The 57,671-nt window shown below is 61.4% G+C and carries 48 protein-coding genes (2 of these 48 only partly in view); 37 read left to right on the top strand and 11 right to left on the bottom strand.

The genetic code is table 11. The features are described 5' to 3' along the window. Positions 1–870, bottom strand: the start of a protein-coding gene (locus IB241_RS11870) for an outer membrane assembly lipoprotein YfiO (protein WP_192298566.1). The gene continues 1,296 nt to the left of window position 1, outside the view; only the first 870 of its 2,166 coding nucleotides appear in the window; the start codon lies at positions 868–870; its stop codon lies off the left edge, out of view. A 224-nt stretch (positions 871–1,094) separates the two neighbouring features. Between IB241_RS11870 and IB241_RS11865 the strand changes: the two genes are divergently transcribed. From IB241_RS11865 to IB241_RS11850, 4 genes are read left to right on the top strand one after another with little or no spacing between them, the layout of a single operon-like run. After that, the gene (locus IB241_RS11865) at positions 1,095–1,805 is read left to right on the top strand and encodes an efflux RND transporter periplasmic adaptor subunit (RefSeq protein ID WP_370694899.1); all 711 of its coding nucleotides are present in this window, start codon (positions 1,095–1,097) and stop codon (positions 1,803–1,805) included. Beyond that, positions 1,802–3,121, top strand: coding sequence for an efflux RND transporter periplasmic adaptor subunit (locus IB241_RS11860; RefSeq protein WP_192298564.1), 1,320 nt, complete (start codon positions 1,802–1,804; stop codon positions 3,119–3,121). The genes IB241_RS11865 and IB241_RS11860 overlap by 4 nt, the downstream gene beginning before the upstream one ends. Further along, positions 3,121–5,217, top strand: a complete 2,097-nt coding sequence (locus IB241_RS11855; RefSeq protein ID WP_192298563.1) for a biotin/lipoyl-binding protein — start codon at positions 3,121–3,123, stop codon at positions 5,215–5,217. Before IB241_RS11860 ends, IB241_RS11855 begins: the two co-directional genes overlap by 1 nt. Before the next feature lie 16 nt (positions 5,218–5,233). Further along, positions 5,234–5,749, top strand: coding sequence for a GNAT family N-acetyltransferase (locus tag IB241_RS11850; protein WP_192298562.1), 516 nt, complete (start codon positions 5,234–5,236; stop codon positions 5,747–5,749). On the opposite strand, the gene IB241_RS11845 is transcribed toward IB241_RS11850, so the two are convergent. After that, the gene (locus IB241_RS11845; protein ID WP_192298561.1) at positions 5,725–6,033 is read right to left on the bottom strand and encodes a hypothetical protein; all 309 of its coding nucleotides are present in this window, start codon (positions 6,031–6,033) and stop codon (positions 5,725–5,727) included. The genes IB241_RS11850 and IB241_RS11845 overlap by 25 nt on opposite strands. A 171-nt stretch (positions 6,034–6,204) precedes the next feature. Next, positions 6,205–6,792 carry a phage tail protein gene (locus IB241_RS11840; protein ID WP_192298560.1) on the bottom strand — a complete coding sequence of 196 codons (588 nt, stop codon included), beginning with the start codon at positions 6,790–6,792 and terminating at the stop codon, positions 6,205–6,207. Between the two features lie 201 nt (positions 6,793–6,993). On the opposite strand from IB241_RS11840, the gene IB241_RS11835 reads away from it, so the two are divergent. The 20 genes from IB241_RS11835 (at position 6,994) to IB241_RS11740 (ending at position 38,545) form a co-directional block, all read left to right on the top strand. Continuing rightward, positions 6,994–8,595: a glycosyltransferase family 39 protein gene (locus IB241_RS11835; RefSeq protein ID WP_192298559.1), complete on the top strand. Its 1,602-nt coding sequence runs from the start codon at positions 6,994–6,996 to the stop codon at positions 8,593–8,595. Positions 8,596–8,703: 108 nt separating this feature from the next. Further along, entirely contained in the window at positions 8,704–9,546 is an 843-nt protein-coding gene (locus IB241_RS11830) for a sulfotransferase family protein (protein WP_412547870.1), read from the top strand. A 51-nt stretch (positions 9,547–9,597) separates the two neighbouring features. After that, on the top strand, positions 9,598–17,472 hold the full coding sequence (locus IB241_RS11825; protein ID WP_192298557.1) for an Ig-like domain-containing protein: 7,875 nt from the start codon (positions 9,598–9,600) through the stop codon (positions 17,470–17,472). 41 nt (positions 17,473–17,513) lie between these two features. Continuing rightward, complete coding sequence (locus IB241_RS11820) at positions 17,514–19,028, top strand: TolC family protein (protein ID WP_192298556.1); 1,515 nt, start codon at positions 17,514–17,516, stop codon at positions 19,026–19,028. Between the two features lie 116 nt (positions 19,029–19,144). Beyond that, positions 19,145–19,390: a DUF2789 domain-containing protein gene (locus IB241_RS11815; protein WP_192298555.1), complete on the top strand. Its 246-nt coding sequence runs from the start codon at positions 19,145–19,147 to the stop codon at positions 19,388–19,390. Positions 19,391–19,584: 194 nt separating this feature from the next. Then, a complete protein-coding gene (locus tag IB241_RS11810) occupies positions 19,585–19,995 on the top strand; it encodes a MarR family winged helix-turn-helix transcriptional regulator (protein WP_192298554.1) in 411 nt (136 codons plus the stop codon). Further along, entirely contained in the window at positions 19,992–22,070 is a 2,079-nt protein-coding gene (locus tag IB241_RS11805; RefSeq protein WP_192298553.1) for an FUSC family protein, read from the top strand. Before IB241_RS11810 ends, IB241_RS11805 begins: the two co-directional genes overlap by 4 nt. Beyond that, entirely contained in the window at positions 22,067–22,276 is a 210-nt protein-coding gene (locus IB241_RS11800) for a DUF1656 domain-containing protein (RefSeq protein WP_010214247.1), read from the top strand. Before IB241_RS11805 ends, IB241_RS11800 begins: the two co-directional genes overlap by 4 nt. Beyond that, complete coding sequence (locus IB241_RS11795; protein ID WP_192298552.1) at positions 22,273–23,145, top strand: efflux RND transporter periplasmic adaptor subunit; 873 nt, start codon at positions 22,273–22,275, stop codon at positions 23,143–23,145. Before IB241_RS11800 ends, IB241_RS11795 begins: the two co-directional genes overlap by 4 nt. Beyond that, a complete protein-coding gene (locus tag IB241_RS11790) occupies positions 23,142–24,584 on the top strand; it encodes an efflux transporter outer membrane subunit (protein ID WP_192298551.1) in 1,443 nt (480 codons plus the stop codon). Before IB241_RS11795 ends, IB241_RS11790 begins: the two co-directional genes overlap by 4 nt. A gap of 94 nt (positions 24,585–24,678) precedes the next feature. After that, the gene (locus tag IB241_RS11785) at positions 24,679–25,311 is read left to right on the top strand and encodes an NADH:ubiquinone oxidoreductase subunit N (RefSeq protein WP_192298550.1); all 633 of its coding nucleotides are present in this window, start codon (positions 24,679–24,681) and stop codon (positions 25,309–25,311) included. A 147-nt stretch (positions 25,312–25,458) separates the two neighbouring features. Beyond that, complete coding sequence (locus IB241_RS11780) at positions 25,459–26,955, top strand: YdgA family protein (RefSeq protein WP_192298549.1); 1,497 nt, start codon at positions 25,459–25,461, stop codon at positions 26,953–26,955. Between the two features lie 287 nt (positions 26,956–27,242). Further along, on the top strand, positions 27,243–29,723 hold the full coding sequence (gene pgaA / locus IB241_RS11775; RefSeq protein WP_192298548.1) for a poly-beta-1,6 N-acetyl-D-glucosamine export porin PgaA: 2,481 nt from the start codon (positions 27,243–27,245) through the stop codon (positions 29,721–29,723). Positions 29,724–29,735: 12 nt separating this feature from the next. Further along, positions 29,736–31,733: a poly-beta-1,6-N-acetyl-D-glucosamine N-deacetylase PgaB gene (gene pgaB / locus IB241_RS11770; RefSeq protein WP_192298547.1), complete on the top strand. Its 1,998-nt coding sequence runs from the start codon at positions 29,736–29,738 to the stop codon at positions 31,731–31,733. Between the two features lie 2 nt (positions 31,734–31,735). Then, entirely contained in the window at positions 31,736–33,076 is a 1,341-nt protein-coding gene (pgaC, locus tag IB241_RS11765) for a poly-beta-1,6-N-acetyl-D-glucosamine synthase (protein WP_192298546.1), read from the top strand. A gap of 2 nt (positions 33,077–33,078) precedes the next feature. Further along, on the top strand, positions 33,079–33,561 hold the full coding sequence (gene pgaD / locus IB241_RS11760) for a poly-beta-1,6-N-acetyl-D-glucosamine biosynthesis protein PgaD (protein WP_192298545.1): 483 nt from the start codon (positions 33,079–33,081) through the stop codon (positions 33,559–33,561). A 614-nt stretch (positions 33,562–34,175) separates the two neighbouring features. Further along, on the top strand, positions 34,176–36,764 hold the full coding sequence (locus IB241_RS11755; protein ID WP_192298544.1) for an autotransporter outer membrane beta-barrel domain-containing protein: 2,589 nt from the start codon (positions 34,176–34,178) through the stop codon (positions 36,762–36,764). A gap of 84 nt (positions 36,765–36,848) precedes the next feature. Continuing rightward, complete coding sequence (locus IB241_RS11750) at positions 36,849–37,151, top strand: hypothetical protein (RefSeq protein WP_192298543.1); 303 nt, start codon at positions 36,849–36,851, stop codon at positions 37,149–37,151. A 9-nt stretch (positions 37,152–37,160) separates the two neighbouring features. After that, positions 37,161–37,949 (top strand): signal peptidase I, encoded by a 789-nt coding sequence (gene lepB / locus IB241_RS11745; protein WP_192298542.1) that lies wholly within the window; start codon positions 37,161–37,163, stop codon positions 37,947–37,949. Between the two features lie 14 nt (positions 37,950–37,963). Then, positions 37,964–38,545 (top strand): hypothetical protein, encoded by a 582-nt coding sequence (locus IB241_RS11740; RefSeq protein ID WP_192298541.1) that lies wholly within the window; start codon positions 37,964–37,966, stop codon positions 38,543–38,545. A 1,620-nt stretch (positions 38,546–40,165) separates the two neighbouring features. Here IB241_RS11740 and IB241_RS11735 read toward each other — a convergent pair. After that, the gene (locus IB241_RS11735) at positions 40,166–40,753 is read right to left on the bottom strand and encodes a hypothetical protein (RefSeq protein WP_192298540.1); all 588 of its coding nucleotides are present in this window, start codon (positions 40,751–40,753) and stop codon (positions 40,166–40,168) included. 3 nt (positions 40,754–40,756) lie between these two features. Then, positions 40,757–41,368: a hypothetical protein gene (locus IB241_RS11730; RefSeq protein ID WP_192298539.1), complete on the bottom strand. Its 612-nt coding sequence runs from the start codon at positions 41,366–41,368 to the stop codon at positions 40,757–40,759. Between the two features lie 62 nt (positions 41,369–41,430). Between IB241_RS11730 and IB241_RS11725 the strand changes: the two genes are divergently transcribed. From IB241_RS11725 to IB241_RS11705, 5 genes are all read left to right on the top strand, one after another. Next, entirely contained in the window at positions 41,431–42,027 is a 597-nt protein-coding gene (locus IB241_RS11725) for a hypothetical protein (RefSeq protein WP_192298538.1), read from the top strand. A gap of 71 nt (positions 42,028–42,098) precedes the next feature. Then, positions 42,099–42,680, top strand: a complete 582-nt coding sequence (locus IB241_RS11720) for a hypothetical protein (protein WP_192298537.1) — start codon at positions 42,099–42,101, stop codon at positions 42,678–42,680. 44 nt (positions 42,681–42,724) lie between these two features. Next, complete coding sequence (locus IB241_RS11715; RefSeq protein ID WP_192298536.1) at positions 42,725–43,396, top strand: CsgG/HfaB family protein; 672 nt, start codon at positions 42,725–42,727, stop codon at positions 43,394–43,396. Positions 43,397–43,425: 29 nt separating this feature from the next. Continuing rightward, positions 43,426–43,788, top strand: a complete 363-nt coding sequence (locus tag IB241_RS11710) for a DUF4810 domain-containing protein (RefSeq protein WP_192298535.1) — start codon at positions 43,426–43,428, stop codon at positions 43,786–43,788. Further along, complete coding sequence (locus IB241_RS11705; RefSeq protein ID WP_192298534.1) at positions 43,785–44,435, top strand: DUF799 domain-containing protein; 651 nt, start codon at positions 43,785–43,787, stop codon at positions 44,433–44,435. The genes IB241_RS11710 and IB241_RS11705 overlap by 4 nt, the downstream gene beginning before the upstream one ends. Positions 44,436–44,519: 84 nt before the next feature. Here the strand turns inward: IB241_RS11705 and IB241_RS11700 are convergent, their stop codons facing one another. Then, entirely contained in the window at positions 44,520–45,788 is a 1,269-nt protein-coding gene (locus IB241_RS11700; protein ID WP_192298533.1) for a M10 family metallopeptidase C-terminal domain-containing protein, read from the bottom strand. 670 nt (positions 45,789–46,458) lie between these two features. Here IB241_RS11700 and IB241_RS11695 point away from each other — a divergent pair. The 3 genes from IB241_RS11695 (at position 46,459) to IB241_RS11685 (ending at position 49,344) form a co-directional block, all read left to right on the top strand. Beyond that, on the top strand, positions 46,459–48,105 hold the full coding sequence (locus IB241_RS11695; protein WP_192298532.1) for a vWA domain-containing protein: 1,647 nt from the start codon (positions 46,459–46,461) through the stop codon (positions 48,103–48,105). Between the two features lie 76 nt (positions 48,106–48,181). Beyond that, entirely contained in the window at positions 48,182–48,754 is a 573-nt protein-coding gene (locus tag IB241_RS11690) for an RNA polymerase sigma factor (RefSeq protein ID WP_192298531.1), read from the top strand. Further along, positions 48,751–49,344 carry a hypothetical protein gene (locus tag IB241_RS11685; protein WP_192298530.1) on the top strand — a complete coding sequence of 198 codons (594 nt, stop codon included), beginning with the start codon at positions 48,751–48,753 and terminating at the stop codon, positions 49,342–49,344. The genes IB241_RS11690 and IB241_RS11685 overlap by 4 nt, the downstream gene beginning before the upstream one ends. A gap of 243 nt (positions 49,345–49,587) precedes the next feature. Here the strand turns inward: IB241_RS11685 and IB241_RS11680 are convergent, their stop codons facing one another. Further along, the gene (locus IB241_RS11680) at positions 49,588–49,809 is read right to left on the bottom strand and encodes a hypothetical protein (RefSeq protein WP_192298529.1); all 222 of its coding nucleotides are present in this window, start codon (positions 49,807–49,809) and stop codon (positions 49,588–49,590) included. A 298-nt stretch (positions 49,810–50,107) separates the two neighbouring features. Between IB241_RS11680 and IB241_RS11675 the strand changes: the two genes are divergently transcribed. From IB241_RS11675 to IB241_RS11665, 3 genes are all read left to right on the top strand, one after another. Beyond that, complete coding sequence (locus tag IB241_RS11675) at positions 50,108–50,605, top strand: hypothetical protein (RefSeq protein WP_192298528.1); 498 nt, start codon at positions 50,108–50,110, stop codon at positions 50,603–50,605. 722 nt (positions 50,606–51,327) lie between these two features. Continuing rightward, the gene (locus IB241_RS11670) at positions 51,328–52,011 is read left to right on the top strand and encodes a DNA adenine methylase (RefSeq protein WP_412547869.1); all 684 of its coding nucleotides are present in this window, start codon (positions 51,328–51,330) and stop codon (positions 52,009–52,011) included. A gap of 2 nt (positions 52,012–52,013) precedes the next feature. Continuing rightward, a complete protein-coding gene (locus IB241_RS11665) occupies positions 52,014–52,847 on the top strand; it encodes an 8-oxoguanine DNA glycosylase (RefSeq protein WP_192298606.1) in 834 nt (277 codons plus the stop codon). Here the strand turns inward: IB241_RS11665 and IB241_RS11660 are convergent. The 4 genes from IB241_RS11660 to IB241_RS11645 are packed head-to-tail and all read right to left on the bottom strand — an operon-like array spanning position 52,782 to position 55,591. Beyond that, entirely contained in the window at positions 52,782–53,462 is a 681-nt protein-coding gene (locus tag IB241_RS11660; protein WP_192298526.1) for a nitroreductase family protein, read from the bottom strand. The two genes, IB241_RS11665 and IB241_RS11660, sit on opposite strands and share 66 nt — an antisense overlap. After that, the gene (locus IB241_RS11655) at positions 53,440–54,045 is read right to left on the bottom strand and encodes a 7-cyano-7-deazaguanine synthase (RefSeq protein WP_192298525.1); all 606 of its coding nucleotides are present in this window, start codon (positions 54,043–54,045) and stop codon (positions 53,440–53,442) included. The genes IB241_RS11660 and IB241_RS11655 overlap by 23 nt, the downstream gene beginning before the upstream one ends. Further along, positions 54,042–55,253 carry a PfkB family carbohydrate kinase gene (locus tag IB241_RS11650; RefSeq protein ID WP_192298524.1) on the bottom strand — a complete coding sequence of 404 codons (1,212 nt, stop codon included), beginning with the start codon at positions 55,251–55,253 and terminating at the stop codon, positions 54,042–54,044. Before IB241_RS11650 ends, IB241_RS11655 begins: the two co-directional genes overlap by 4 nt. Positions 55,254–55,273: 20 nt before the next feature. Next, positions 55,274–55,591: a hypothetical protein gene (locus IB241_RS11645; RefSeq protein WP_192298523.1), complete on the bottom strand. Its 318-nt coding sequence runs from the start codon at positions 55,589–55,591 to the stop codon at positions 55,274–55,276. A 657-nt stretch (positions 55,592–56,248) separates the two neighbouring features. On the opposite strand from IB241_RS11645, the gene IB241_RS11640 reads away from it, so the two are divergent. Both IB241_RS11640 and IB241_RS11635 read left to right on the top strand, forming a co-directional pair. Next, complete coding sequence (locus IB241_RS11640) at positions 56,249–57,292, top strand: DUF262 domain-containing protein (protein ID WP_192298522.1); 1,044 nt, start codon at positions 56,249–56,251, stop codon at positions 57,290–57,292. Between the two features lie 43 nt (positions 57,293–57,335). After that, a protein-coding gene (locus IB241_RS11635; RefSeq protein WP_192298521.1) for an MAE_28990/MAE_18760 family HEPN-like nuclease crosses the window boundary here: on the top strand, positions 57,336–57,671 show its 5' portion. Its footprint extends 306 nt past the window's final position; only the first 336 of its 642 coding nucleotides appear in the window; the start codon lies at positions 57,336–57,338; the stop codon falls past the right edge of the window.

The raw sequence follows: 57,671 nt of genomic DNA, 5'->3' as shown, positions 1-57,671 counted from the left end.
CTGTGGATAAGTCTTCAGGTAGCCGTCGAAGCCTTGCTCGGCAGTGGCCAGCGCAGTTTTATCCACACGTTCGAGGTCGGGCACGCCGTATTCGTCATAGGTGTTGGCCTGGGCCTGGTTGAGCGCGTTGCGCGCAACCATGTAGCGCGCGGTTTCTTTCAGCCAGGGCGAAGTGGCGCTGCCAGCCGCGCTGAAGCCGCGCTCGGCCTCGGCGAAGCGGCCGCTGTAGAAGTCGGCGGCGGCTTGCAGGTAGGTGCGAAACAGTTGGCCGTCGGTGGACTGGATCTGCTGCGGGTCCGCGACCACCGGGCCGTCCCAGTCGCAGGTGGTGAGCAGTTGCAGGCGCGCCTTGGCCAGCAGTTCGCGCTCGGCCTGGGGCATGTCGGCCTTGGCGACCTGGCGGATAAACGCGGTGGCGCTGCTGTCGTCGTTGCTGCGGCAGCGGCTGCCTTCGCCACTGACGAAGCCTTCACCGGCGGTTTTGTAGTCTTCGCGCTTGATGCCCAGGGGTTCGAGCAGGGTGTCGAGTTCGGCGGTAGGGGAATCGTCGGAGTCAGGTTCGGTCTCGCCGTTGGAGGCCAGGGCCAGGCGGTACTGTGGAAACGGCACCGCGCCGAAACCTTGGGCCAGGTCATCTTCGTCCAAGGCATTCGGCGTCAGCGGCGCGCCTTTTTTGTCGGCAAGCATCAGGCGCAGGTTGGCCCGGCTGTCATTGCCCGGGCTCAGGAACGGCAGGTTGTTGCAGCGGTCGAGGCTGCTGCGGGCGACGCGCCAGTCAGGGAAGCAAAAGTTGTCGGAACTGGCCGCTGCGGGCAGGGAAACACTGGCCAGCAGAGCCAGTGCCAGGGGTGACAGAAAACCGATGCGCATGACGTGTCCTTGATCCTGAGTCCTTGGAGGGCGGCAATCATAGCTTGATCCGACAATCGCTTCGGTGAAGCCCTACACAAATCGTAGATTTGTCCGATTGAGGGTAGTGGCAATTTAATTTCTCTGACATAGACTGCGCTGTATGTCAGGGAGTTGACCGTATGAAGCAATTGAATGCACTGATGTTGGGTTTTACCTGCCTGTTGGGCGTGGCGCCGTTGGCCATGGCTGAAGATCCCTTGCTGGATCAGCCGCCGGCGACTGCCGCCAGTGCCACCAGCGAAGCGCGCGGTGTGCTGCGGGCCCGCGACCAGGCGATGCTGGCCAGTGAGTTGTCGGGGCGCATCGTCGAACTGCCGTTCAGCGAAGGCGAGTCGTTCAAGAAGGGTGACACCCTGGCGCGCTTCGATTGTTCGGCCTACCAGGCCCAACTGAACGCCGCCCAGGCCGCCAGCCGTGGTGCCGGTGAAGAACTGGCGCACAACAAACAACTGGCCTCGCTCAATTCCGTCGGGCGTTTCGAAGTGGCGCGGGCCGAGGCCAAGCTCACCGAGACCCAGGCCCAGTCCCAGGTCTATCAGGTGCAGATCAAGCGTTGCAGCGTGCTGGCGCCGTATGACGGCCAGGTGGTGCAGCGCAAGGTCCAGCGTTATGAAAGCGTGTCGGCGGGTGCGCCGCTGCTGGAAATCGTCGACAACCGCAGCCTGGAAATCCACCTGCTGGTGCCGTCGCGCTGGATGGGCAAACTCAAGCCCGGGCAGACCTTCAATTTCACCCCCGACGAAACCGGCCAGGCGTTCAGTGCCACGGTCAAACGCCTCGGCGCGCGCATCGATGAGGGCAGCCAGACGCTGCTGCTGGTCGCTACCCTGCCCAATGCCGCCGGTTTGATGGCGGGTATGAGCGGTACCGCCCACTTCGCGCAACTGCAATGAACGCACCGATGGCGGGGAACACCGAGCGGGTGTTCGCGCAGTTTCTCGACCTCGAACGCCAGACCCGCGCCGCCCGCACCACCGAGCAGTTGGCCTACAGCCTGGTCAACGATGGGCAAGCGCTGTTCGGCTATCGCCACGCCGCGCTGTTGATCGCGGGCAAGGTGCAGGCGGTCACAGCGGTGAGCAGCGTCGACCCGAACGCGCCGTTCGTGGCGTTTGTCGAGCAGGCGGTGGCGCAGTTGCACAAGCTGGATCTCGACCAGACCGCGCGCGTGGTGCCCGCCGAGCCATTGAGCGACGCGGTACGCGCCGACTGGCAGAGCCTGTCGGCCGAACATGTGTTCTGGTTGCCGCTGATCAACCCCCAAGGCCAGGTGTTTGGTGGCCTGTGGCTGGCGCGGGATACGCCGTGGAACCCGGCCGAGCAAGTCTTGCTGGCGCAGTTGGGCGACACCTACAGCCATGCCTGGCATGCGTTGCAACCGCGCCAGCCGTGGCGCCTGCGCCTGACCCGCAAACGTCAGGTGGCGGTGGTGCTCGGGTTGTTGCTGATGCTGCTGATCCCGGTGCGCCAATCGGTGCTGGCGCCTGCCGAAGTGGTGCCACTGGCCGGGCAAGTCGTCGCGGCGCCCTTGGACGGGGTGATTGCCGAGTTCCTGGTCAAACCCAACCAAAGCGTGAAAACCGGCGACCTGCTGCTGCGCTTCGAAAGCACCACCCTGACCGCCCAGGCGGACGTGGCGGCGCGGGCCCTGGGCGTGGCGGAAGCGGAGTTGAAGGCCAATTCCCAACGTGCCTTTGCCGATGCCGAATCCAGCTCGCGCATCGACCTGCTGGCCGCGCGCGTCGAGCAAAAACGCGCCGAACGCGATTACGCCCGCGAGCTGCTCAAGCGCAGCGAGGTGCGTGCCGAGCGCGACGGCATCGCGGTGTTCGCCGACGCCGAGCGCTGGACCGGCAAACCCGTGCAAACCGGCGAGCGCCTGTTGCAGATCGCCGACCCTGGCCAGGCCGAGTTGCGCATCGAACTGGCGGTGGGCGATGCGATTGCCCTGGCGCCCAACGCGCAGGTCGCGCTGTTCCTCGACAGTGACCCGCTGCAACGCCACCTCGCCACCCTGCAACGTGCCGCGTACGAGGCGCAGCCTACGCCGGGCGGGCAATTGGCCTATCGCCTGGACGCGCAGTTCGATGACGCGCCGCCGCGCATCGGCCTGCGTGGCACCGCGAAGCTGTATGGCGACCGCGCGCCGCTGGCGCTGTACTTGCTGCGTCGACCGCTGGCGGGCCTGCGTCAAAGCGTGGGCCTGTGATGAGCCTGCCCAAGCTGCGTGACGACCTGCAACTGTCCAGCGCCGGCGCAGCATTGGACGGTTCGCCGCGCTGGACCCTCGCCGACCCGGTGCGTGGGCGCTATTTCAAGTTGGGCGCCACGGCTATCCGCCTGCTGCGGCATTGGTCCCTGGGCGATGCGGAAAAAGTCCTGCAAGCGGCCAACCGCGAGCCGGGCTTGCCCTTGGGGGACAGCGAGGTCAGCGAGCTGCTGAGCTTTCTGCGCGCCCACGACCTGATCGCTGCCCTCGACCCGGAACAACGCGCCAGCTACCTGTATAAAGCCGCCGCCCAAAAGCAGGGCCTGTGGCAGGTGCTGCTGCATCAATACCTGTTTTTCCGCATCCCGCTGTGGCGCCCGGACGCGTTTCTCAACCGCGCCTGGCCGTGGCTGGCACGCTTTGGCCCGGGCCTGTTGCGTTACGGTTTGCCGATGATCCTCGGCCTCGGGGTCTTTTTGGTGGCGCGCGATTGGCAGCGCTTCCTGGCGACCTTCCCGCACCTGTTCAGCCTCGGCGGCGCCCTGGCGTTTGGCGTGGCGCTGTTCTTCGCCAAGCTGTGCCATGAATTCGGCCATGCGTTCATGGCCAAGCGCGCCGGCTGTCGGGTGCAGAGCATGGGCGTGGCCTTCATGGTGCTGTTGCCGATGTTCTACACCGATGTCAGCGACGCCTGGCGCGTCAATGATCGCCGCGCGCGCCTGATGATCGGCGCCGGCGGGGTGATGGCCGAGCTGCTGCTGGCGTGCATCGCCTTGCTGGCCTGGTCGCTGCTGCCGGACGGACCGGCGCGCACGGCGGCGTTCATGCTGGCCAGCGCCACCTGGCTGACCACCCTGGCGATCAACCTCAACCCGTTCATGCGCTTCGATGGTTACTTTCTGATCAGCGATTTATGGGGCGTCGACAACCTGCAAGGCCGCGCTTTCGCACTGTGCCGCTGGCGTCTGCGGGAGCTGCTGTTCGGCTATGGCGAACCGGCGCCGGAACCGTGGTCGCCGACGATGCGGCGCCGCCTGTTGTGGTGGGGCTACCTGGCGTGGCTGTGGCGCGCGGCGCTGTTCCTCGGGATCGCGTTGGCGGTGTATCACCTGTTTTTCAAGCTGCTCGGGATCTTCCTGATGCTGGTGGAATTGGCGTGGTTTATCTGCCTGCCGATCTACAAGGAGTGGCGTGAGTGGTGGAGCCGCCGCAGCCAGGCCCATACACCTCGGGTGTTGCTCAGCAGCCTCGGACTGGGGTTGATCGTGCTGGCGCTGGTGGTGCCGTGGCGCAGCGCGGTGGAGCTGCCGAGCATGCTTGAGGCCGGTCGCGTCAGCGCATCTCATGCGCCGGTAGCGGCGCGGGTCAAGGCGCTGCGGGTGGTGGACGGGCAGGCGGTGACCCAGGGCCAGGTGCTGATCGAACTGGAGTCGCCGGACCTCGACGCGCGCCAGAGCATCGTGCGCCGCGAAGTCGAGATCCTGCAGTTGCAGATGCGCCGCCAGGCCGGGCGTAGTGAAACGGCGGCCGACGCCGGGATCAACGATCAGCGCCTGTCCCAGGCCCTGGCCGAATACCGTGGCCTCGCTGCCCAGCGCGAACGCCTGCTGTTGCGTGCGCCCCATGGGGGCACGGTACGCGATGTGCTGCCGCAATTGAGCGTGGGTCGCTGGCTGTCGCCCAAGGATGCGCTGGTGCGGGTGGTGGAAGAGGGCGCGCGCCTGCGCGGCTACCTGGCCGAAGCGGAGCTTTGGCGAGTCGGGCCTGGGGCGACCGGGCGGTTTATCGCCGATGACCCGATGCACGCCGCGATCCCGGTGCAACTGACCGACATCGACGCCAACGGCGTGGCTTATCTGGATCAGGAGGCGCTGACCTCCGACCATCACGGGCCGATTGCCGTGCGCCGCGACGAAAACCAGCGCCCGGCGCCGGTGCAGGCGCAATATGGTGCGCGCCTCAAAAGCCTGGAGGCGATCGAGACACCCCGGCAACCGTTGCGCGGCGTGGTGCTGTTGCAAGGGCGCAGTGAGTCGGTGCTGGGCACGGCCTGGCGGCGGGCGGCGGCGTTGGGGGTTAGGGAAAGCGGGTTCTGACAAGGAGTGGCAGGCGATGATGAACAACAATGGCGGATTGGCGCAGGGCTTGGCGATGCGCCCGTCACGGGCCAGCGATGGGCCGTTTTTGCACAAGCTCTACCATTCGGCGCGGGCGGATTTGCAGTGGATCGACGGCGAGCAAGAGGTCGTTGAAGAGGTCATCGCCCAGCAGTTCCAGGTGCAGGAGCGGGGCATGGATCAGCAGTTTCCAGGCGCCCTGCATTACGTGGTGGAAAAGCTCGGCACGCCTATCGGTGCCTTGAGTGCCGACTTCGGCGCCAATGAAATCCGCGTGCTGTACCTGGCGTTCATCCCTGCCGCACGTGGCCAGGGTTTCGGCCGGGCGGTGCTGCACAGCGTGCAGCAGGCCGCCACCCAAGTGTGTTGCCCGGTGGCGACGGTGGTGTGGGCGAGCAACCCCCATGCGCGCCAGCATTACCTGGCGCTGGGGTTTCGCGTGGAAGAACAGACACCGGCCGCGCAACGGCTGGTGTGGTACCCGTCTCAGTTGAACACGATGCAGAAGTAACCGCGCTCGCCGTCGCGCCCCATGGCCGGCTCGCGGGACACGAACACGTGTTCCAGGCATACATCCGGCAAGGGCAGGCGGCACAAGCCGTCGACGAAATCCGTCGGCCCGAGGCTATTGAGCGACACACTGAAGCCCTCCCGTGCAGTGCCCGGCAATCTGGCCTCCGGCGCCGGGCGCAGCCCCTGCACCTGGATTTGCAACGCCGAGCCATCTGGCAGGTACAGCACACTGGGCTGAGCCAGCAGAGGACGAAAATGTTCCAGAGTGACTAGATTCAACATGCTTTGGCTCCTCGTAGTGAGCGGGCTTGCCCCGCGCTGGGTGGCGAAGCCGCCCCAAATCGGTCCGCCGCGGTGTTTCAGAAGAACCGAGGCGCCTGGTTTTGGGGCGGCTTCGCCACCCAGCGCGGGGCGAGCCCGCTCACTACCAATGCGGGGTTGATTGGGGACGGGTCAAGAGCGTGAAGGGTAGAGCCCGACCAGGGCAATGCTGAAGTTGATCGCCAGGTAAGGGTTCAGGGTGGCAAAGGCCTGGCTCTGGCCGGCAACCGCCGTGTCGCCGACCACCGTGGTGCTGACGCCCTTGAGCGGCACCGGGTTGGCGCCTTGTTGATCGGAATAGATCGTCGCGCTGCCAGGGCCTGGGCCGGAAGCACCGATATAGGCATTGGTCGGCGTAGGTACCGTCACCGAGTTGCTGACGACGCTGGTCAGCTGCACCGTGGTGCTGCCGGCGAGCGTGCCCGCGCCATGGGTGTGGGCGGGCAGGTTGCCGGCCAGCAGCGTGACGGACTCGGTGCCCGCAAAATCGCCGATAACCCGCGCCGACAAGCCTGTGCCTTGGCCCATGCCCATCGGCAAGCGGCTTTGCAGGTTCGGCAGTTGGAAGGTGGACTGGCCGTTGCCGCCGTAGAAGGTGCCGATCAACGCAAACAGTGCGGCGTTCTGTTGCACAGCCAAGACCTGGCCGTTGCATAACGCCCAGCCATTGGGGGCGTAGTTAAAGGCAAAAGACTGGATGGTGCCGATAAATACTTCCATGAGTCGCGAATCCTTGTGTGAGCTCTTAGGTATGGAGTGGCGCCAATCGATCCGGCGTCATCGCAGAGCGTAGACGCACTTTTGCGCGGCGCCTGGCCAATGCGAAACCGCGAGCGAAACCCAGGCTTATGCCCTAGAGTTGCGCCTGTTGGCGCATGCGCAATTTTTGCCGGGGAAACCGGCAGTGTCAGGGGATTTGAGGTGCGACGGTCTGTGGTCGAGCAAGACGAAAAAGTGGGTACATTTGCCGTGGCGCAGGCCTGGGAAGGCAGCGGCTGGCTGAGCCGGCTATGGTGGGTGCCGATCCTGGCGCTGGCCATGGCCGTGCGGTTCTATGGTCTGACGGCGGCGGCGATCTGGGGCGACGAAGGCTCAAGCCTGCTGCTCAGCGAATACGCCGTTGACGACCTGTGGTTTCACGCGGCCCATGATGTGCACCCGCCGCTGTACTTTTTCATGCTGCGTGGCTGGATCGAGGTGTTTGGCGACGGCATCTGGTCGATTCGCGGCATGAGTGCGATCCCCGGCGTACTCGCCGTGGGCCTGGGAATGTGGCTGATGCGGCTGCTGTCCACGCGTCGCGCTGCCTTGCTGGCGGGCGTGCTGCTGGCGCTGTTCCCCAGCGCCGTGCGCTATAGCCAGGAAGTGCGCATGTATTCGCTGTTGGCGGTGTGGCTGCTGGGGGCCACGCTGGCGCTGGTGTACTGGGTGCGCCAGCCCGCGCGCGCGCGCTGCCTGGTGGCCTATGTGCTGCTGATGGCGGCCGCTTTTTATACCCATTACTTCACGGCGTTGTGTGTGCTGGTGCACTGGGCCTGGCTGGGCCTGTTGTACCGTTCCCAGGCGCCGGGCCAGCGCTTGCTCGCGCGTCCGGCATGGTGGTGGGCCAATGTGGCGATTGTCGCGTTGTACCTGCCTTGGCTGCCGAACCTGCTGGATCTGGTCCAGCATGTCGAGCAGCTCAAGGTCGGCGGCGATATTGGCTGGGAAGACCCGGTTACGCTGATCTCCGTGCCCTCGATGATCTGGCAGTTCGTACTGCAGGATGAAGGCCTCGACTTCTGGGCGCCGCTGTTCTGGCTGTTCCCGCTAGCGCTGATGGCGGTGGTTGCGGTGACTGCCTGGAAAGACCGCGAAAACCTGCGGCCGGCGCGCCTGCTGGCGCTGTTTCTGCTGCTGCCGGTGCTGTTGGTGTATGGCGTGTCGTTTGTATCGCCTGTGTTTATCGAACGTTACCTGACGGTGTATGCCATCGGCTTGCCGCTGCTCATGGCTTTGGCCATCGATCGTCTGCCGAGCCGTCTGTCGTGGCTGGGGGCGGCGTTGTTCGTGGTGTTTGTCGGCGTTGAACTGCTGGGGTTGAAGAACAACGCCACGGTGGATGTGCATGACCAGTTCAACGTGCCGGTGGAGTTCGTCAATCGCAATTACCAGGACGACGACCGCATCGTACTCAGCGACATGATGTGGTACTTGAGTTACGTGTATTACGACCAGACCGACGCCCAGTTGCAGCTCTACACCCCGCCCAAGCCCGACGGCACCCCGACCCGGCCGAATGCCTATGGTTTCGGGACGCTGGTGGATCAGGACGGCGGCCGCATTTACCTCGACCGTCTGTCGGCTTTGCCCGCCGAAACCCGCCGCGTCTGGCTGATCAGCAGCAATGAAATGCCCGACGATTTCGCGCCGATCCCCGACGGTTGGCGCCAGGTATTGCAGCAAGATGGCGGCGGGGCGAGGGCGCGGCTATTTGTGCTGTGTACGGGGCCTGTTTCTTTGCAGCCTGAGGCATGTCGTTAATTTCGAATCGGTATTAAATCGGCTGCAAATAGTGGCATTTACCCACTAGTGGTTGTATCAATCCTGAGCTACTCTGCGGTGACAAAAGGAATTGTCTGACAAAAAGTGGTGAATGGATTGCCGTATCACTTTATTTCCGGATTGCCGCGCTCCGGCTCGACCCTACTCTCTGCCATCCTGCTGCAGAACCCGCGCTTTCATGCGGGCATGAGCAGCCCGGTAGGCACCCTGTTCAAGGGTGTGCTGGGGCAGTGCAGCGCCGGCAGCGAGTTTGGCTCGGTGATCGACGCCGACACCCGCCGCCGCCTGCTGCGCGGCCTGTTTGATTCCTATTACGCCGACAAAACCTCCACGCCGGTGGTGTTCGACACCAATCGCCAGTGGTGCGCGCGCATGCCGGCGCTGCATGACCTGTTTCCCCAAGCCAAAGTCATCGCCTGCGTGCGTAATGTCGCGTGGATCATGGACAGCCTGGAGCGCCTGTACCGCGCCAATCCCTTCGAAAACACCAAGCTGTTCAACGACGATGTCGAGCGCAATACCGTGTACAGCCGCGTCGAGACCCTGGCCCAGCGCAACCGCATGGTCGGGTATGCGTGGTCGGCGCTCAAAGAGGCGTACTACGGCGAACACGCCGACTCGATGTTGATCGTCGACTACGACCTGCTGGCCCAGGCCCCCGAGCGGGTCATGCGGCTGGTCTATGAATTTATCGGCGAGCCGTGGTTCGAGCATGACTTCGACAACCTCAGCTACGACGCTCCGGATTTCGACCAGGACCTGGGCGTAGCCGGCCTGCATCGGGTCAAGCCACGGGTGGCGCTGCAAGCGCGCCGCAGCCTGTTGCCGCCGGATCTGTTCGAGCAGTTCGCCCATATGGATTTCTGGCGTGACGGCAGCCTGAGCGCCGCCAATGTGATTCGCACCAAAGCCGACGCCGCGATCAGTTGATCACGGCTTTTTTATTTGCGGGTATCAGCATTCGACAAGCGGGTGAGCAGCATGTGGTGGAGCAAAGCTAAGGCACGGCAAACGACAACAGGCGCCCTCACTCAGGCGACGCCGATGATCATGTCCCTGGAACCACGCATGCTGTTCGACGGCGCGGTCGCCGCCACAGTGGCTGATGTGGCGCAGGCCGACAGTCACGCCACGGCTGCCGACGCGGCCGCCAAGGCGCCGACCACCGAGCACGCCGGTACCGGCAGCGAAACCCATGCGCAAACCGATGCGCCCGTGACCCCGGCCCCGGTCGCCGTACCGGGTGAAACCGTGGTGTTCGTCGACGCGCGGGTCAAGGACTCTGCCGAGCTGCTCAAAGGCGTCGCCCCCGGCACCCAGGTGGTGCAACTGGACGCGAGCAAGGACGGCCTGCAACAGATCGCCGATTACCTGGGCAGCCACCAGGGCGTCAGCTCGGTGCAGATCATCGCCCACGGCAACGCCGGGGACCTGTGGCTGGGCAACACCTATTTGTCGGCAGACAACGTCGCGGCCCGCAGCGAAGTGCTGGCGCAGATCGGCCAGGACATGAACGTTGGCGGCGACATCCTGATCTACGCCTGCAACACGGCGGCGGGCGACAAGGGCATCAACTTTGTCGACTCCCTGGCGCAGCTGACCGGGCGCGATATTGCCGCGTCCACCAACCGCACCGGCGCGGGCAGCGACTGGACCCTGGAAATCGCCACCGGCTCCATCGAGAGCCACACCGCGCTGTCCTACGGCAGCATGTCGGGGTATCAGTACAGCCTGGCGACGATCACGGTGCTCAATAACGGCGACAGTGGTGTCGGCAGCTTGCGTCAGGCCCTGAGCGACGCGGTATCGGGGGATACCGTGGCCTTCGGTGCCGACATGACGGTCAACCTCAACAGCCAGCTGATCATCTCCAAGAACCTCACCATCGACGGCGATCGCAACAATGATGGCGTGGCAGACGTGACCATCAGCGGGCAGTACAAAACCCAGGTGTTGAGGGTCAACTCCGGCGTCACCGCGACCCTGGATGGGCTGATCATCACCAAGGGCCTGGCCGCCGGCAACGGCGCTGCGGCGGGGACCGACGGAACGGCGGCCATGGGCGGCGGCATTGTCAACTACGGTAACCTGACCTTGACCAATGTCACGGTGACCAGCAACGCAGCCTCGGGCGGCGGTGGCGGTGGCGGGGTTACTGCGCCTTATGTCGGTGGCGCGGTCGGTGGCGGCGGTGGCGGTGGCGGCGCGCTCGGCGGGCAAGCCGGTGGTCACGGTGGTACTTCCGGCTTTGGTACAGGCGTGTATGGCGGCACTTCCGGCAGTGCCAACACCGGCGGCAACGGCGGCGGCTATAACCCCAACTACATGGGCGGCAGGGGCGGCAGCAGCACCGGCGGCGCGGGCGGCGTGGGCGCGGCCAACTACAGCAATGGCGGCGCCGGTGGTACGGCAAACAATGGCACGATTTCCATTGGCGGCGGTGGCGGCGGCTCCGGTTGGGACAAACCTGGCCGGGCGGGTGCCTCGGCCAGCGGCGGTATCTACAACGGCAGCACCGGCACACTGACCGTTGTCGGCACGTCGGTGATTACCAACAACATCGCTGCCGGTGGCGGCGGTGGTGGCGGTGGTGGCCTGGGTGGCTCCGCCGATTCGGGCGGCGCGGCCGGCAAAGGCGTCGGCGCGATCTGGAACAAAGGCACGCTGTTGATGACGGCTGCCAACTTTGCGGCCATGAGCGGTAACGTCGGTGGCAGCGGCTCCGGTGGCCCTGCCTTGGGCGGCGGTTCCACGGGCGCCTCCGTAGCGGCCGTGAACAACATCTTCAATGACGGCGGCACGGTGAACACGGTTTATTCCCCGGGGCCAACCGCGACCATCGTGATGGCGGATACCGCGTTGAAAATCGGCGATACCTCGCTGGTCACCATCACGTTCAGCCGTGCGGTGAGCGGTTTCACCAACGCCGACCTGACGATCGCCAACGGCACCTTGACCGCTGTGAACAGCCTCGACGGCGGCATCACCTGGACCGCGACGTTCACGCCGACCAGCAGCATCACCGATGCGACCAACCTGATCACCCTCGACAACACAGGGGTGGTCGCGATCAACGACGGCTTGGCCGGCGCGGGCACCACCAATTCGGCCAATTACACGATCGACACCGTGCGACCAACCGCGACCATTGTGGTCGCCGACACCGCGTTGAAAATCGGTGAAACCTCGCTGGTGACCATCACGTTCAGCGAAGCCGTCAGCGGTTTCACCAACGCCGACCTGACCATCGCCAACGGCACCCTGAGCGCGGTCAGCAGCAGCGACGGCGGTGTCACCTGGTTCGCGAACTTCACACCCAGCGCGAGCATCACCGACACCACCAACCTGATCACCCTGGATAACACTGGCATCGCCGACCTGGCGGGCAACGCCGGCAGTGGCACCACGGATTCCAACAACTACGCCATCGACACGGTGCGGCCGACCGCTTCCATCGTGGTCGCGAACACTGCCCTGAGCATCGGTCAAACCAGCTCGGTGACCATCACCTTCAGCGAGGCGGTGTCCGGCTTTACCACCGCCGACCTGGCGGTAGCCAATGGCATTGTCTCGTCGCTCACCAGCAGCGACGGCGGCGTCACCTGGACCGCCACATTCACCCCCAGCAGCAACGTCAATGACACCACCAACCTGATCACCTTGAACAACACCGGCATCAGCGACTTGGCAGGCAACACGGGCAGCGGCACCACTGATTCCAATAACTACGTCATTGACACCCAGCGCCCAACCGCGACGATCATCGTGGCGGACAGCAGCCTGAAAATCGGCGAATCCTCACTGGTGACCATCACCTTCAGCGAGGCGGTGACCGGCTTCAGCAACGCCGACCTGACGATCGCCAACGGCACCCTGACCGCTGTGAACAGCCTTGATGGCGGCATCACCTGGACCGCGACGTTCACGCCGACCAGCAGCATCACCGACGCCACCAACCTGATCACCCTGGACAACACCGGCATTGCCGACCAGGCCGGCAACGCCGGCAGCGGCACCACTGATTCCAATAACTACGCCATTGATACCGTGCGGCCAACGGCGACGGTGGTGGTGGCCGACAGCGCGTTGAAAATCGGTGAAACCTCGCAGGTGACCATCACGTTCAGCGAGGCCGTCACCGGGTTCACCAACGCCGACCTGACCATCGCCAACGGCACCCTGAGCGCGGTCAGCAGCAGCGACGGCGGTGTCACCTGGATCGCTACCTTCACACCCAGCGCGAGCATCACCGACACCACCAACCTGATCACCCTGGATAACACCGGCATTGCCGACCTGGCGGGCAACGCTGGCAGCGGCACCACCGACTCCAACAATTACGCCATCGACACCCAGCGCCCGACCGCGACCATCGTCATGGCCGACCCGGTGCTTGACGCCGGTGAAACTTCGCTGGTGACCATCACCTTCAGCGAAGCGGTCACCGGGTTTACCAACGCCGACCTGAGCATTGCCAATGGCACCTTGAGCGCGGTGAGCAGCAGCGATGGCGGTATCACCTGGACCGCCACCTTCACCCCGACCGCGGGTATCAACGACGCCACCAACCTGATCAGCCTGAACAATACGGGGGTGAGCGATCTGGCCGGTAACTCGGGCTCGGGCGTCACCAACTCGGCCAACTACAGCATCGACACCGTGGCGCCTACGGCGACCATCGTCGTGGCGAATCCGGCCTTGAACGTTGGCGCCAGCTCACTGGTGACCATCACCTTCAGTGAAGCGGTCACCGGGTTTACCAACGCCGACCTGACCGTCGCCAACGGCACCCTGAGCGCCGTGAACAGCGTCGACGGCGGCATCACCTGGACCGCGACGTTCACCCCTTCGAGCAATGTGACGGACGCCACCAACCTGATCACCCTGGACAACACGGGGGTGCAGGCGGCGACTTCGGGGAACGTCGGCAGCGGCAGTTCGAATTCCAACAACTACGCCGTCGATACCCAGCGGCCCACCGCCACGGTGGTGGTCAACGACAACGCGCTGGGGATTGGCGGCACGTCGTTGGTCACGATCACGTTCAGCGAGGCCGTCACTGGCTTCAGTTTGGCTGACATGACGGTCGACAACGGCGCGCTGTCGAATCTGTCGACCAGCGACAACATCACCTGGACCGCGACGCTGACGGCGGTGGCAGGCATCACCCAGGGCAACAACCATGTGGTCGTCGACAACACCGGCGTGGTCGACACCGCCGGCAACGCCGGTTCCGGCACCACCACCTCGAACGCCTATGCGGTCGACAGCCAGCGCCCGACCGCGACCATCGTGGTCGCCGATTCGGCCCTGAGCGCGGGTGAAACCTCGCTGGTGACCATCACCTTCAGCGAGGCGGTTACCGGTTTCACCAATGCTGACTTGAGCGTGCCCAATGGCACCCTGAGCGCCGTGAGCAGCAGCGACGGCGGTATCACCTGGACCGCCACCTTTACACCGACCGCGGGTGTCCACGACACCACCAACCTGATCAGCCTGAACAATACGGGCGTGAGCGACCTGGCCGGCAACGCCGGCACGGGCACCACCAACTCGGGTAACTTCACCATCGACACCGTGCGCCCAACCGCAACGATCGTCGTGGCCGACAGCAGCCTGAAAATCGGCGATACCTCGCTGGTCACCATCACCTTCAGCGAAGCGGTCACCGGCTTTACCAACGCCGACCTGACCATCGCCAACGGCACCTTGAGCAACGTGGCCAGCTTCGATGGCGGCATCACCTGGACCGCGACCTTCACGCCGACCACCAACATCACCGACGCCACCAACCTGATCACCCTGGACAATACCGGTGTCGCCAACGCCTCCGGCAACGCCGGCAGCGGCACCACCGACTCGAATAATTACGCGATGGATACCGCGCGTCCGACGGCCACCATCGTGGTCTCGGAAACGACGCTGAACATCGGTCAAACTTCGCTGGTGACCATCACCTTCAGCGAGGCGGTCACCGGGTTTACCAACGCCGACCTGAGCATTGCCAATGGCACCTTGAGCTCGGTGAGCAGCAGCGACGGCGGTATCACCTGGACCGCGACCTTGACCCCGCTCGCCAGCATCACCGACACCAGCAACGTGATCAGCCTGGACAACACCGGCGTCAATGACCTGGCGGGCAACGCTGGCAGCGGCACCACGGATTCGAGCAACTACGCCATCGACACCCAGCGCCCAACGGCAACCATCGTGGTCTCCGACGCGAGCTTGAGCGCCGGCGAAACCTCGGCGGTGACCATTACGTTCAGCGAGGCGGTCAGCGGTTTCACCAATGCCGACCTGAGCATCCCCAATGGCACCCTGAGCACCGTGAGCAGCAGCGACGGCGGTATCACCTGGACGGCCACCTTCACGCCGGACGTGGGCATCCGCGACACCACCAACCTGATCACCCTGAACAATACGGGGGTGAGCGACCTGGCCGGCAACGCTGGCGCGGGCACCACCAACTCGGCCAACTTCAGCATCGACACCGTGCTGCCGACGGCTACCATCGTGGTGGCGAACCCTGCGTTGAGCATCGGTGAAACCTCGCTGGTGACCATCACGTTCAGCGAAGCCGTCAGCGGTTTCACCAACGCCGACCTGACCATCGCCAACGGCACCCTGAGCGCCGTGAGCAGCGGTGACGGCGGCATCACCTGGACTGCGACCTTCACCCCGACCAGCAGTATCACCGACGCCACCAACCTGATCACCCTGGACAACAGCGGCGTGGCCAACGCCTCCGGCAACGCCGGCAGCGGCAGCACCGACTCGAACAATTACGCGATTGACACCGTGCGTCCTACCGCGACCATCGTAGTGGCGGATACGGCCCTCAGCGTCGGTCAGACCTCGCAGGTGACCATCACCTTCAGCGAGGCGGTGAGCGGTTTCACCAATGCCGATCTGACCATCGCCAATGGCACCTTGAGCGCGGTGAGCAGCAGCGACGGCGGTATCACCTGGACAGCCACCTTTACCCCGGCGGCCGGCATCACCGACACCACCAACCTGATCACCCTGGACAACACCGGCGTCGCCGACCTGGCGGGCAACGCCGGCTCCGGCACCACCGATTCCAACAACTACAGTGTCGACAGCCAGCGGCCGACCGCCACGATTGTCATGAGTGACAGCGACCTGCGTCCGGGCGAAACCTCGTTGGTGACCATCACCTTCAGCGAGGCCGTCACCGGCTTCGACAACAGCGACCTGAGTGTGGCCAATGGCAGCCTGAGCAACGTCAGCAGCAGCGACGGCGGCATCACCTGGACGGCAACGTTCACGCCGACCCTGAGTGTGACCGACGCCACCAACCTGATCGTGCTGAACAATACCGGCATCGCCGACCTGGCGGGCAACAGCGGCACCGGCACCACCAACTCCGCCAACTATGCGGTGAACACCGAGGTGCCGACGGCAACCATCGTGGTGGCCGACACGCAACTGAAGGCGGGCGAAACCTCCCAGGTGACCATCACCTTCAGCCAGGCCGTCAGCGGCTTTACCAACGCCGACCTGACCCTTGCCAACGGCAGCCTGAGTGCGGTGAGCAGCAGCGATGGCGGCGTCACCTGGACCGCGACGTTCACACCGACCAGCAATATCACCGACACCAGCAACCTCATCGTGCTGGACAACAGCGGCGTGACGAATGCCTCGGGCAACAGTGGCGTCGGCACCACCGACTCCAACAACTACAGCATCGATACCCAGCGGCCGACCGCGACCATCACCGTGGCCGACGCCGTCCTCGGCATCGGGCAAACCACCACGGTCACCGTAACCTTCAGCGAAGCGGTCAGCGGTTTTGATTTGTCGGATCTGAGCGTGGCCAATGGCACGTTGTCCAACCTCGTCTCCAACGACGGCGGCAAGACCTGGACTGCCACCTTGACGCCGACCGTCGCGATTACCGACCCGACCAACCTGGTGGTGCTGGATGCCAGCCTGGTGAACGACGCAGCGGGCAACGCCGGTGCGGGCATCGCCATTTCCAACAACTATGCGCTCGACGCCGACCGGCCAACCGCGACGATCTCCGTGGCCAACCCGAACCTGACCGTCGGCCAGACCACCACCGTGACGTTCACCTTCAGTGAAAAAGTCAGTGGTTTTGACCTGGATGACTTGAGCGTGGCCAACGGCACCTTGTCCAACCTCGCCACCAGCGATGGCGGCAAGACCTGGACCGCCACCCTGACGCCGACGGCCAACCTCTTTGATCCGAGCAACTTCATCACCCTCGACACCAGCCTGGTGACGGATGCGGCGGGCAATGCCGGCAGCGGCTTCAGCAACTCCGGCAACTACGCGATCAATACCGTCGCGCTGACCGGCGACCCGCTGTTCCGTGTCACCGGCCCGACGGCGCCACCGGGGGCGCCGGATGCGCCGCTGCAACCGATCATCTTTGGCCTGCCCACCGGCAACCTGGGCTCGCCGATTGGTTTCCCGGCGCTGTTCGAGCAGCGTGATTCGGGCGGCGGCTTGCCGCCGATCGGCAACATCTTTATCCGCAACAACGCTCTGGCGCCAAGCTATATCGCCCAGGTGTTCAGCACGGACGGCGGCAATGCGGCGGGTGCCTCCGGGTTCCTCGGGTTTGGCGGCGGCGATGGCGGGGTGTTTGGCTCAAGCACTTTATCGGGCCTGTTCAACCGCGAAACCCAGGGTGACGACGGTGGCTTCAAGGCCTTCGACAGCAAATCGATCCAAGGCTCGGGCGGCACGTTGGGGGCGCCGACCCTGGGTCAACAATTGCAGCAGATCAATGACGTACAACAACGCCAGGTGATTGATCTGGCGCATGCACTGCAACAGGTCGGTATCAACGAAATGCAGGCCTGATCACACTAAATTCAAGGCGCGGTAACAGGGGCAGTCCAAGGATGAATAAAAGTCATAAGTTGTTCGGCGCCAGCTTGCTGGCGCTGGCGATCAGCGGTTGTGCGGTCACCAGCAAGCCGATTGAACGCAGCGTCAGCGAGCAGCGCGCTCGCAGCGACCTGCAGGGCATGTACAAGGATCAGGAACCGCTGAGCGGCCCGTTGACCCTGCACCAGGCCATGGCCCGCGCGGTGAAGTACAACCTCGAAGGCCGTTTGAAGGTGATGGAAGAGGCGTTGGCCAAGCGTCAATCCGACCTCTCCAGCTTTGACATGCTGCCGCGCATGGCGCTGTCGGCCGGTTATGCCGGACGCAACAACACCAACGCCTCCAGCAGCCAGAGTGTGCGTACCGGCACCCAGTCCCTGGAACCGTCCACCTCCCAGGACCGCGACCGTCGCGTGGCGGACCTGACCATGGTGTGGAACGTGCTCGACTTTGGCGTCAGCTACATCAGCGCCAAGCAGCAAGGCGACCAACGCCTGATCATTCAGGAACGCCGCCGCAAGGTGATCAACACCATCGTCCAGGACGTGCGCTCGGCCTACTGGCGCGCCGTGGCGGCCGAACGTTTGCTCGGCCAGATCGACAGCCTGATGGCTCGCGTCGACCAGGCCCAGAGCAACAGCCAAAGCATGAGCGAGCAACGCATCGGCGACCCGGTGCAAGCCCTCGGCTACCAGCGTTCGCTGATCGAGGCCACGCGCCAATTGCAGGAGCAGCGCCGCGCGTTGTCCCTGGCCAAGACCGAGCTGGCGACCTTGATCAACCTGCCCATGGGCACCGAGCTCAAGCTGGCCACGCCGGACGACTACAGCGTGCCGCAACTGAAGGTCAACCTCGCCAGCCTGGAACAGGAAGCCCTGGCCAACCGTCCTGAGCTGCGCGAGCAGGACTACCAGACCCGCATCAGCGCCGCCGAAACCCGCAAAGCCATGCTGCGCCTGCTGCCGGGCCTGGAATTCAGCGCCGGCGGGCATTACGACAGCAACTCGTTCCTGGTGGACAACCGCTGGGCCGACTACGGTGCCAAGGTCACCTGGAACCTGTTCAACGTGATCTCGGCCCCGGCCGCCATCGACGTGGCCAAGGCCGGCGAAGAAGTCGCCACCGCCCGCCGCCAGGCGATGTCCATCGCGGTGCTGGCGCAGATCTACGTGGCCAACGCCAACTACCAGGACGCCGTGCGTCAGTTCAAGACCAACGAGCAACTGGCGAATATCGACGGGCAGATCCTCACCCAACTGCGCAACCGTCACCAAGCTGCTGGCCTCGGCGAGCTCGACCTGATCCAGGGCGAACTCAACACCCTGCAAGCCGACCTGCGCCGCGACCTGGCCTACGCCGACCTGCGCAACGCCTACGGCCAGATCTTCGCCAGCGCCGGTCTCGACCCGCTGCCCGAGCAACTGGACTCCGACCGCGTGCAGAGCATCGCCACCGCCCTGGCCGGTCGCGAGTCGGCGTGGGCGGCGGGCAACATCGCCGCGCCGGTGGCGCCTGCCGTGGTCAAGTAATCGGCTGGTGCTGACGGCGAGTCGCACTCGCCGTCAGCGTATCGGTGCGTCGAGCGGTCGTGGCAGGGCGTGCATCTGGGCTAGACTCGGGTGACTCATCTTCTTAGGAATCTGTCATGGAATCGCCTGTGCATAGCTTGTCGTCGTTGTTCAAGCAGTTGGGACTGCCGGATGACGCGCAGAGTATCGATAAATTCTTGGTGGTTCATTCGCCGCTCAAACCCGAGCTGGAACTGGCCGATGCGTTTTTCTGGACGCCCAGCCAGAGCGCGTTTTTGCGTGAGGAGAAACGCAAGGATGCGGATTGGGCGGAGTTGGTGGATGAGTTGGACGTGTTGTTGAGGAAGGGACGGGGGGTGTAAAAAACTTCGCGTCAACCGCAAAAGTTGAGAAAACCGGGCTTTAATCGCGCAAGTGAACTTTTTCTGAGGTTGCGCGATGTCTCCCGCAAAAGTGTTTCAAAACTTGACGGCCTTCCGTTCATCCACCATATTGATAGTTAGCAAACTAACTGTATGCGAACTATCCAGTGCCTCAATCCCTCGAACAACTTCACATGAACCTCAGCAGCAGCATGGTGGTGGGCGCCCGTAACTGGCGCAAAATCTGCCAGACCACGCTGGTGAGCTACGGCATTTCCGAAGCCTGCGCGGTGCCGCTGTTGATGATCGGCCGCCTGGGCGACGGTGTGCATCAGGTAACAGTCGCCCAGGCTTCGGGGATGGAGAGCCCGTCGCTGGTGCGCCTGCTCGACCAGTTGTGCAACGGCGGCTACGTGTGCCGCACCGAAGACATTCACGACCGCCGCGCCAAGGCCCTGAGCCTCACCGAGCGTGGCCGTGAGCTGGTGCAGGCGGTGGAAGTGCAACTGGTGCGCCTGCGCAAGGAAGTCCTGGCGGACATCGCCCCCGACGATATGGCAGCCGCCTTGCGCGTGCTGCGGGCCTTCGAGGCGGCGAGCCTTTGAACGGTTTCTTTACCGGTTTCCCGCCTGCCCGCGACTGGTTCTACGGTGTGCGCACCTTCGCCGCCTCGATGATCGCGCTGTACATCGCCATGCTCATGCAGATGCCGCGCCCCTATTGGGCGATGGCCACCGTGTACATCGTTTCCAGCCCGTTTGTCGGCCCCACCAGTTCCAAGGCGTTGTACCGTGCCATCGGCACCCTGATGGGCGCGGCGGCGGCGGTGTTTTTTGTGCCGATGTTCGTGCAGTCGCCCTATGTGCTGGTGTTGGTGATTGCCTTGTGGACCGGCATCTTGCTGTTCCTCTCCATGCACCTGCGCACCGCCAACAACTATGCGCTGATGCTGGCCGGCTACACTTTGCCGCTGATCGCCCTGCCGGTGGTGGATAACCCGCTGGCCGTGTGGGACGTGGCCGAAGCGCGCACCGAAGAAATCTTCCTCGGCATCGCCGTCGCCGCCGTGGTCGGCGCGATGTTCTGGCCACGCCGCCTGGCGCCGGTGTTCGATGGCTCGGTGAGCAAGTGGTTTGCCGACGCCCAGGTCTACAGCCAGCGCTTTCTGACACGCAACGTCACGCCAGAAGAAGTCAGCAGCCTGCGCGGCGGTATGGTCGCCACCTTCAACACCCTGGAGCTGATGATCGGCCAGTTGCCCCATGAAGGCGCGCGGCCGCAGACGGTGCGCAACACCAAGGAACTGCGTGGGCGCATGATTCACCTGCTGCCCGTGGTGGAAGAACTCGACGACGCGCTCTACGCCGTCGAACAGCGTGCGCCGCAGTACCTCGAGCAACTGACGCCGCTGTTGGAAGCCTCCAACCAGTGGCTGCAAAGCAGCGCAGAAAACCCCACGCTGGACAGCTGGCGCGCCCTGCGCGACCAACTCGAAGCCCTGCAACCCAGCGGCGAAGCGCTGGACGAACGCCACACGCTGCTGTTCTCCAACGCCCTCTATCGCCTCGGCGAATGGATCGACCTGTGGCAAGACTGCCGCAGCCTGCAAGCTGCCATCGCCTGCGAAAGCCAGGTCACCTGGCGCGCCGTCTACCGCCACTGGCGCCTCGGTCGCCTGACCCCGTTCCTCGACCGTGGCCTGATGTTCTACTCGGCGTTTTCCACCGTCACCGCGATCATCGTCGCCTCGGTATTGTGGATTCTCTTGGGCTGGACCGACGGCGGCAGCGCGGTGATCCTCGCCGCCGTGGCGTGCAGTTTTTTCGCCTCGATGGACGACCCCGCGCCGCAGATCTATCGATTTTTTTTCTGGACCGCGATGTCGGTGCTCTTCGCCAGCCTTTATCTGTTTTTGGTGCTGCCCAACCTGCACGATTTTCCGATGCTGGTGCTGGCGTTCGCGTTGCCGTTCATCTGCATCGGCACGCTCACCGTGCAGCCGCGTTTCTACCTGGGCATGCTGCTGACGCTGGTCAACACCTCGTCGTTCATCAGCATCCAGGGGGCGTATGACGCAGACTTCCTCAACTTCGCCAACGTCAACCTGGCCGGGCCCGTAGGCTTGTTGTTCGCGTTTGTGTGGACCCTGATCGCGCGGCCCTTCGGTGCCGAGCTGGCGGCCAAGCGCCTGACCCGTTTCAGCTGGCACGACATCGTCGGCATGACTGAACCGGCGACCCTCAACGAACACCGTCACCTCGCCGCGCAAATGCTCGACCGCCTGATGCAGCACCTGCCGCGCCTGGCGATCATCGGCCAGGACACCGGCATTGCCCTGCGTGACCTGCGCGTGGCGCTGAACCTGCTCGACCTGCTGGCCTACTCGCCGCGCATCCTTGGCGTGCCACGGGTGCTGCTCAACCAGGTGGTCGAAGGTGTCGGCGGTTACTTCAAGGCCTGCCTCAAAGCCGGTGAACGCTTGCCCGCGCCGAGCGGTCTGCTGATGACCCTCGACCGCACGCGTCGTGCGCTCAACGGCCAGGGCCTGCAAGACGAAGACGATACCCGCGTGCACCTGCTGCACGCACTGGCCGGCCTGCGCCTGGCGTTGTTGCCCGGTGTGGAGTTCATTGGCGGCGCCGAGATGCAAGCGCCGCTACCCGATGGAGCGCCTTTATGATCGGTGATCTGGATATCAGCGGGGTGTTCCTGCCCACGCTGCTGGTGCTGATGGGCATTACGTACGTGTTGTTTCTGGTGGTGCACGGGTTGTTGACCCGTCTCCACTTCTACCGCCTGGTCTGGCACCGGGCATTGTTCAACGTGGGGCTCTACGCGCTGTTGCTGGGCGCGGTGGACTCACTCAGTCGATACCTGATGACATGAAAAAACCGTTTTTGACCATCGGCCGTGTAGTCCTCACGTTGTTGATCGTGACCTTTGCGGTCGTCGTGGTGTGGCGCATGGTCATGTACTACATGTTTGCGCCGTGGACCCGCGACGGGCACATCCGCGCCGACATCGTGCAGATCGCCCCGGACGTGTCCGGGCTGATCCAGCAAGTCGAGGTGCGTGACAACCAGCTGGTGACCAAGGGCCAGGTGCTCTTCGCCGTCGACCAGGACCGCTTCAAGCTGGCCCTGCGCCAGGCCCAGGCCGCCGTCGCCGACCGCCAGGAAACCCTGGCCCAGGCCAACCGCGAATACAAACGCAACCGTGGCCTGGGCAACCTGGTGCCGAGCGAGCAACTGGAAGAAAGCCAGTCCCGCGTTGCCCGTGCCCAATCGGCGCTGGCTGAAGCGCAGGTGACGGTGGACGCCGCCCAGCTCAACCTCGACCGCTCGGTGATCCGCAGCCCGGTGGACGGCTACGTCAACGACCGTGCGCCGCGCAGCCAGGAGTTCGTTACCGCCGGGCGTCCGGTGTTGTCGGTGGTGGACAGCAATTCGTTCCACATCGACGGTTACTTCGAAGAAACCAAGCTCGACGGTATCCACGTCGGCATGGGCGTGGACATTCGGGTGGTCGGCGACAACGCCCGTTTGCACGGGCATGTGCAGAGCATCGTCGCCGGTATCGAGGACCGTGACCGCAGCAGCGGCGCCAACCTGTTGCCCAACGTCAACCCGGCGTTCAGCTGGGTGCGCCTGGCCCAGCGGATTCCAGTGCGCATCGCGTTTGACGAGGTGCCGGCAGACTTCCGCATGATTGCCGGACGCACGGCCACGGTGTCGATCATTGGAGACAAGCCATGAAGCAACGGCTGGCCATTACTGCGCTGGGGTTGTTGCTGTCGGCCTGCCAGGCGGTGGGCCCGGATTACAAACTGCCGGATGCAGCGGCGGTGAAGCGCGGCGATCTGCAAGGGCAGCTCGCGGGCGAGGGCCACAATGTGGTGTCGGCGCCGGTGCCGGCCGACTGGTGGAAACTGTACAACGACGCGCGCCTGGACGAACTGGTGCGCCAGGCCATGGCCTCCAACACCGATCTGCGCGTGGCCGCCGCCAACCTGCAGCGTTCGCGGTATCAGGTGCAGCAGGCGGAATCCGCCGGTGGCTGGAATGCCGGGGTGAAGGCCGAGGCCCAGCGCTTGCAGGAATCCGGCGAGGCGTTCTTGCTGGCAGACAAAGTGCCGGTGGCGAACATCGGCAGTGTCGGCATCAGCACGTCGTACCAGTTCGACCTGTGGGGCACCTTGCAGCGCGGGATCGAAAGCGCCCAGGCCAGCGCTGATGCCGCCCAGGCCGCCGCCGATATTGCGCGCATCACCCTGGTGGCGGATGTGGTGCGTTCCTACACCCAGGTCTGCGCGGCCAACGAAGAACTGGCGATTGCCAACGAGTCCCTGCAACTGCAAGCCCAGAGCACCACCCTGACCCAGCGCCTGCGCGACGCCGGGCGCGGCGATGAAACCCAGGTGACCCGCTCGCAAACCCAATACAAATCCTTGCGCGCCGACATGCCGCGCTACGAAGCGGCGCGCCAGGCCGGTCTGTTCCGTCTGTCGATGCTGCTGGCCAAGCCGGTGGATCAATTGCCGGCGGGCACCGGCAGCTGTGCCGAGCTGCCGCACATCGCTCAGTTACTGCCGGTGGGCGACGGCGCCGCGCTGCTCAAGCGGCGTCCCGACGTGCGCCAGGCCGAACGCCAGTTGGCGGCAGCGACGGCGCGTATCGGCGTGGCCACCGGCGCGCTGTACCCCGACATCAGCATCGGCGCCACGGTCGGCACCGTCGGCATTCTGGAAAACCTCGGCACCGCACCGACCAACCACTGGGGTTTCGGCCCGTTGATCAGCTGGACCGTGCCGACCAACGGCGCCCGCGCACGTATCCACGAAGCCGAAGCCGCGACCCAGGGCGCCCTGGCGCATTTCGACGGGGTGGTGCTCAACGCCATCCGCGAAACCCAGACGGGCCTGGCGCAATACACCGCGCAGTTGCAGCGTCGCGACGCCTTGAACGAAGCCGGCGAGTCGGCCAAGGAAGCGGCGGACCAGACGCACCGCTTCTTCCAGGCCGGCCGCGCGTCGTTCCTCGCCGACCTGCAAGCCACCCGCACCTACACCGATGTACGGGCGCAACTGGCGGCGGCGAACACCCAGGTTGCCATGAGCCAGATCGATCTGTTCCTGGCCTTGGGCGGGGGTTGGGAAAGCGGACGAACGCAAGCGGCGCAAGCCAGCAAACCCTGAGCGAATAGCTATGCTTTGTCAGGTGAACGCCGTGGCTTTTCAGGCAACGGCGCTCACCTGACACTGCTCGCGTTTGCTCATGGGGATTCCAATAATGAAAAACCCTTATGCTCCCGCTTTCTGGTGCGTGTTCTTCGCACTGGTGTTGTTATCGGCTGCCTACTTCTATGGCGTCATGCTCGCCCATCAAATCGACAAGGCCATGGTGTTCCTCGACAGCGCCTGCCTGGTGATCGGTACCTTGTCCATCGGCGTGGTGGCCTGGGCGTCCTACCAGAACCATCGGATCAAACGTCGGCTGCTCGAACAGGGCAAGACCCGCGTGGCGATCTGGGACACCAAGGTCGCCCTGCGCCGCGTCGAAACCGTGTTCGACCGCTATTTCTGGGGCAGCTACTGGCAGCCTGGGCGCACCTTCCAGGAAGTCATGGGTGAACTCACCGGCACGCCCCTGGAAAAAAGCCTCGAAGCCCTGAAAAAACAGTGCGTGGCCCTGGATCAGCAAGTCGCCGACGGTAGGCATTGGCTGAATAATGCTCGGGAATTGTCCGACGTCGCCGCGCAAATGGCGCGGGAGCGCTACCAACTGGACTTCTGCGACCCCAAGGCCGACACCCCCGGCAATGCGGTGATCCACCGCGAGTTTGAGGTGCTGGTGTACACCTGGACGGCGCGTTTGAAGAGTTTTGATCACCAGCTCGATGAGATCGACTCGGAATATTCGTGAACCATCTGCTGGCCTGACCCCTCTGAAAAGCTGGGCCGTTCGCGGCCGCCAGTGCTAATCTTCCCCCGCTTTTGGCGGGCTTGAGCCAACCCTTTCAGGGTTCAAGGAAGACAGCCCACTTCTCACAGGATTTGATCAGGTCACTTCATGAATAAGCCAGCCGTAGTTCTTTTGGGTTTTGTTGTCGCCGTTGGCGTCGTCAGTGCAGGCGGTGCCTGGTACACCGGCAAGCAGTTGGAGCCGGTGCTGCAAACGGCGGTGCAGGACGCCAACAAGGAACTGCAACGTTCCATGGCCGGCGTAGACGGGCGTCTGGACCTGGAGCTGGTCTCCCTCGACCGTGGCTTGTTCAGCAGTACCGCGCACTATCGCCTCAAGGCCCAGGGCTCGTTCTTCGGTGAGCAGAACCCGAACCCGGAACTGCTCTTCGTCGACCACATCGAACACGGCCCGCTGCCGTTCTCGCGTCTGGTGTCGCTGAAGTGGCTGCCGGTCATGGCCACCAGTCACTACGCGCTGGAAAAGAACGCCACCACCGAAAAATGGTTCGCCGCCGCCAAAGACGTGTCGCCGCTCAAGGGCGTGGCCAATATCGGTTACAGCCGTTCGGTCAGCGGTAATCTCGAATTGCTGCCGCTGGAGTACAAGGACGACACGTCCAGCGCCAGCTTCTCCGGGCTGAACCTGGACTTCGACAGCAGCGCCGAAGGCAAGAAGGTCAAGGTCGACGGCTTCATGAACAGCCTCAAGCTGAACGCCGTCGATGGCAACGGCACGCCCTTTGCCGCCGACCTGTCCGGCCTGACCGTGGCCAGCAACCTGGAAAAATCCACCTTCGGCTTCTACACCGGGCAGAACACCGTTGAACTGACCGACACCAAGCTGACCTTCGGCCCGCAACAAACCGTGCTGACCCTCAAGGGCTTCGAGCAGAAAGACACCAGCGACGTCAAAGACAACAACATGGCTGGCCGCGTCGACTACAAGATCGACGCGATCGGCTTCCAGGGCAAACCGGTCGGCTCCGCCGCCATGGCCGTGAGCGTGAAGAACATTGACGTGCCGTCGGGCCTGCTGCTGACCAAGCTGTACCAGGACAAGATGCAGCCGGTGCAAGCCGCCGCCGCTGCCGGGCAACCGATGCCGGAACTGCAACTGACCGAAGCCGAGCAGACCCTGGCCGAAGCCAACGTCAACCAACTGCTGGCCGCCAAGCCGCAAGTGGCGCTGGAAAACCTGTCGCTGAAAACCGCCCACGGCGAAAGCAAGTTCAACCTGGTCCTGGACCTGGCCAAGCCTGCGTCCATGGAGCTGCCACCTGTTGAGCTGGGCAAGCAGATCATTGCGTTGCTGGATGCCAACCTGACCCTGTCCAAGCCCATGATCGCCGACATCGCCGCCCTGCAAGCCCAGGCCGGTGGCGTGACCGATCCGAAAGCCGTCGAGCAGCAAGCACAGATGGCTTCTGAAATGGTCAGCGGCATGGCCGTCGGCACCCAACTGGCGACCCTGGTCGGCAATGACGTGGTGTCCCAGTTGCACTACGCCAACAACGAAGTGACCTTCAACGGCCAGAAGATGAGCGTTGAGCAATTCATTGGTTTCGTGTTGGCCAAAGCCGGTGCGGTGAGCGGCGCGCAGTAAAAATTTCGCCATCACCCGCAAATAAATAATGGGGGGGCGGGCGTGCGTGTGAACGGGGTCAAACAGTCGACACTGACCCCGTTATCACAGGTAAGTCCGTCCCCCCATTGGCTTTTCAGATTCCCCACCAATTCTGAACAATTGTTATGAATTGGCCTTTTCCCTACTTTCCTAAGGGATAGTTCCTACAGGAAAGCTAGGTCGGGTCACTAGACGCCGACACCCTGATGCAAATCGCTCAGGACCACCTATCGTTACAGCTTTCCGTGTGTAAGGAAGCTCACGATATGCTGCGAAACCTACCACTCAGTGCTTCAGGCCGGTTGCGACTGCTCATCGGGGCAGCCTTGTGCAGCCAGTTACTGGTGCCAGCCTTCGCCGTGGCCGACCCTGCCTACGATGCCCTGATCATTCAGGCCCGCAACGGCAATTTCACGCCGGCCCTGACGCAATTGCGCCAGTTGCCTGCCGAGCGCCAGACGCCGGGCCAGATCAGTGATCACCTGGTTATCGCCGGTTGGGCAGGGCAGGATGCCGAAGTGCTCAAGGTGTACGAGGCTCAGGGTAAAAATCGCACCTTGACGCCCCAGGCGCTCGCCACCGTGGCGCGCACCTATCGCAATCAGAAGCAGTGGGCGCAAGCCGAGGCGGTGTATCGCCAGGCGCTGCTGCGTGACCCGAACAATGTCGACCTGCAACTGGGCCTGGCCCTGACCCAGGCCGACGGCGGCAACATCACCGAAGCCGTGCAGCGCACTCGTGCGCTGGTGGCAGCCAAGCCCGATGATCCGAACCGGCGCATGGCCCTGGGCTACGCGCTGACCCGCGCGGGCTTCAACTATGACGCGCTGTTCGAGTTCGACCAGGCCTTCCTGCATGCCGGGGATAAACCGGAAGTTGCCCGCGAATACATCGTCGCCTTGCAAAAGGCCCGCATGCCGGAACCGGCCCTGCGCCTGTCGGCCAAGCGCCCGGGCCTGGTCGACCCGGTGACCCAGCGTCGCCTGGAAGGTGACCTAGCCGCCGAACGCGTGCGCATGGCCGAGTTCGCCACGCGTTCGGAAAACGAACGCTATGTCGTCGCCGACCGTGCCCTGCAGGACTACGACAAACTGCTCGCCCGCTGGACCCCGGACGCCAGCGCCCACGACGACGTAGTGCGCTGGCGCATCGACCGCCTGGGTGCGCTCAAGGCCCGCGCACGTACCGCCGAAGTGATCCGCGAGTACGAAACCCTCACCGCCGAAGGCGTGCAATTGCCCACCTATGCCGTGCGTTGGGTGGCCGCGTCGTACCTCGATCAGCGCCAGCCGGAGAAATCCGAGCCGCTGTATCGTCAGGCCCTGAGTGCGCCGGATGCCGAGCCGGATGATCGGGTCGAAGACACCACGGCGCTGTTCTACGCCTTGCAGGAAAGCGACAGGGGCACAGAGGCGGTCGAAGTCGCCAAAGGCCTCGCCACCAGCCAGAAGCCACGGGTTGAACTCAAAGGCTTGCCCATCGGCAATCCCAACGACGCCTGGATGGATGCGCAACAACTGTCGGCCCAGTCCGGCGTGTACGGCGGCGACCTGCCGGGCAGCGAGTCCAGCCTGGACGCGTTGGTCGACAAGGCCCCAGGCAACGTCGGCCTGCGCCTGGCCCAGGCCGACATGTACCGCGCCCGCGACTTGCCACGGCGCGCCGAAGGCATTCTCAAGGAAACCGAAGCCCAGGTGCCGCGTGACATCGGCCTGGAAGTCAGCCAGGCCTACACCGCGATGGATTTGCAGGAGTGGCGCCAGCTCGACGTGCTCACCGACGACGTGCTCGCTCGCAACCCGGACAGCCGTCAGGTGCAGCGCCTGAGCCGGTTGCGCGATGTGCACGACATGGCCGAGCTGCGCGTCGAGGCCTACACCGGCAAGAGCTTTGGCGGCGGTAGCGACAGCGCGGCCGGTGCCGTCTCGGGCAGTCGTGACTGGGGCATTGAAAGCCGTATCTACACGCCGCCGATTGACGAAGACTGGCGCCTGTTCGCCGGTGCCGGTTACGCCACCGCCGACTTTGAAGAAGGCACGGGCCATCACCGCTGGCAGACCGTGGGCGTCGAACGGCGTACCCGCGACATGACCCTGGAGGCCGAAGTTTCCAACCATTCCTACGGCGATGGCAGCAAACAAGGTGCCGCGGTGTCGATTGCCCGTGACATCAACGACAACTGGCAATACGGCGGTAGCCTCGGTTATCTGCTGTCCACCACGCCACTGCGGGCGTTGAATGCCGGCATCACCGCCAACGGCGGCAGCGGTTTTGTGCGCTGGCGCGCCAATGAAAGCCGCGAGTGGAAACTGACCCTCAGCCCGTCCCATTTCAGTGACGGCAACGACCGTTTCGAAGCCCTGCTCAGCGGCCGCGAAGGCCTCTACAGCTCACCACGGGTGCAAGTGGACCTGGGCCTGGAGGTCGGCGCCAGCCGCAACAGCAAGGAAGACACGGTGTACTTCAACCCGAAGTCGGACTTCACCGTGCTGCCGGTCATCAACATCAATCATGTGCTCTATCACCGCTACGAGACTCAGTGGAGTCAGCAGTTCCAGGTCGGTGCGGGTACCTATAGCCAGCAGGATTATTCCACCGGCGGCATCGGGCTGGTGGGCTACGGCCAACGCTACCGCTGGAACGACGTGCTGGAAGCCGGTGCCAACCTGAGCCTGATCAGCCGACCTTACGACGGCAATCGCGAACGCGATCTGCGCCTGCTCGTCGACCTCACTTACCGTTTCTAGAAGAGCCTGACCATGACCGTCCTCAGCCGTTGCTTGTTGATCCTGGGCGTAATGCTGGCCAGTGCCTGTGCCCAGCAACCCGCGCCTTTCACCCCACCCGCCGAGCGGCCGATCGCGCCCAACGAATTGCCGTGGCCGAAGAACCACTTCTTGGGCATTGCCTACCACGACGTCGAGGACCGCGACCCCGATCAGGCGGTGGTGGCGGTACGCACCGAACGTTTGATCGAGCAGTTGGCCTGGCTGCGCGAGAACGGCTACCAGGCGGTCAGCGTCGATCAGATCCTCGCCGCCCGCCGTGGCGGCACACCGTTGCCGCCCAAAGCCATCATGCTCAGCTTCGATGACGGCTATTCAAGCTTCTACACCCGCGTGATGCCGATTCTGCGCGCCTATAACTGGCATGCCGTGCTGGCGCCGGTGGGCTACTGGATCGATACGCCGCTGGATAAACCCGTGGATTTTGCCGGTGTGCCACGTCCACGGGGTGAATTCCTGACCTGGCAGCAGATCCGTGAAGTGTCGCAGTCCGGTCTGGTGGAAGTGGCCGCGCACACCGATGCCAGCCACACCGGGATTCTCGCCAACCCCCAGGGCAACCTGGAACCGGCGGCGGCCTCGCTGCGTTATGACCCGGCCACCGGCCGCTACGAAACCCAGGCGCAGTTCCAGGCGCGGATGCGTGCGGACGTCACGGCGATCTCCAACAAGATCCAGGCAGTCACCGGCAAAAAACCACGGGTATGGGTGTGGCCATACGGCGCCGCCAAAGGCACCACGTTGTCGATCGTCGCCGAACAGGGCTACCAGATGGCCCTGACCCTGGAAGACGGCCTCGACAACCTCGGCGACCTGATGAACAGCCCGCGCTTTCTGGTGGCCTCCGACCCGGACGGCGAGCACTTCGCCAACAGCATGGTCGCGGTGCAAACTCCGGCGCCGCTGCGGGTGATGCATGTGGACCTGGACAACGTGTATGACCCGGACGCAGCCCAGCAAGCGCGCAACCTCGACCAGTTGGTGCAGCGCGTGTTGGACATGGGCGCAAGCACGGTCTTCCTGCAAGCCTTCGCCGACCCCAAGGGTGACGGCCTGGTGCACTCGGTGTACTTCCCCAACCGTCACCTGCCGGTGCGCGCCGACCTGTTCAACCGCGTTGCCTGGCAACTGCACACCCGTGCCCATGCCGCCGTGTATGCGTGGATGCCGGTGCTGAGTTTCGCCCTCGATCCCAAGCTGCCGCGCGTGACGCGCTGGGACCCGAAAACCGGCCAAATCGGCCTCGACCCGGATCAATATCAGCGCCTGTCGCCGTTCGACCCGCAAGTGCGCAAGATCATCGGCGAGATCTACGAGGACCTGGCGCGCAACAGTGCCATCGATGGCGTGCTGTATCACGACGACGCGGTGTTCAACGACTTCGAAGATGCCAGCCCCGCCGCGCTCAAGGCCTATGTCGCGCAAGGCTTGCCCGGCAGCATCCAAGCCCTGCGCGCCGACCCGGCCGTGATGCAGCGCTGGACCCGTTTCAAGAGCCGCTACCTGATCGACTTCACCAATGAGCTGACCGGCAAAGTCCGCGCGATTGCCGGGCCGCAGGTGCTGACTGCGCGCAATATCTTCGCCGAGCCGATGCTCAATCCGCAGAGCGAAGCCTGGTTCGCACAGAACCTCGATGATTTCCTCCAGACCTACGACTGGACCGCGCCGATGGCCATGCCGTTGATGGAAGGCCAGGAGTACAAGACGTCCAACGCCTGGCTGGAAAAACTGGTCGCCACGGTCAAGGCGCGCCCCGGTGCGCTGAACAAAACCGTGTTTGAACTGCAAGCCAAAGACTGGCGCACCAAGGCCGCACCGGACATCGACAGCGACCAGATGGCGCAATGGATGGGTGTGCTCAAGCGCCAGGGGGTCACCAGTTTTGGCTACTACCCGGACAACTTCCTGGAAAACTCCCCGGACCTGAAGACCGTGCGTCCGGCCCTTTCCAATCAATGGAACCCTTGACCATGTTCGACAGAATCCTGGCTATATTCGTACTGGCGCTGGTATTGGGCGTGCCCCTGGGCCTGATCTTCCTGGTCACCGGGCAGTTCCTGATGGACTTCGTGTTCTTCTACCCGCTGTTCATGTCGGCACTGTGGATCGCCGGCGGCCTGTATTTCTGGCTGCACTGGGAGCGCCACTGGCCGTGGGAAGAAGACACCCCGGCGCCGACCCTGGCCGGCAACCCGCTGATCTCGATCATCATCCCCTGCTACAACGAGGGCGATAACGCGGCCGAGACCATCCATGCGGCGTTGGACCAGGTCTACCCGAACATCGAAGTGATCGCGGTCAACGACGGCTCCAAGGACAACACCGCCGCCGTGCTCGATGCCCTCGCCCTGGAACACCCGCGCCTGCGCGTGTTGCACCTGGCGCAGAACCAGGGCAAGGCGGTGGCCTTGCGCATGGGCGCCGTGGCAGCGCGCAGCGAGTTCCTGGTGTGCATCGACGGCGATGCATTGCTCGACCGCAATGCGGCGGCCTATATGGTGGCGCCGATGCTCGACAACCCACGCCTGGGCGCGGTGACCGGCAACCCGCGCATTCGTACGCGGTCGACCTTGATCGGGCGGGTGCAGGTGGGCGAGTTCTCCTCGATCATCGGTTTGATCAAGCGTACGCAGCGGGTGTTCGGGCGCATCTTCACGGTGTCCGGTGTGGTGGTGGCGTTCCGTAAAAAGGCGCTGGACCGCATCGACTACTGGAGCACCGACATGATCACCGAGGACATCGACGTCAGCTGGAAGCTGCAACTCGATCACTGGGCGATCTTCTACGAGCCGCGTGCGCTGTGCTGGATCCTGATGCCGGAAACCGTCGGCGGCCTGTGGAAACAGCGCCTGCGCTGGGCCCAGGGCGGCGCCGAAGTGCTGTTCAAGAACATCCGTGGCATCTGGCAATGGCGCCATCGCTACCTGTGGCCGCTGCTGTTCGAATACTGCCTGTCCACCGGCTGGGCGTTCACCTTCCTGCTCTCGGTGATCTTCTGGGGCCTGGGCAAGTTCATGGTGCTGCCACCGGCGATTGCCGTGGACTCCCTGGTGCCCCCGGCGTTTACCGGCCTGGTGCTGGCGATGGTGTGCCTGGTGCAGTTTGCCGTGAGCATCCTGATTGACCGGCGCTACGAAAAAGACCTGTGGAAAACCCTGTTCTGGACCGTGTGGTATCCGATGGTGTTCTGGCTGGTCAGCTTGTTCACTACATTGGTCAGCTTTCCCAAGGTGCTGTTCAACCAGCACCAGAAGCGCGCGCGCTGGGTCAGCCCGGATCGTGGGATCAAACCCGCCAACGAGGAGGTGTGATCATGAAACTGGTCAGAACTCGCCAAAACACCGTGATGTGGATCGTCGATGTGGTGCTGACCCTGGCCGCCTGGGCCGGGTTGATCTGGCTGCTGGCACGCGGGATCGGCGCGATGCTCGAGACCCACGGCGGGCCGCGCATCGAGGCGCCCATCTTTGCGGCGCTCAACACCTTGCAGATCTATCTGTGGATCGCGCTGTTCAATGCGCTGATCCTGGTCACCTGGGCGCGCTACCAGCAACGCAAAGGCCGCAAATTCGCCCAGCGCCGCGCCGAGGCCAACGCGCTCAGCGACACGCACCTCAGCGAGAGCTTCAAGCTCGGCGCGGGTGATCTGGAACAACTGCGCAAACCCGGTGTGCTGGTGATCCACAACGACGAAGAGGGCGGTGTGGAAGAAGTGAAATCCCACGTCTCCCGCGACGTGGAAAAACCCACATTGACCCTGGTGCCCGGCCAGGATCGCAACAAAGACGCCAGCTGATCCAAGCCCGTAGTGAGCGGGCTTGCCCGCGCTGGGCGGCGCAGCCGCCCCAGGTCCAGACACCTCGGTCTTTCTGAAACACCGCGGCGTCCCGTTTGGGGCGGCTGCGCCGCCCAGCGCGGGGCAAGCCCGCTCACTACAGTCCCGTCAGGTTTCTGGCTTATTTGTCGGGGTTCATTCTGGATTTCGGCAAGGCGACCTAGATCAGGCCATAGCCAAACCTCCTCAAAGCGGCCCTCTGGCCCAGTGCTCAGTCGCTTGACCGCTCAGGTGAGGCAGAACCTCACGCGCCGGGTCTGCGACCCCGTTCACAAACCCAGCTCCCACCTCTACACCATTTGAACATTTCGTTTATCCCGGGGTCTCTACCCCGCCCACCCACAAGCGGTCGGGCTGCATGGACTGCAGCGTTTTCAAATGACATTAAGGATTGATGTGAACCTCTCCCCTCTATTCCCCTGCCTGCCACCGCCCCTTGCGGTGCGTCTTCGTGCGCCTGGGTTTTAGGCGGGCACCTGGGGGGAATGCACGCGGATCAATTGATCCATTCACTCGTTTTACCTACTGCCGTCGGGCGTATTGGCGGCAATGACCCGTAGTTCATGGAGTTAGAAATGAAGCGCAAGCCGTTCCAGAAAACCCTGTTGGCCCTCATGGTCGGCGCGATCAGCACCCAGGTGCTGGCCGTGGAGTTCGACCTGGGGCAGGGCAAGAATATTTGGGCCAGTGAGACCTTCAATGAGCCTGTGACCATCACCGGGCAGCTCTCCCAAGTGGTCGACCCCAGCACTACCCTGCCGGCGGGCCTGGGCTTTACCGATACCCACATCCAGGGTTCGCTGATCAACCGCGCCGACATTACGTTGGACTCGCAAGGCAAAACGATCCGTGCGATGGCCATCGACCCGATGTACTGGACCGGCCCGAACAACCTGCCCCCCAGCACCATCACGGGGGATGTGATTCAGGCCGGTAATATCCTGATGAGCCATGGCGGTTATGAAGGGCTGGAGATCGGTGACGCGACCATTGGCGGCAGTGTGATCAACTCGGGCACGATCCGCTCGACGGCGCCGCTGCCGAATGCACCGACGCTGGGTTTCGTGGGCGGTGGCGAAGGCATTTACCTGCACGGCACCACCATTGGCGGCGACGTTTCCAACACCGGCGTGATCAACATGGATGGCCGTGGCGCCACGGGTTTGATCCTTGATGTCGACGGCGCCACCCCGACCACCATCGGCGGCAAGATCCTCAACTCCGGCTCGATCATCGCCACGGGTGAGGACGCCCTGGGCATTGAAGTGGAAACCGCGACCAGCGCGCTGCGTATCGAAAACAGTGGGCTGGTTTCTGCCGACGGCAGCGCGGCGCGCGGCGTGCTGTTTTACAACGGCACCATCGATTACATCCTCAACACCGGCACGCTTGAAGCCAAGGGCACCGATGCCAGTGCCTTCGAGTTCAGCGGTGCCACCTTCGCTGCCAATAGTGCGAGCGGCGCCCGAGGCATCGTCAACCGCGGCACCATCACCGCAGACGGCACTGCGATCCTGGTCAACGCCAGCGAACAGACCTCGCCGTTCGAGATCAACCAGCAAGCCGGCGAAATCCGCAGCAACTCCGGGGTTGCCGTGGACGCCGCCAACCTGGCGACGCTGAACTGGACCGGCGGCGCCATCGTCGGCGACCTGCTCAACCTCAACGCGGTCAACGTCGCCGGCCAAGCGAACTTCACCGGCACGCGCATCAGCGCGCCGGTCTCGATCAACTCGGGCTCGCTGAACCTCTCTGCGCAGGGCACCAGCATCACTGGCGACCTCAACGTCGCCAACGGTGCGGGCATCGACATGCACCTGTCCGACCGCGTGGTGCCGACCAGCGCCTACCTGACCGTCAACGGCACCGCCACCTTCGCCGACGCCTCGAAGCTGACCGTGAGCGCCAACCCCGGCGACTTCGCCAGCACCCACGACGGCACGCAATACACCCTGCTGCAAGCCACCCAGGTGCAAGACAACGGCTTGTCGGTGAGTAGTTCTTCGGCACTGCTCGACGTGCTCAGCTACTCGGCCGATGCGCAGACGGTCAAGGCCGTGGTGGCGGTCAAGGCCGATGGGCAAGTCCAGCAAGACCTCGCCGCCGTCGGCGCCAGCGCGGCGTCGGCCACGGCGGTCAACCGCTTCAAGAATGGTGTGTTGAGCCAGCTCGGCAGCGATGACCAGGTGTTCCAGGCCCTGGCCAACGCCGGTACGGCCGAGCGACTGGCGCAGATCAGCGACCAGCTCAAGCCGGACGTCAATCGCGGTGCGCTGGATGTGGCCTTGTCCGGGCAAACCGTGGTCAACGGCGCGATCTTCAACCGCCTCACCGAGCAACGTGAACAACAACAGCGCGGTGGCGTGTGGGTGCAGGGCCTGAGCAGCAACATGGACCAGGACGGTCGCGGCGGCGCCAACGGCTACTCGGCCAACAGCAGCGGCATGGCGGTGGGTGTGGACGGTCGGGTCAACGACACCACCACCCTGGGCGTGGCCTACAGCTACCTCAATTCCAACATCCATTCCGACCAGGGCAACAAGACCGACGTCGAGGGCCACGCGCTGTCGCTGTACGGTAACTGGTCGCTGCAAGACTGGTTTGTCGACGGCAGCCTCAGCTACGGCCATAACGACAACCAGAGCAAACGCCACATCGCCGGCACCACGGCCAAGGGCAGCTACGACAGCAATGTGTTGTCGGCCAGTGTGATCGGCGGCTACAGCATCAAGCCGTCGCAGGCGGTGGTGATCGAGCCTCGTGTGGCTGCGCGTTATGCCAGCGTGCGCATGGACGGTTACGACGAGAAGGGGTCGTCGGCCGCGCTGAGCACACGTTCGCAGCGCTATGAAGTGGGCGAGTTGGGCGCCGGTGTGCGCCTGGCGGGTAACCTGCCGATGGGCACGGGCAGCTTGCAGCCGGAAGCGACGCTGATGGCGTATCACGACCTGATGGGGGATCGTGTCGCGCAAACCTCCAACTATGTGTTGGGTGGTTCGGCATTTACCGTCACCGGCGCGTCGGTGGCGCGTGACAGCTACGAAGCCAGCGTGGGCGTGAATTACCAGGTGTCGGACTTCACCGTTGGCGCCAGCTACACGCGCCAGGCGCGCAGTGGGTTTGACGCTGATGGGGTGATGCTCAAGGCGCGGTACGCGTTCTAACCTTGCCCAATCAAGGGTAAACACGGTACCTGTGGCGAGGGAGCTCCCTCGCCACGGGGTTCGGTGTGATTTTGGAGAGGGATTATGAGGCGATATGAAGGCAAGCCATTCCTGCGGCTGTTGGAGTGCTATGTCCTGGCCGCCATCGGTGAGCTGAGTGATGAGCAGCAGGCCACCTTGCGCGCCATGGAACCCAAGCTGCATGAGGTGTATGGCACGTCGGGCAGTTGGCAGTCAGTGATCGAGGTGCAAATGGATTTCCCGGCGACCGTTGCCGACAAGATCCGGGCAATATGGCAGGCCAACGTCGAGAAGTTCGCCAACGCTGGCACCGCGATCAACGCTGAAGATTTCGCGCAACACTTTGTGGACACCAATTTTCCTTGAGGACCCGCCATGAAACCCGCAAAACTCCCCCTTCAAGCCTTCCTGATGTCCTGCCTGGTGGCGGGCTGGGGGCTGGTCTACGTGGGCCGTGTCAAATGGGCGATCTGGGTCGCCGCGTTTATGTACGGCGGGGTGATCTTGCTCGGTGCATGCGGTCTGATCGCCTCGCCTATCGGGCTGTACGTGTTTTTCGCCTTTGTGGTCGCGGTCAAGCTTGGTTCAGCCATCGTCTCGGCGGTGTTGGCCAAGCGCTACGATGGCCCGCCGGACGTGCCGCGCAAACGCTTCCACGCGCTGTATGTGGGCGTGCTGATCGTGCTGACCTTCGTGCTGCTGGAAGTGCTGCGGGTGCCGTTGCTGGGCTTCAAGAACTACTACATTCCGAGCGGGTCGATGTCGCCGACAGTGTCGGTGGGCGACTACGTCATCGCCGATCTCAAGCCGGGTGCGCCGAAAGTCGGCGACATCGTGGTGTATCGCTGGAACGGCACCGAGGCGATCAAGCGCGTCGCCGGTGTGGGCGGCGATACCCTGGCCATCGTCAACGGCGAGCTGATCCACAATGGCGAAAACCTCGGCCTGTTCCACGCACCGGCGGATAGCGTGAACGGCGCTGCGTCGATGGAACTGGCGCCGCTTAAAGTCGAACCGGGTCACGTCTATTTGCTGGGCGACAACCGCAACAACAGCAACGACAGTCGCTTCATGGGCCAGGTTGCCGAAGCCGATGTGGTCGGCAAGATCACCGGGATCTGGTTCTCCAGCGAGCGGGCGCGGATCGGGACGCGATTTCCGTGATCGGCACTTCTCGGATGTTCACCAGAACCTTGACGCTGCTCTGCCTGGTCGCACTTGCCGGCTGCCAGGGCGTGCCTTATCGCGGCGCCGAAGATCAGGCGCGGATCAACAACGACCTCGCGCTTGGCGCCACGGCGGCGCAGTTCATTCCATTGCGTTGGGCGTATTCGAACTACGGCATTCAAAACGGCGTGCAGACCGAGGACGCGATTGCCGTGGTGCAGCCTGGGCTGGTGACGTTGGTGGGCTATGAGGGCGGGCGCTATGTGCGCAAGGCCAGTTTCCCGGCCGCGGCGGTGGACTGCGCCTACGTGTTTGAAAGCGAGCACAGTGACCGCCCGGTGTGGCTGTTGCAGCGCGAACGCATCATTTTCCTATCGCCGAGCGACCATCGCGGCAACGGTGATCAGGCCAGGCGCTTGCAGTTGGTCAAGCAACTGGCGGGTAGCGGCTTCAAGATCCAGACCGATGCCCAGGGCTCGGCGTACCGCCCCACCGGGAAGTCGGAGCGGCAGTTGGTGCTCAATACGGTGATAGGGCATCACATGGAGGAAGTTGCCGAGAATCAGGCATACAACGTGTGCCGGCCTCAGTAGATCGGTTGGTCGACCCACCGCTCCCACAGGTGATTGGGGTTGCTGGGCTGTCAGTGCTCGGCTGGAGATAGACCAGACACTGCCAATCCCCTGTGGGAGCTGTCGAGCCCTAGCGAGGCTGCGAAGGCGGTGGCACTGCTGGTAGAGGTGTTGTCTGAACCACCGCTTTCGCGGGCAAGCCCGCTCCCACAGGTGATCGGTGTTGGTGGGCTGTCAGTGCTCGGCTGGAGATAGCCCAGACACTGCCCATCCCCTGTGGGAGCTGTCGAGCCCTAGCGAGGCTGCGAAGGCGGCGGTACTGCTGGTAGAGGAGTTGGCTGAACTACCGCTTTCGCGGGCAAGCCCGCTCCCACAGGTGATTGGGGTTGCTGGGCTGTCAGTGCTTGGCTGGAGATAGACCAGACACTGCCAATCCCTTGTGGGAGCTGTCGAGCCCTAGCGAGGCTGCGAAGGCGGCGGTACTGCTGGTAGAGGAGTTGGCTGAACTACCGCTTTCGCGGGCAAGCCCGCTCCCACAGGTGATTGGGGTTGGTGGGCTGTCAGTGCTCGGCTGGAGATAGACCAGACACTGCCAATCCCCTGTGGGAGCTGTCGAGCCCTAGCGAGGCTGCGAAGGCGGCGGTACTGCTGGTAGAGGTGTTGGCTGAACTACCGCTTTCGCGGGCAAGCCCGCTCCCACAGGTGATCGGTGTTGGTGGGCTGTCAGTGCTCGGCTGGAGATAGCCCAGGCACTGCCAATCCCCTGTGGGAGCTGTCGAGCTTTAGCGAGGCTGCGAAGACGGCGGCACTGCTGGCAGAGAGGTTGGCTGAACTACCGCTTTCGCGGGCAAGCCCGCTCCCACAGGTGATCGGTGTTGGTGGGCTGTCAGTGCTCGGCTGGAGATAGCCCAGACACTGCCCATCCCCTGTGGGAGCTGTCGAGCCCTAGCGAGGCTGCGAAGGCGGCGGCACTGTTGGTAGAGGTGTTGTCTGAACCACCGCTTTCGCGGGCAAGCCCGCTCCCACAGGTGATCGGTGTTGGTGGGCTGTCAGTGCTCGGCTGGAGATAGCCCAGACACTGCCCATCCCCTGTGGGAGCTGTCGAGCCCTAGCGAGGCTGCGAAGGCGGCGGCACTGTTGGTAGAGGTGTTGTCTGAACCACCGCTTTCGCGGGCAAGCCCGCTCCCACAGGTGATCGGTGTTGGTGGGCTGTCAGTGCTCGGCTGGAGATAGCCCAGGCACTGCCAATCCCTTGTGGGAGTTGTCGAGCTTTAGCGAGGCTGCGAAGGCGGTGGTACTGCTGGTAGAGAGGTTGCCTGAACTACCGCTTTCGCGGGCAAGCCCGCTCCCACAGGTGATTGGGGTTGCTGGGCAGTCAGTGTTTGGCTGGAGATCGCCCAGGCACTGCCAATCTCCTGTGGGAGCTGCCGAGCTTTAGCGAGGCTGCGAAGGCGGTGGCACTGCTGGTAGAGGTGTTGGCTGAACTACCGCTTTCGCGGGCAAGCCCGCTCCCACAGGTGATTGGGGTTGCTGGGCCGTTGGAGATTGCCCAGGCACTGCCAATCCCCTGTGGGAGTTGTCGAGCTTTAGCGAGGCTGCGAAGGCGGTGGTACTGCTGGCAGAGAGGTTGCCTGAACCGACTTACAGCAACTTGCGCTGCACCGCCTCATCCAGCGTACTGCGCGTCAACGCCTCCACGATTTCCCGTGTATCGGTCTGGAATGGAATACCCACGATCAGCACCAATTGCATCCACGTGCGTACCGACTCGCTTTTTTTGACGCGACCCAGCTCTTTGCCATCCTTGTCTTTGAACACCGTTTCCAGGGTGAAGGTGTTCTTCGCCGTGGACGGGATGATGAAGAAGGTCGCGCCGGTGATGATCGCCGAGGCCATGCTGAACTGTTCGTTGTTGGACAGGGTGGCGTCGGCATAAATATCCGAGTCGACCTTGTCGGTGCTCACCCGCGAAAAACGATTGGACTGGCGAAACGAGTCGGCCACGGCCTTTTCCCACAGCAGCGCCGGGGCGCCAGCCACTGCGTTGCCCGGGCCGCTGTTGACCTGGTGCAGAGCGGTGGTGCGTACGTAGGCCGTCGGCTTCTGCGCCGGCACGTTGGCGGTCGGTGGCCAGGTCTGCACCGCCGGCAGTTCGTGTTGCGAGTACGACACGCAACCGCTCAGCAACACGGCAGCGAGCACCAGGCTGTGCTTGATCAATCCTTTCATGACTTACTCCTTGGGCAGCTTGGCGGTGGCGCTGTCGAGCAGTTGCGACACCAATTCATTCAGTTGCTTGGCACCCATGGTCGGTGCCCAGTATTCACGCCCGTAGAGGCCGACGTTGCGCTCGAACTTGACCTCTTGCTTGGCACTCGCCAGTTGCTTGCCGTCGCGGTCGACGATCGTCAGGTCGCCGGCCACGTCAAAGGTGTCGACGAAGATCGGCCCGTTGACCCAGATCCAGATCGTCAGCGTCAGCAACGCACCGGGCACGTAGGCCGGGTGCACGCCACGGTGGCCCTTGAGTGAGGTCATGTTGAATTTCAGCGACACATCGTTTTCGCCCAGGCGCGTAGGGTATTCGGTGACTTGCTTGAAGTAACCGGCGCTGCGCACGTATTGATTGAGCTGCACGGTCAGGGAGCGGCTGATGGCGGTCTTGTTGGCCTCGTTGATGTCGGCGGCAGTTACCGCGACATCGGCGATTTGCGCGCTACGCGGGCTGCTGACAGCGGCAGGGTGGAGCGGGGCGCCGACAGGGCCGGTGACGGTGTAGGACACACAGCCGGTCATCGACAGCGCGGCGATCAGGGCGGTAGCCCGCAGGAGGAGTTTAAACACGCAATTTCCCTATAAAAAGAACGAACCAAGCCACTGTCTCGACCCCTCGGCGCAGAACTTGAATGAACAAGCTTTTATCGCGGGCGCCGCTCACGGCCGGGTTTCGAGCGTCAGGGCAGCGGTGTACAGTCACGGCCCGTTCTCGTAAAAAAACCATGATGAAACCAAACAAATACCCCCACCTGAAAGTGTTCTTCGCCTTCTGGTTCATGCCCTTTGTGTTTGGGTTGGCCGCAGGCCCCGTGGTGTTTGTCGCCACGTTGGCACAGCTGTTCAGCAACCCGCGTGCACTCGGGGAAGTGCATGGGCTGGAACTCTGGATGGTGTTTGTCACTACGCCGATACTGGCGCAGGTGGTGTACCTGTTGCCCGCCCTGGGTTTTGCGCTGTTCGTGACCTTGTGCGCGTTCAGCAAAGGGCGCCGCACTTATACGATTATCGGGCTGAGCGGCGGGGCGGTCGCATTTGTGTGGCTGACGTGGCTGGACTACCTGGTGATGCGCGGCAGCACCAAGGGTTTTGTTTTTACAGACAATGCCTTAGCGCTGATTTCGGCGTTTTTCATCGGTGCTGCAGCCTGCGCCTTGATGGCGCTGATTACCCTGCCGGAGCCGACAGACGGCAGCGAAACGGGCGGCCTGGGCTCAGAAATCCCTTGAGAACCCCTCTCAACTCCGTAAAATGCCGCCGATTGTTTAAAGCTCGATACTGTTCAGGGATGAATTCTTACATGCGCGCGCTTGTTCTCTTTTTCGCCGCCTGCCTCATGGCTGGCTGTGCCTCCCAGCCGGAGTACTACATCTCACCGGCGCCAGTCACCATTCCCAAGACTGCAACCTACTGGCTCGACACGCTCGACGTTGAGGTGGTGGGCAAAAATGAGCGCTTCCTGTCCGACGAAAAGGTTCGCAAAGCGTTGGGTGTCGATATGGTGAACCGCCTGCTCGAAGCAGGTCGCTACGCCACCAGCAAGGACAAGGCCGACTATCTGCTGGATATGAGCATTGTCTACACGCGGCATATCCAGGATTCGAAAGGCGGGCTCGCCACGCTGATCGTCGACGACAACAAACTGCTGCTCAGTGTCGATTTCAGCTACAAGGTCACGGTCAAGAAGAACGGCGCCGAGGTTCTTCACTTTTCCAAGGCCCTGTATGACCAAGTGCCCGGCGGCGTGATCGGCAACTTCGAGCAGTACAAGACCATGGGCGCCCTGGTGACCAATAACAGTAACTCCAGTGTCGAAGGCTTCTACTTCCGTGTTTACAGCCGCGACATCGTCAACGACATCCGCGACATCCCCACCCGCTAGTTTTACCTGCTGCACCTGCTGATTTCTCACTCTAGGAGCACCCTGTGAAAGCACTGTCCAAAATCCTGCTGACCGCCGCAGCGCTTCTGACCGTGGCCGGTTGCGCCACCGAGAGCAACCGCGCGCTGCCGGTGGAGCAAGTCGCCAGCGCCAACGTCGCCTATTCAGGCGTGCGTGTACCTATCGCCGTAGGCAAGTTCGACAACCGCTCCAGCTACATGCGCGGCATCTTTTCCGATGGCGTCGACCGCCTCGGTGGCCAGGCCAAGACCATCCTGATCACCCACTTGCAACAGACCAACCGCTTCAGCGTGCTGGACCGCGACAACATGGGCGAAATCTCCCAGGAAGCCGCGATCAAGGGCACGGTGCAGAAGCTCAAGGGCGCTGACTACGTGGTGACCGGCGATGTGACCGAGTTCGGCCGCAAGGAAACCGGCGACCGCCAGCTGTTCGGCATCCTGGGCCGCGGCAAGACGCAAGTGGCCTACGCCAAAGTCGCGTTGAACATTGTCAACATCAACACTTCCGAAGTGGTGTATTCCACCCAGGGCGCCGGTGAATACGCGCTGTCCAACCGTGAAGTGGTCGGCTTTGGCGGCACCGCCAGCTACGACTCCACCCTCAATGGCAAGGTCCTCGACCTGGCCATGCGCGAAGCTATCAACCGCTTGGTCGACGGCATCAACGCCGGCGCCTGGAACCCGCGCAACTGATCAGCAACACCTCAAGGAGCAGTACACGGATGAGCAAGGCAGTGAAGTTGGCGCTGATGCTGACAGCAACCGCGGTAGTCGCCGGGTGCCACACGGCGCCCCAGCCCCTGTATCAATGGGAAAGCTACCAGCCGCAGGTTTACGAGTACTTCAAGGGCGAGCCCAAGGAAGCGCAGGTCGAGGCGCTGGAACGGGATCTGCAAAAGATCAACGCCAGTGGCCGCAAGGCCCCGCCGGGTTACCACGCCCACCTGGGCATGCTGTACCTGAGCATGGGCAAGGATGACCAGATGGTGCAGGAGTTTCGCACCGAGAAGGCATTGTTCCCCGAGTCCGCGTCGTACATGGACTTCCTGCTGAAAAACGCCAAGACCGGAGTCGCCACCAAATGAGCCTGTTGAAACTCACCGGCGCCCTGCTGGCCTTGGCCTTGCTCGGCGGTTGCGCCGCGCCGAAGACCGTCGATTACACCGCGTACAAACAGTCGCGCCCCAAGTCGATCCTGGTGCTGCCGCCGCTCAATGAGTCGCCGGAAGTGCAGGCGTCCTACAGCCTGGTCTCGCAAGTCACCTACCCGTTGGCCGAAGCCGGCTACTACGTGTTGCCGATTGCCCTGGTGGATGAAACCTTCCGCCAGAACGGCCTGACCACCGCCAACGACATCCAGGCACTGCCACCGACCAAGCTGCATGACATCTTCGGTGCGGACGCGGCGCTGTACATCACCGTTACCGAGTACGGCACCAAGTACATGCTGATCGCCAGCGACACGGCAGTGACGGCCTCGGCCAAACTGGTCGACCTGCGCACCGGCACCACCCTGTGGACCGGCTCGGCGCGGGCGTCCAGCGAGGAGGGCAACAACAACGGCGGCGGCCTGGTGGGCATGCTGATCACGGCCGCGGTCAAGCAAGTGGTCAACAGCTCGACTGATGCGGCCCATCCGATTGCCGGTATTACCAGCGCGCGCCTGCTGTCGCCGGGCCAGCGCACGGGGATCCTGTACGGTCCGCGTAACCCGAAGTACGGTACTGACTAAACCCTCGGCACCGCAGGCAAAGGCCCTTCCCGGCAATGATCGGGGAGGGCCTTTGTCGTTGTGGATGGCGTTTTTTCGGCGTTTTCAGCCACGTCGATTGTTCCAGCGATTACGGCTGCGTACGTCGCTTTGAACAATATCCTCGGGTTTGACCTGCCCATGCGTCTTGATCAGCAGGTCGGCGCGGCCATTGCCATTCAGGTCGATGGAGACACTGCCTTTGCCGGTGGCTGGGTCATACGTCAGCAGCGTTTCGCCCTCCTTGCCGCTGAAGGCCTGGACAAAATTCAGTCCCGAGACCCGGGCTTTTTGCAGGGCGCCGGACACATCGATCTTGTCGGTGCCACTGGTGAAGTCCATGAGCGTGTCGGGCTGTTCGGGGGTGGAGTCACGGGCGTCGTTGTAGACGAAGGTATCCGCGCCGCCGCCGCCACGTATCTGGTCCGCCCCCAGGCCCCCGGTGAGCCGGTTGTTGGCCTCATTGCCGATCAACGCGTCGTGGCCTGCGCCGCCGACGGCGTTCTCGATGGTGCAGCCCCTGGCGATGGACACGTTGCCCCTGAGCCCGCCAATGTCTGAAAAGGCACCGGCCTTGAGATTGATGACCTGGTTGGACCTGTAGCCGGATACGTCCAGGGTGTCATTGCCGGCACCGTCCCAGATGCAGGCGATCATCCGGTCCCGTGCGGAATTGAGGGTGTAGTAATCCCGCTGGGTATTGGAATTGAAACCGTAGGTATTGTCTTCTTTGCGGGTCTGATAATTGGCGCCGTACTTTTTCTGGATCGCGGCAATGTCATCCATCATCGGTGCGAGGGGTTTGACCCCGAGCTGTTTGCCACTGCTCTGATCGCCGAAATAGCTCATGACGGTATGGGCGCTGGAATCCTGGGCATACACGCGCTGGCTTTCCGAGGCGCTGCCGTCGTAGTTGCCGGGGTGTTTCAGGCCGAGGGCATGCCCGATCTCGTGGGTCATCACTGTGCGTGTGGCCATGCGGGGGTTGTAGAGCGTTGCGCCACCGCCTCCTCCATAGGGTGTCGGATAAGCGCCCTGTGCGGTGGGGACCCGGTTTGAGATTCCGAACGTCACCCGGCCTTCGGAGGGCCCTCCGTTCTCGGTGAATTGCAGGTTGGCGACATCACTCCAAGAGGTTAAAGAGCGTCGTGCTTCCTGTTTCTGGTACTCGTTGAACCCGCCTGGGTCGAATGAAACTGAAATTTCGGTGGTGTTGTTCCGGTTCTTGTCCTGCCACGTCGGCACGTTGCGTGTGAGCTGCTCGATGATCTGCTGATTATCGTAGGAGCGTTTGTTCACCCGGGCGATGTGAGGGTCATTTGGCCGTTGAGTCATGTCCTTGCCATCCCAGGTGTGGGGGCTGGGTTTGTCGGGGCCTGGGGGAAGCGTACGGCGCTCGGGACGCACGGGCCTGTTCTCCGGCAGAGGGGTCGGGCGAGGCATTGGGCGAGGCATTGGGGGCTTAAAAGGTCGCAGCCAGGGGTGAGTGACAAATGGTCGGATAAAGGGGCGAAAAATCGGCGGAATAGAGAAGGGCCTGATGAACCGTTGTGGGCTTGGAGGTGCGCTGTAGGGAGCGAAAAAAGTAGGCACGCCAGAATGTATTTTCATTGTTTTACCGTCACACGCTGCTTGATTTTTCCTTGGTGAAAGTCTGTAGGCAAAGTCCTTTTGCGCAGGACCAAGTTCTCACCGCTGAAAACCACTGCCAATCGCTCAAGTGTTACCCAATGGTGGTTTATCCGATGCTGTCGTAAGTTGTTGCAGTGAGCTGTGGCGTCTGTTGTTTTGCAGATGAGGCGGGGCAGAGCGGGTTCCTTTTTTGTTTGTCTTGGGGTTTTTCCTGATCGCGTCCGATGGACAACAAAAGAACCACACACGCACTTACAGGACAGGGCCATTCCCGAGCGCTGGTTTAAGAAAAATCCTCTATGTTTAACCCGAGCCCCGATCCGGTTGCGTCTGAAGGAGTGAACACATCATTCACCCCCGAGGTTCAGCCGCCATGCCCCGTCTTTTCTTGCCGCTCCTGCGCCCTGTCGCACAAGGCCTTGCCATCACCTCCTGCATGGCAATGGCAGGCTGTGGCGTGCCCACGTCCCAAGACACCGCCACGCCCCAAGAAGAAGCCGCGACGGTGATGCCCAGCGTCGCGCAGGCACGCCTCGAAGGCGCACTGGTCAAGGGGGTGGCGCCAGCGCCGATGGCGGCGCCGTTGATGATGAGTGACGAGCGGGTCAATCCATCTCGTAACGAGCCTGGGGAGCAGTACGAACGCCTGCCGGACAACCCGGTGCAGCGGGTCGCCGAAATGCCCGTTTCGACCTTCAGCGCTGACGTGGACACTGGCAGTTACGCCAACGTACGACGTTTCCTCAATCAGGGCAGCCTGCCGCCCGAGGGGGCTGTGCGACTGGAGGAAATGGTCAATTACTTCCCCTACCGTTACGCATTACCCACCGATGGCTCACCCTTTGGAGTGACCACCGAACTCGCCCCGACGCCGTGGAACCCGCACACCCAGTTGTTGCGCATCGGCATCCGGGCGTCCGACCGCGCCGTGGCAGACCTGGCGCCAGCCAACCTGGTGTTTTTGGTGGACGTGTCCGGCTCCATGGACCGCCGCGAAGGTTTACCGCTGGTGAAAAGCACCCTGAAATTGTTGGTGGATCAACTGCGCGATCAGGACCGCGTGTCATTGGTGGTCTACGCCGGTGAGTCCCGCGTGGTGCTCAAGCCTACCTCCGGCCGCGACAAGGCCAAGATCCGCAATGCCATCGAGCAACTCACCGCCGGCGGCTCGACCGCGGGCGCCTCGGGCATCGAACTGGCCTACCAGATGGCTCGCGAAGGGTTTATCGACAACGGCATCAACCGCATCCTGCTGGCCACCGACGGTGACTTCAACGTTGGCGTCAGCGACTTCGACAGCCTCAAGCAGATGGCCACGCTCCAGCGCAAAAGCGGGGTTTCCCTGACGACCCTGGGCTTCGGTGTGGATAACTACAACGAACACCTGATGGAACAGCTGGCCGATGCCGGCGACGGTAACTACGCCTATATCGACAACCTGCGCGAGGCCCGCAAGGTGTTGGTCGACCAACTCAGCTCGACCCTCGCCGTGGTGGCGCGGGATGTGAAATTGCAGGTGGAGTTCAATCCGGCACGGGTCAGCGAATACCGGTTGCTCGGCTATGAGAACCGCGCCCTGAAGCGTGAGGATTTCAACAACGACAAGGTCGACGCCGGAGAAATGGGTGCAGGGCATACCGTAACTGCGCTGTACGAAATTGTGCCGAAGGGCGAGAAGGGTTGGCTGGAGCCGCTGCGCTATGCCGCAGAGCCCAAGGCCGAAAGCAAAGCCGTTGAACTGGCGATGCTGCGTGTGCGCTACAAACCCGCTGCGGGCGGTGACAGCCAACTGATCGAGCGCCCCATCGGCCCTCAACCTGTCCAGGCCAGCGACGACCTGCGTTTCGCCGCCGCCGTGGCCGCCTTCGCCCAACAGCTCAAGGGGGATGGCCGCTACACTGGCAGCATGCGCCTGCACGACATCGCTGCACTGGCCCGCTCGGCACGGGGCGATGACCCGTTCGGGCTGCGCAATGAGTTCGTGCAATTGGTGGAATTGGCGCAAAGCCTCAAACATTGATGCCCGATGTGGGAGGGGGTTGCTTGCTCCCACACTTGATTCACCGTCGACTTTCAGAAAGGAGTTCGCCATCGACATGGCCGTTCCAGATGACCTGCCCAGCGACGAATCGCTGCTGGCCCGCTACCGGAGCGGTGACAGTGCCGCGTTCGAGGCCTTGTACGCGCGACATCGCCAGGGCCTGTACCGATTCCTCGTGTCCCTGAGCAACAAAGCCGAACTGGCCGAGGAAATCTACCAGGAGACCTGGCTCAGCCTGATCCGCAGCACTACCCAGCCACAGGGGAGGGCGAGTTTTCGTACGTGGTTGTTCCAGATCGCCCGCAACCGCCTGATCGATTACTGGCGCAAGCACAGCATCCACAACCCGCTGCACGACAGCTACGACGAACAGCTGCACGCCCAGCCCGACGCCAGCCCCGGCCCCGAGCAGCAACTGAGCCTGAGCCGCGACCAGGCGCGCCTCGACGCCGCGCTGCAAGACCTGCCCGAAGACCAGCGCGAAGTCTTCCTGCTGCGCCTGCACGGCGACCTCGAAGTGCCGCAAATTGCCGCCCTCACCAAAGCCCCGCTGGAAACCGTAAAAAGCCGCCTGCGTTACGCCCAGCAGAAACTGCGCCGGTTGCTGGCCGAGGAGATACCCGCATGACCGACTCTCGACACCCCCAGGATTCTGACGACGTGCTCATCCAGCACTTGCGTCAACACAGCACCGGCGAACCGCCCGCGTCCCTCGACGCCTTCATCCTCGCCACCGCCCGCCGCGAAGCCCCGGCACCACAGCCGAGCCTGTGGCAACGCTGGCTGCACGCCTGCCAACGACCACGCTGGCAAATGGCATTCGCCACCGTCGCCGGCCTGGCGCTGATGATCGGCGTGGTCACGCGCACGCCCGTGCCGCAGCCGGAAATCTCCACCGCGACCTTCTCCGCACGCCACGAAGAGGCCGCCAGCCCACCACCACCGGCAATGTCCGCCCCCGCGCCGGTGGCCCGGATGGCTGCTGCGCCACAGGCCGAGAGTGCGCAGGTCATGGGCTCGATGGCGGACGAGTCCCCCGCCAAACTCAGCAAGCGCGCGCCCGTGGCGTTGCCTTCGCTGGAGCAGGGGCTGCGGGAGATTGTGCGACTGCGAGACGCGCGGCAGAGCAAGGCGGCGGATGAGAAGCTGTTGGAACTGCACGAACGCTTTCCCGAAGAGGATTTGCCCGCGCGGTTGGAGGCGCTGAAACTGCGCTGACCCAACGCCCACAAAAAAGCCCCAGGTCGTTGGAGCTGGGGCTTTTTTGTCTGTGTCTGGTGGCCGGCGTCGTTTGAACTGGTCAGTAAGACGCCTGTATTTATTGGGCCTGCTTGGTTGTGCGTCGGTTAGGCATACACGTGGGCATACATGGTGCTTCTTTCTGGCCACTGCTTTCGTGGTATCCCCCCAGGATAAAGCAGTAACAAATCGTCAGCGGTGTGTTGCCATCCAGGTGGGTTATTACTTCTTCGTTCGACCTTCTGCCGCCAGTGATGCGAGGGCAAGGGTAATGAATCCAGAATTATCATCCAGCGTGTCGAGTGCACCTCGGATGTTCTGTGCTACTTCAGATGAACCTCTTTGTTCCACCCAATTTGAAAGCTCCTCAATGGCAGCCCCAAGGGCGAGCTGGTTTTCATTAAGGAGCTTTGGCAATGAGGCGAGCAGCGAGACGTCTTCCACAAAAATTCTCCACGGCAGTGACTTTGAATAGGACCAAGCGCTCTAGAGCCCATGCGGATAACACTTTTCCACAATGCTGTTGGACACGTGGTGACATCTAGGAAGCTAGCTATTTCTATCACCTTCTAAGGGAAATGAGTGGGCACGCACCTTTTTCTGTAGTGTCCCGGGTGATGGCAAAATAATGCCTATACTCCATCCGCCGTTGAGGCTTGAGAGTTTCGCGATCCTCGGTAATGGCAGCGTCAGATCTTTGTTCTGCAATCTCGTTCAATCACTTGATCGTCAAGGAGATGTCATGTCAAACATTTTGCAGTTGCTACCAAACGAACTCGTTCAAGATCCCGATTATCAGGCCGCACGCACCCTGGCACTTGAGGCCGCTAGTGCACCTATTGCGGAGGTTTCTAGTCAACCGGTGATCCTGATTTCTGCAAGGCCTACAGGCTATTGGAATAACTCAGGTATCTACATTCGCAAGGGATTGCTGCTGGCTGTGAGTTATGTTTCAGGGCAGTGGCGTACCAATCCCTACTGGGGGCCGACAGGTGCCGCTGGGAGTGATCGGTATACAGCAGGAAGTACCTACCTGAGACCTGGGGCACCAGAGGGTTCGCTCATTGGTAAAGTTGGCGGTGATCACGTTGGAGGTGGTAGCGAAACGTTCTCCATAGGTAACTATGGGTTCGTACCCCCCGATCTAGAGGGTTTGCTCTGGCTTACAGCTAACGATGAACCTAAGGGATTTGGGGATAATAGCGGTGGGATATTAGTCACCGTCAGTGTGATTTCTTAGCTCTCTATCTGAACGGCTCAGGTTCCTCCGAGCCGTTCTTCAGTCCTGACCCAGAAATCTCACCGGGGCCCCTGTGACTTTCGAGTACGCACGGGGCATGAAACCCACGGGATCGAGTTAGTGGGAGGCCTGGGAAGTTACTGAAATTTCAATCGTTGAAATTGAAAGGATTTTGAAGAAAAGAGGGCATCGTTACCGTACTGGTAACGATGCCCTCAGATCGCCCAAACGGTAGGGCAAATGCACAGGTGAACTGGAGTTCACCAGGTTCACCTGTTCACTAAGCTGGGAGGCTTCCCGCTAACACGATTCTGCGGGTTTCCGACCCCGTATCTCTTCAAATAGCCCAGAGGCCTCCGTTCATACTGAAAGGAGGGGAAAGCCACGACCTATGTCGCTGGAGGTGTTTTCCATTCTAGGGCTGGGGGAGGCTAATTTGGTGTTACAGGTGTTACAGGTGTTACTCATGTAACGATTATAATTAAGTAATTGATATATATATAGATTTTATATGCGTTGCACACGTAGTTTGCTACGCCTAGTTGCTGGTGTTACAAGTTGCACGGGTGTTACTTCTCTTGGCTGTGTTTTGAAGTGGCCACTTCCAGTTTTGGTGTACTTTTGACTAGTGTAGTTGCTGGCCGGAAGGATGGATTTCATACGGCGTGTAGCAGACCGTTCAGCGCTTATTCATTGACATCATCGTCACTTCTGACGATGCTATGTGCATGAGATATCCAGGCGGAAAAGGCAAGTGCTATCAGCGCTTGATCAATCTGATGCCACCGCATCAGACATACATCGAGTCCCACCTTGGCGGCGGTGCTGTCATGCGGAACAAGAAAGCTGCGCAGCGGAATATCGGCTTGGACATAGATGGCAAGGTCATTGAGCTTTGGCAGTCAGAGCTCTTTGGAAAATGCGAGCTCCACCAAGTCGATGCCGTATCCTTTCTCGAAAGCTATTTATTTGAGGGGGAGGAACTGGTGTATGTAGACCCTCCCTATTTCCCAGAAACTCGCCGTAGGGAAAAGGTTTATCGCTGTGACTACTTAGAAGCAGACCATATCCGGCTACTGCGATGCTTGGTTGCCCTGCCTTGCAATGTGATGCTTTCGGGTTATGACTGTGATCTCTACAACCGAGAGCTGGTGGGATGGCGTAAGGTGAGTTTTCCGGCAAAGACACATGTCGAGATGCGTGAAGAGGTTGTTTGGATGAACTTCGCTTCCCCTAGCCGTCTGCACGACACCCGCTACTTGGGGGAAACATTTCGAGATCGCCAGACCATTCAGCGCCGTCAAATTAGACTCCGCACTCGCATCGAGAGCTTGGACCCTATCGAGCGGCATGAATTACTGCAGTGGATGCAAGAGCACTATGGCAATGACGAGGAGGCCGCTTGATGATGCAACTGGGCGCTATTTTCATGGACCGCGTGGTATTCAATGTTGAGCTACCAAAAGCAGAGGCAGAGGTCATTCCAGGCGTCCCATGGGGAGCAATGGAGGCATTCCCAACACCTGCCTACTGGGCCTATCAAGTGTATGCCCGTCGGCTCACTGGTAACCGGATCAACTACAAGCTCGGTGCAACCCTGAAAGAGGAAGTTGGAGCTTGTTTGTTGGGCGGGCATGGCATCCCTGCGAACGTCGGCGTCGCAGCATTTCATCATGTGAGAGCGCGCGGTGCTTTCGGCGATGAGCCTCCGTCAGAAGATATGCTTCTTGAGTGGTTGCTGGAGCCTTTGGCGATTGATGAGCGCAAAGTGCGATACCGTTTCGCCAAGCAGAAGGCTCGCTACCTCAGTGCGGCTCTTCAGAAGCTGTCGGTGGAGCTACCTCCTCTTGCCAATGGTAAAGAGCTTCGCAACTGGCTGCTGGATATTCCTGGTATTGGTTACAAGACCGCCTCGTGGGTTGCCCGTAATTGGTTGGACGCGGACGACGTAGCTATCTTGGATATTCATATCCTCCGGGCGGGGCTCTTGGGTAATTTCTTCGAGAGTAACCTGACTGTCGAGCGTAACTACCTGGAGCTGGAAGAGCAGTTCATCCGCTTCAGCAAAGGGCTTGGCGTCAGGGCATCTGAACTAGATGCATTGATGTGGCTCGAAATGATGTCCTCTTCCGCCACGGTGCATAGCATCATGGGGATGGGCCACCAAAAATCTGAGTCAGCTGCTCGCAACCGACCCAAGAAGCGCAAGTCCAACCCCGACCAGCTTGCCTTGATCGGCTAAGGCGCTGGCCCACGGCTCTCCAGTGATGCCCAAAGGACAGAAATTGAGGCCCTGCGCTGTCGCTGTCAGTGCCATCACCCCTAGTAGAACTCCTGCATCGCGCCAAACTAGGCTGCACCCGTTCTGGTATTTACCCAGCGTCTTTCCAGGCTCGGCTATAAACAAAACCTGGATCGCTAAGCCACCGTCTAAAACCAGCATACTTTGGTTGTAGAGGCCTGCGAGATTCGTACGGGCGTGCTTTAGCTCGAGTAACTGGTGGGTTCTAGGCTCATACAGCCACCATCGATCATCATCAGGTCGTTTAATGACAATGTGAATCGGGTGAATTGCTCCGGCAGACGGCGCAGCACGATGCTCCAAATCGAATCCAAGATTCGACGCGCTACTCCATCTAGTTCGGCAGGCTACCCAGAGGAAACTTCCAAGTTGATCGTCTTTGACAGCACCGAATTCCCGATGTGATACGCGCTCATCTAATACATCGTAGAACGGCCGATTAGGACCTCCCGAAAGTAATGGTAGCGTGTAAATCTCTCCCACCTCCCACATGATTGGAGCATAGGATTCAGGAGCTGCTTTGGGCACTGGATTAGCCAGGTCGATCCAAGTCATACCCGACCTCTTGGAATACTTCCATATACTTGTTGCAACCCCGGCAATTTCCACATGCTACATGCGATTTATGGCAGCTATGGGCCCAGGCTAGAAGCCCCGGAGGAATGCCAGACTGGCGCACAAGCTCAGCGGTTGAAAACTCTATTGCGGGAGCCTCAACCACCATACCGCCCTCTTGCAATGAAAGCAGATGGCTGATCGCAGTCATGAACTCAGTCGAGCCGTCCCTATGGAAGCCATCTGACTTCACTGTGCCGAGCCAAAGGTGCGTCACGTCAAACGAAATAGCTTTCATGGCCGCCAAGGTTACCAACATTTGATTTCTGTACGGCCACCAGTCCGAGGCTGGAGCCAGGCTGTCCGCTTGGATGCCTGCCATGTCCCCGGACCCCACGGGGCTGCAGTCGATCGCAATCACATGATGGGGAATGTCTAGATGTTGGCAGATAGTCCTTGAAGCCTCAATTTCGGCTTTTGCGGCAAGTTGGCCGTAGTTAAGAGTGAACGCGATATCTGGCCGCTTCCACCAGGCGAGCGTCAAAGAGTCCATGCCACCAGAGAGCAGCAACCCCGTCTTCATAGCTCCACCGCTTCCCATACAATTTGATAGATAGCACTGACATAGTCATCGGTGATAATGCAGTTGGAGCCTTCCATCATTTTCTTATCCTGGCTAGACTCGTTTTCTGCGTAGAAAACGACGGGCTTGTTCAGTGCTCGTGCGTAACCAATCTCGTAGATCGTTCCAGAATCGAGCCCGTCACCGATTGCTAAGAGAACGTCGCAATTGCGCACCCCTTCAAGGTCTTTCTCCACAACGTCTTCAGCAGTTCCCAGGCCAACATCGTGGTACGGAGAGAATACATTCAGGCCCATAGCTAGCAGATCTCGACGCGCTTGCCCAACCATCCACAGCTCTGCGAGCGTAAAGAATGGACCGGCGAGATAGACCTTCGGTGCGTAGCCAGCGCGGTATCTTTCAGAGGGAATCAATGCCTTTGGCTTGAATCCGGCCAATAAGGACTTGTCGGGAAAACCCTGGTTCTCGCAATAGAAGGCCGTTGCGATGGACGCAATCGATGCCGCATCGTGAGCAGGTAGGCTGTTGTCCAGCCAGCCCAGTGCAAAGTGCGCGGCGAAGGTATCACCGGAACCGATCTTCCATACCCGCTCAGTGCGGTGTGCAGGTACTCTGGAAATAGCCCCATTATCAAAAACAAGGGCGCCCAGTGGCCCCATTTTGATGACAACTACCTCCGCATTCTCCTGTTTGGCCAATTCAGTCGCAATCTGTTGGGGGGACAATCCGCTGGAGCCAGATAACAAGAGGTTGGCCTCATGGAGGTTCAGAACAAGCGCTAAGTGTTTTGCTTTGGAGCCGTTAGCTCTGAAGGATTCAGGGCCTTCGGCGTTCTGAGGATCAAAAACCGCATACTCGGCGTCAACTACTGAGGTTCCATCAATCATGCCGAACCGAAGCACTTTCTCGGCAGTAACTTGAAATTGCAACCGATGATGAGTGACGCATCGAATATCAGGGGTGGAGAGTCCATGTATGTACTCAAAGGTCACACCCGACTGAGCGGCTATTGCATTAAATTTAAAGCCCTCTGCGGCTGCGCGGGCCTCTAATACTATTTGAGTGCCGCTATCGACACACGCATGTAATTCAGCGTCTCCACCAAAACGGGCAATCGCTGTTGCTGCTCGTCCTGCAGATCCATAAATATCGTCCCAAGCTGGGCGCATACAGCGCTCACGGTAGACACCGCCTACGATGGTGATCATGGAGCTCTCCTTGCTCTCAATTAGACGTGGTAAACCCGAAGCCTTACTTGCCCGCCGTTAATCTGGAGCACACGTGCTTGGTACTGCTCTCCCTGGGTCATGCAGTTACGTAGTTGGTTTAGATTCGGGTCGACGATCCCACCAGCCTCAGCGCCATTCCATAGCGCTATGACTACCTGATGGCCCATCGGTGCAAAAGCAATATCCAGAATGTTATTGACCAGCAGTTGGGCAACGACAAGAGCTTTGGGTGATGCAAGCTGGGTATCGAACTGAAGGGTAGCGCAGGAATTGGTGGGCGTAGAGGGCCCAAGATAGCTGCCGCCGGAACCAGACATAACGCACTTCCTTTGCTAGTCGAATTGAAGATGAAGAATTACCACACAGTGAAGGCAAAAAGCCATTGATTCTGCTCAAAGCTTTTTCTCGAAGAGGCTGGGCGTTTCATGCGACCGTAGGGTGGCGTAGCAGATGGAGCGCTTAACACCCCAATTAAGCCCTTGGAATAACCTGTCGACTATATGGCATAGTTATTTCCTTCGACTCCTCTGGGAAAAAACGACGGAAGCGGTATTTTCTACAAATATGAGCCTTGCTCATTCGAGCCAGACCACGCCGCTGCAGTATGTTTTTCAAGACCACGTTGATTGAACGCTAACCCCTTAATTTCTAAGCCATAAGGGTTCGAAATTTGGAAGTAAAGATGAATCAAGAGATGGCCTGCGCAGCTTCGCCCTCGTCATCCATTGGTCGACATATTCACTGCAGCCGCTTCGGAAAGGAGCGAATTCCTTGTCTATGGCGCAGCGAGGCGTAAAAATGGGCAGTCCAGAAATCTAGAGCATTAACCCCCCCCCCCCGAAGCAGCATCCGCTCGGGTCTCAGTGTCGACATGCAGTGCTGCTCACGGTATTGTTGGCCACCGAACTACATGCCCCGTAACCATTTCATCTCTTGGCGCCCCCCGAGCGAGAATAAAGTTACCAGAGGAATCTATGGATAGTACTGCAATTCAATCGCAATTAGACGCAAATCGAAGAACTGTGTCTTTCGATAGTTATGATGTTACCGTCAGACAATTGTATGACATGATTTCGGAAGATATTATCGATGTAACACCTGAGTACCAGAGGCACTTTATCTGGAACCAAGAAAGACAATCCCAGCTAATTGAATCAATTTTACTCGGGATTCCGGTGCCAAGTTTATTCATGGCCACAAACCAAGACTCCACCTGGGAAGTAATTGATGGGCTTCAACGTCTCACTACTATTGTGAACTTCATTGGTAACTCGGATATCATAGAAAAAATCAGCGAAGATTGTAAGCCGCTAATTTTGAAAGGTCTTGAAAAATTAGATACACTGAATGGACTTACGTTCAAAGATATTCCTAAGCCAATACAATTGATGTTTATGACGCGCCCAATCAGGATTACTGTGCTGAATGATAGAAGCGACTTCGGGCTTCGCTTCGATTTATTTGAAAGATTAAATACTGGCGGCGTAATTTTACATCCTCAAGAAATCCGAAACTGCGTCTATCTCGGCCCCTTCAATAGCTTCATCAGAGATTGCTCACAGTTCCAACCTTTTAAGAATTCTCTAAAGCTTGGTTCCAACGCAGAAAAAAATGGAAATATTGAGGAGCTTGTTCTTAAGTTTTTCGCATATTTTGAGTGTCGCGATCAATTTGTTCACAGCGTTAAAGGTTTTCTTAACGATTACATGGCAAATAAATCGGAAAGCTTTAAGAACAAGAAAGCCCTCAAAGATCTGTTTGAAAAAACATTCACCCTGCTGGAAGCACATTTGCCAGATGGTATTGTTAGATCTAGCAGGAAAAATACAACGCCTCTTGTCCTATTTGAAGCAGTCGCAATTGGCGTCGCCGATGCCTTGAATGCTGGAAAGGCTGTGAGCCCTAAAAAGCTCAAAGCGCTGCTGGATAATAAGACCCTCACAGGCCTAACTACCGGAGCGACCAACAGTCGGAAAAAAGTAATCGACAGAATAAAGTACGTAAAGGATAACGTATAGTATGAGTTATGAGGGTGTAAGAGCGTTATCCAGAGAGCGACTCATGGAAGTCCAGCAACTCTTAAATCATATTGTTTTTCTTGAGCCTGATGATGCGATTATCCCTCACCCCTCAGAAGTAAAAATTCTACGAGGTTTTTTTTACGTACACCTTTACGCTGCGTTAGAAAAAAGCATTAACGAGGCGGTGCAACTCACGCTGCGCTTAATAGCTTCACATAATATCCCTGCAAGACATTACGAACTTAGTTTTGGTAGCGTATTCACAAGAGGGCGATTGCAGGCATTTAAGAGTTGTAGCTTCAAGTCCTATAACGAAAATGCCTTATCGATATTTAGTTGTCTTGACTCTTCGGATACGATGAAAATTGATGAGGCT

The sequence above is a fragment of the Pseudomonas sp. PDM05 genome (genome assembly GCF_014851685.1).
Lineage (GTDB): Bacteria > Pseudomonadota > Gammaproteobacteria > Pseudomonadales > Pseudomonadaceae > Aquipseudomonas.
The sequence above is the reverse complement of the archived record's forward strand: the minus strand, read 5'-3'. Positions and strand labels throughout refer to the sequence as shown.

Excerpts from the sequence above, each read along its gene's own strand:
- IB241_RS11690 (WP_192298531.1), top strand. The coding sequence starts at position 48,182 with ATGGCCGTTCCAGATGACCTGCCCAGCGACGAATCGCTGCTGGCCCGC.
- IB241_RS11755 (WP_192298544.1), top strand. The coding sequence starts at position 34,176 with ATGAAGCGCAAGCCGTTCCAGAAAACCCTGTTGGCCCTCATGGTCGGC.
- IB241_RS11720 (WP_192298537.1), top strand. The coding sequence starts at position 42,099 with ATGCGCGCGCTTGTTCTCTTTTTCGCCGCCTGCCTCATGGCTGGCTGT.
- pgaA (WP_192298548.1), top strand. The coding sequence starts at position 27,243 with ATGCTGCGAAACCTACCACTCAGTGCTTCAGGCCGGTTGCGACTGCTC.
- IB241_RS11655 (WP_192298525.1), bottom strand. The coding sequence starts at position 54,045 with ATGAAGACGGGGTTGCTGCTCTCTGGTGGCATGGACTCTTTGACGCTC.
- IB241_RS11735 (WP_192298540.1), bottom strand. The coding sequence starts at position 40,753 with ATGAAAGGATTGATCAAGCACAGCCTGGTGCTCGCTGCCGTGTTGCTG.
- IB241_RS11780 (WP_192298549.1), top strand. The coding sequence starts at position 25,459 with ATGAATAAGCCAGCCGTAGTTCTTTTGGGTTTTGTTGTCGCCGTTGGC.
- lepB (WP_192298542.1), top strand. The coding sequence starts at position 37,161 with ATGAAACCCGCAAAACTCCCCCTTCAAGCCTTCCTGATGTCCTGCCTG.
- IB241_RS11640 (WP_192298522.1), top strand. The coding sequence starts at position 56,249 with ATGGATAGTACTGCAATTCAATCGCAATTAGACGCAAATCGAAGAACT.
- IB241_RS11840 (WP_192298560.1), bottom strand. The coding sequence starts at position 6,792 with ATGGAAGTATTTATCGGCACCATCCAGTCTTTTGCCTTTAACTACGCC.
- IB241_RS11705 (WP_192298534.1), top strand. The coding sequence starts at position 43,785 with ATGAGCCTGTTGAAACTCACCGGCGCCCTGCTGGCCTTGGCCTTGCTC.
- IB241_RS11685 (WP_192298530.1), top strand. The coding sequence starts at position 48,751 with ATGACCGACTCTCGACACCCCCAGGATTCTGACGACGTGCTCATCCAG.
- IB241_RS11810 (WP_192298554.1), top strand. The coding sequence starts at position 19,585 with ATGAACCTCAGCAGCAGCATGGTGGTGGGCGCCCGTAACTGGCGCAAA.
- IB241_RS11865 (WP_370694899.1), top strand. The coding sequence starts at position 1,095 with ATGGCTGAAGATCCCTTGCTGGATCAGCCGCCGGCGACTGCCGCCAGT.
- IB241_RS11855 (WP_192298563.1), top strand. The coding sequence starts at position 3,121 with ATGAGCCTGCCCAAGCTGCGTGACGACCTGCAACTGTCCAGCGCCGGC.
- IB241_RS11800 (WP_010214247.1), top strand. The coding sequence starts at position 22,067 with ATGATCGGTGATCTGGATATCAGCGGGGTGTTCCTGCCCACGCTGCTG.
- IB241_RS11695 (WP_192298532.1), top strand. The coding sequence starts at position 46,459 with ATGCCCCGTCTTTTCTTGCCGCTCCTGCGCCCTGTCGCACAAGGCCTT.
- IB241_RS11700 (WP_192298533.1), bottom strand. The coding sequence starts at position 45,788 with ATGACTCAACGGCCAAATGACCCTCACATCGCCCGGGTGAACAAACGC.
- IB241_RS11670 (WP_412547869.1), top strand. The coding sequence starts at position 51,328 with ATGTGCATGAGATATCCAGGCGGAAAAGGCAAGTGCTATCAGCGCTTG.
- IB241_RS11790 (WP_192298551.1), top strand. The coding sequence starts at position 23,142 with ATGAAGCAACGGCTGGCCATTACTGCGCTGGGGTTGTTGCTGTCGGCC.
- IB241_RS11725 (WP_192298538.1), top strand. The coding sequence starts at position 41,431 with ATGAACAAGCTTTTATCGCGGGCGCCGCTCACGGCCGGGTTTCGAGCG.
- IB241_RS11645 (WP_192298523.1), bottom strand. The coding sequence starts at position 55,591 with ATGTCTGGTTCCGGCGGCAGCTATCTTGGGCCCTCTACGCCCACCAAT.
- IB241_RS11740 (WP_192298541.1), top strand. The coding sequence starts at position 37,964 with ATGTTCACCAGAACCTTGACGCTGCTCTGCCTGGTCGCACTTGCCGGC.
- IB241_RS11815 (WP_192298555.1), top strand. The coding sequence starts at position 19,145 with ATGGAATCGCCTGTGCATAGCTTGTCGTCGTTGTTCAAGCAGTTGGGA.
- IB241_RS11750 (WP_192298543.1), top strand. The coding sequence starts at position 36,849 with ATGAGGCGATATGAAGGCAAGCCATTCCTGCGGCTGTTGGAGTGCTAT.
- IB241_RS11860 (WP_192298564.1), top strand. The coding sequence starts at position 1,802 with ATGAACGCACCGATGGCGGGGAACACCGAGCGGGTGTTCGCGCAGTTT.
- pgaD (WP_192298545.1), top strand. The coding sequence starts at position 33,079 with ATGAAACTGGTCAGAACTCGCCAAAACACCGTGATGTGGATCGTCGAT.
- IB241_RS11795 (WP_192298552.1), top strand. The coding sequence starts at position 22,273 with ATGAAAAAACCGTTTTTGACCATCGGCCGTGTAGTCCTCACGTTGTTG.
- pgaB (WP_192298547.1), top strand. The coding sequence starts at position 29,736 with ATGACCGTCCTCAGCCGTTGCTTGTTGATCCTGGGCGTAATGCTGGCC.
- pgaC (WP_192298546.1), top strand. The coding sequence starts at position 31,736 with ATGTTCGACAGAATCCTGGCTATATTCGTACTGGCGCTGGTATTGGGC.
- IB241_RS11850 (WP_192298562.1), top strand. The coding sequence starts at position 5,234 with ATGATGAACAACAATGGCGGATTGGCGCAGGGCTTGGCGATGCGCCCG.
- IB241_RS11650 (WP_192298524.1), bottom strand. The coding sequence starts at position 55,253 with ATGATCACCATCGTAGGCGGTGTCTACCGTGAGCGCTGTATGCGCCCA.
- IB241_RS11845 (WP_192298561.1), bottom strand. The coding sequence starts at position 6,033 with ATGTTGAATCTAGTCACTCTGGAACATTTTCGTCCTCTGCTGGCTCAG.
- IB241_RS11675 (WP_192298528.1), top strand. The coding sequence starts at position 50,108 with ATGTCAAACATTTTGCAGTTGCTACCAAACGAACTCGTTCAAGATCCC.
- IB241_RS11665 (WP_192298606.1), top strand. The coding sequence starts at position 52,014 with ATGCAACTGGGCGCTATTTTCATGGACCGCGTGGTATTCAATGTTGAG.
- IB241_RS11820 (WP_192298556.1), top strand. The coding sequence starts at position 17,514 with ATGAATAAAAGTCATAAGTTGTTCGGCGCCAGCTTGCTGGCGCTGGCG.
- IB241_RS11660 (WP_192298526.1), bottom strand. The coding sequence starts at position 53,462 with ATGACTTGGATCGACCTGGCTAATCCAGTGCCCAAAGCAGCTCCTGAA.
- IB241_RS11785 (WP_192298550.1), top strand. The coding sequence starts at position 24,679 with ATGAAAAACCCTTATGCTCCCGCTTTCTGGTGCGTGTTCTTCGCACTG.
- IB241_RS11710 (WP_192298535.1), top strand. The coding sequence starts at position 43,426 with ATGAGCAAGGCAGTGAAGTTGGCGCTGATGCTGACAGCAACCGCGGTA.
- IB241_RS11825 (WP_192298557.1), top strand. The coding sequence starts at position 9,598 with ATGTGGTGGAGCAAAGCTAAGGCACGGCAAACGACAACAGGCGCCCTC.